The following is a 57,671-nucleotide window of genomic DNA, read 5'->3' as shown; positions in this document are numbered from 1 at the left end:
GGCCTGCTGAACCAGAGCTGCCGCGCCGCCGGCGAGGATGATCTGGCTGTCACAAGACAGAACGGTGTTACGGCGCGCGGAAGTGAGCCCCATCTGGGACGACATCAGAATGTTCCTCACAGCGGACTCACCTCCATTCGTTGATCGTCGGACAGTGACGTCCGACTTGCTTGAGCATGACCCTAAACCCCGGCCCCAGGAGGGGGCAACATATTTTCTACCTGCGACTTTGCGACTATCTCACGCGGATCATCGCCTCCTGCACTACCGACACGGCCAGTTCTCCGGACCGGGTGAACATCTCGCCCTTGGCGAGCCCCCGCGCCGCCCCCGACCAGGGCGACTCCTGGGCGTAGAGCATCCACTCGTCCACGCGGAAGGGACGGTGGAACCACATCGCGTGGTCCAGCGAGGCACCGGAGAGGTTGGACGCGCCCCATGCCAGGCCGTGGGTCAGCAGCACCGTGTCGACCAGGGTGAAGTCGGAGGCGTAGGCGGCGAGCACCACGTGCAGCAGCGGATCGTCGGGCAGTTCCGCGTCGTAGCGGAACCACACGTCGGTGTTTGAACCGCGCAGCTCCGGGTCGCGGTAGGCCTCCCAGGTGAGGGGCGTCACGTAGCGGGCGTCCACCGGCCTCGGCCTGGACAACCACTCGCGCAGCGGCGAGTCCGCCCCCACGGCCTGGAGCATCCGGTCCTGGAAGAGCGGCAGGCCCTCGGGATCGACCACCTGGGGCATCGTGGCCGCCTGGTGCTCGACACCGGTCTCCGTCACGTGGAAGGAGGCCGACATCGTGAATATCGCCTTGCCGTGCTGGACGGCCACCACCCGCCGGGTGGTGAAGGACCGGCCGTCGCGGACCCGCTCGACGTTGTAGACGATCGGGATGGCCGGGTCGCCGGGACGGATGAAGTAGGCGTGCAGCGAGTGGACGTTGCGGTCGTCGGGCACCGTCCGTCCCGCGGCGACCAGTGCCTGGGCGGCCACCTGGCCGCCGAAGACACGCTGGATGCGCTCCTCCGGACTACGCCCTCTGAAGATGTCGAGCTCGATCTGCTCCAGGTCGAGCAGGTCCAGGAGCTCCTTTAACGCCTCGTTCACACGCCCTCCGTCCGGTTCGCGGCGATACGACACAGTTCGAGCACCGCCTCGCCATAACGGTCCAGTTTGACGCGTCCGATTCCGGTGATCGCCAGCAGGTCCTGTTCCGAGAGCGGCGCCCGCTCGGCGATGGCCTGGAGGGTGACGTCGGTGAAGATCGCCCACTGGGGGATCTTCTCGTGCCTCGCCACTCCCGTACGCCAGGACTTGAGCGACTCGAGCAGCGCCTCGTCGTAGTCGGCGGGGCAGCCGGTGCACCTGCCGAGCTTCTGCTCCGCGGCGGCGGCCAGGGTCTTGCCGCAGACCCGGCAGCTGATCGGAGCGGCGACCTGACGGCGATCGGCCGCCGCGGCCGGGGCGGCGGCTCGGCTTTTCTGCGCGGATCGGCCGGTGAGCCCGTCCAGGAAGCGGGAGGGTTTGCGGGAACGCCGCCCGCCGGGCGAACGCGCCAGCGCCCACGACAGCCCCAGGTGGGCGCGGGCGCGGGTGACGCCGACGTACAGGAGACGGCGCTCCTCCTCGATCTGGTCGAGCGACTCGGCGTAGATGATAGGCAGCATGCCCTCGGTGACGCCGACGAGGAAGACCGCGTCCCACTCCAGGCCCTTGGCGGCGTGCAGCGAGGCCAGGGTGACGCCCTCGACCGGCGGCGCGTGCTGCTCCCCGGCCCGGCGCTCCAGCTCGGCGACGAAGGCGGGCAGGTCGGCGCCGGTGGCCGCGAGGTCCTCTGCGAGGTCGGCCAGGGCCTTCAGCGACTCCCACTTCTCGCGGGCCTTGCCGCCGCCCGGCGCCTCGGGGGTGAGCCCGATGCCGGACAGGATGTGGTGCACGGTCGAGACGAGCGTGTCGCCGGGTTCGGCCGAGCGGGCGGCACCGCGCAGCAGCACGACCGCCTGGCGGACCTCGGGGCGCTCGAAGAAGCGGTCGGCGCCGCGCAGCACGTACGGCAGACCGGCCTTGGCGAAGGCCTGCTCGTACGCCTCCGACTGGGCGTTGACCCGGAACAGCACGGCGATCTCGCGGGTCGGCACGCCGCCACCGACGAGCTTCTTCACCGCCCGCGCCACGCCCTCCGCCTCGGCGGTCTCGTCGTCGTACTCGGTGAAGACCGGTTCGGGGCCGTCCGGGCGCTGGGCGATCAGGGCGAGTTTGTGGGGGGTCCGTGCCCTGTCGAGCACCCGGTTGGCCAGGGAGACGACCTGGGGGGTGGAGCGGTAGTCGCGGACCAGCTTGATCACGGTGGCGTTGGGGTGCTCGACCGAGAAGCCGGTCAGGTAGCGGGGGGTGGCGCCGGTGAAGGAGTAGATCGTCTGGTTGGGGTCGCCGACCACGCACAGGTCGTCGCGCCCGCCGAGCCAGGTGTCGAGCAGCAGCTTCTGCAGCGGGTTGACGTCCTGGTACTCGTCGACCACGAAGTAGCGGTACTGCTGGCGGATCTGGGAGGCCACCTCGCGGTGCTCGGTCATCACGGCCGCGGTGAGCTCCAGGATGGTCTCGAAGTCGACCAGGTGCCGCTCGCGGCGGAGGTTCTCGTAGGCCTCGTAGAGCCGGAAGACCTCCTCCGGGGCCACGGGCGAGGTGCGGCCCGCCTTCCTGGCGGCCTCCGCGTAGTCCTCGGGGGCGATCTGGGTGACCTTGGCCCATTCGATCTCGGAGGCGATGTCGCGCAGTTCCGAACGGTCCTGGTTCTTACGCAGGGAACGGCAGGCGTCGATCAGCAGCGGCAGCTTCGACTCGATCACCCTGGGCGGGTCGCCACCGATGACACGCGGCCAGAAGTAGGTGAGCTGGCGCAGCGCGGCGGCGTGGAAGGTGCGCGCCTGCACGCCCGGCGTGCCGAGCTGCCGCAGCCGCTGCCTGAGCTCACCGGCCGCACGTGTGGTGAACGTCACCGCCAGCACGCCCTGGGCGTCGACCACCCCGCTGTGAACCGCGTGCGCGATGCGGTGGGTGATGGCGCGGGTCTTTCCCGTCCCGGCTCCGGCGAGGACGCAGACCGGCCCCCGGACGGCTTCGGCCACCTCACGCTGCTCGGGATCCAGTGCCGCCAGAACGTTGTCGGGCCCCACGGAGCCTCCTTACACGCAGTCGAACACACGCGATCGAACGGACCGGGCGGCAACATCCTCCCAGTCACCGGCCAAGCATCAGTCATTCTGGCAACTTGCCGCCGTCAACCTATGTGGTTCGTCGAGATGCACAAAGCAGGCTTTTTACTCCACAATGGGGGCCGAACGATTCCGGGGAAGGAAGAGGCCCGTGCGAACTGGGGTAACCGTGGGTGCGCTCGCCCTGGCGGCGGCGATGATCGGACCCGCGGTGGTGTACACGACCGCGCATGCCCACGGGATCTCGACTCCAGCCCAGCCCAGCGGTACGCCCGGCCCGGCGAAGGCCGGCACCGGGGAGACCGCCGATACGGCCAGGACCGGCGCCGAGAGGGCCTCGGGTACGGCGAGGTCCGGAGCGGGCAGGGCGGACACCGGCACGTACGGCACGGCGACGGCCAGCGTGGGGGTGGCCGAGGTCGGCAGGGCCGATGTCAGCAGAGCCGGTGCCGGCAGGACCGGTGCCGGCAGGACCGCCACGGACGCGGCCGAGTCCAGGGCCGCCGGAGCCCGCGCGACCGAGACCAGGGCCGCCGGAGTCAACGCGACCGAGACCAGGAAGACCGGCGCGGGGAAGGCCTGTACCCCGAAGGGCGGTAAGGGCGACCCGACACCCCCTCCGGTGACGGAGCCCGACCCGTTGACCCAGGGCACCGTCGTCAACACCGTCGCGTACGGCCCGCACGTTCGCCAGCGCATGGACGTCTGGTACCAGACCGACGAGCTTAAGCGGCCCGGCGTCTTCCTGATCCACGGCGGCTGGTGGTCGTCGGGTGACAAGAAGTACATGACCGAGATAAGCCGGAGCTACGCCGAGCAGGGCTACGTCGTCTTCAACATCAACTACCGCCTCTCCACCGACGCCTCCTGGCCGGCCCAGCGCACCGACACCCTCGACGCGATCGCCACCGCGCGGCGGCACGCGGCGCTGTGGTCCTTCGACCCGAGCAACTACGTGATCGTCGGCTTCTCCGCCGGAGGCCACCTGGCCAGTGCGGCGGGCACCTACAAGAGCCGCCTGCCCGGCCTGCGCGGCGTGGTCGGCATCTCCCCGGTGATCTCCCCGCTCACGGCGTACACCGAGGGCGCCGACACCTTCGACCTGGAGAAGCGCAAGCTGCGCGAGTCGGCCATCAAGCTCGCCGGGGGCTGTGAGCCCACCGGTAAGTGCGCCAGGGTCTGGGCGAGCATGGAGGTCCCGTGGCACGCGAGCCGCGGTGACGCGCCCATGCTGGTCGTGCACTCGGAGGACGAGTTCGTGTCGGCGGAGCACGGCAAGCAGCTCAAGGAGCACCTGCGCCAGGTCGGCGTGCCGGTGACGATCGTCACCGAGCCCGGCATCGAGCACAGCGCGCCTCTTTACCGGCTGCCCGGCGTGGCGGAGCGGGTCCAGCAGTGGGTCGCGGAGAAGCTGCTCTCACCGGGAAGATGACCGGCCCTCGCTTTGTTGCCAATGGCGCCGGACATCACATGAGGGGATTTCTCACGACATGGCGCTGACTGTGTACACCACCACCTGGTGCGGCCCCTGCAAGCGACTGAAGAGCCAGCTGAGCCGCGAGGGGATCTCCTACAACGAGATCGACATCGAGAGCAATCCGGACGCCGCCACGTTCGTCATGAGCGTCAACAACGGTAACCAGGTCGTACCCACCGTCGTGGTCGACTCCCCCACCGGCCGGATCGTCAGGACCAACCCCTCGGTGATCGAACTCAAGCGCATCCTGGCGGGCGCGGGCGTGTAGCCGCTTCCCCGCGACGCCCGAGCCCCGGTTCCGCTTCCACGGACACCGGGGCTCCCGTCCGCCGGGACGGCCTCCACCCGGACGATCTCCCGGACGGCCTCGCCCGGGACGGCCCGCCGGCTGCCGATCGGTGATGAGACCTCCCCGCGGCGGGCGGGATCACCAGCGGGCGGGGTCACCGGCGGGCAGGGTCACCAGTCGCCGGTCAGCGGTTCGCCGTACCAGGTCTCGATGAGCCTGCGGGCGATCGACACCTCGGACGGCAGGCGCACCTCGCCGCTCTCCGTCGCGGCCCGTAGCTCGGCGCGGCTGAACCAGTGGGCCTCGGCGATCTCCTCGGGGTCGAGGACGAACTCCGTCGACGTGGCCCGCGCGAAGAAGCCGAGCATCAGGCTGCGCGGGAACGGCCAGGGCTGGCTGCCCATGTACCGGGGCTCGGCGACGCGCACCCCGACCTCCTCGGCCACCTCGCGCGCCACGGCGTGCTCCAGCGACTCGCCCGGCTCGACGAACCCGGCCAGCACCGACAGCCGCCCCTCGGGCCACTGAGGCCCCCTGGCCAGCAGGCACCTGTCATCGTCGTCGTGGATCAGCATGATCACCGCGGGGTCGACCCGGGGAAAGTGCTGGCTGCCGTCCTTGGGGCAGACGCGCACGTGCCCGCCCGCGCGCACCTCCGTGCCGCTCCCGCACCGGGGACAGAACTCGTGGGTGGAGTGCCAGGCGTCCAGGGCGACCGCGTACACCAGCAGCCCGGCTTCCAGGTCGCCCAGCAACGACCCCACCTGGCGGAGCCCCGCGGTGAGGGTCTGGTCCTCCGCCGGCTCCGAGGGGGGCAGCGGGGAGACGATCCGGGTGAAGGAACCGTTGTGGACGCTGCCGGCCAGCGGCGCCGCCACGGCGAAGTAGGCGATGCCCTCGGCGTCGACACCGAGCAGGTAGCGCTCCCCCTCCGGCGCGTCGGCCGTGGGCAGCAGAACCAGCTTGACCTCTCCGCCACTGCGCCGGACCAGCGCCTGCCCGTCGTCGACGACCACGACCCTGGTCGCGGTGTCCGCCCAGGTCCTTTCGAGCCATTCGGCGTCGCCGCGAAGCCCCGCCGACCGGTCGATGGCACTGCGCGCGAGCAGCAGCGGCCCCAACAGTCCTTCTTGTGCCGTGATCTCCACGCTGTTCCGCCTCCCCAACCGAGTGCACATACTATGTCGCCGGGCGGGGCCCTCTCCGCCCTTCCCTGCTTACGGCCCTGCGTGAGGGCGGAAGTGCACGGTACGCGTCCCAGCACATCACCGGCTTTTCCCTCCTTCCTCTCCCTCGTCCCCGGTTCCTGGTGCCCGTCTCCTCCGGTCCGGGGTTCTCCGGGCTCTCCCGGCTTCTCCCGGGCTTTCCCGGGCTCCTCCGGCACGAGCCGGGGGTGCGACCGGGGATCCGGGGGCGGGAACACGGACGCAGGCGCGGGCCCCGGGATCTCTCCCGATGCCCGCGCCTCTCGTGGCACGCTCCACCCGGCCGTCCCCGTGGCGCCGAGCCGTCAGCTCGCGAACACGATCACGTTGTCACGGTAACTGCGCCGTTCGCGGTCGAAGGTCCCGCCGCAGGTGATGAGCCTCAGCTCGGCTCCCTTGGCGGAGCCGTACACCTGCCTGTCGGGGATCCGGCTCTTCGGGAAGCGGGCCAGGCGCCGGACGGTGAACGTCACCGTGCTTCCGTCGGCCCTGTCGACGTGGACGCGGTGTCCCGGACGGAGTTTTCCGAGCCGGTGGAAGACAGCGGGTCCCGTCCTGGAGTCCACGTGCCCGGCGATGACCGCCGCACCGGCCTCGCCGGGCTCGGGACCGGCCTTGTTCCAGCCCACCCTGTCGAAGCGCACCGGAGCGACCAGCTTGTTCCTCGCGTCCAGCCTCAGCGCGATCACCGCGGTGGAGACCCCGATCGCCGGGACGCGGAGCCACACGGGGTCGGCGACCTCACCCCTGGCCGGAGGTCGTACGACCTGGGCGGCGGTGGAGACCGTGGAAGCCTCGGAGGGCATGGACGCCGTGGAAGCCGTGGAGGCGCTGTGCGCGGCGACCTCGGTGGAGCACGCGGTCATGGCCACGATGGCGGAGAGAGTGGAGAGAGCGGCCACGAGGGCACCGGGAGTCCGCACGGTCAGCTCCCCGAGGTGAATCGGCGGCTGAACCAGAAACCGCCACCCGCCAGCAGCCCGGCACCGGCCAGTCCCGCCGGCACCCAGAGCGGCACGTCCTCCTTCTCGGCCGTCCCGCCGAACCCGGTCTCCACACCACCGGCCGGAGCACGGTCATCGTCATCGTCGTCATCGCGCGACGCACCACCCTGACCGGTGTCCACACCACCGGCCGGAGCACGGTCATCGTCATCGTCGTCATCGCGCGACGTGCTGCCCTGGCCGGTTTCCACGCCGCCCCGGGGGAGGTCGTCGTCCTGGTCGCCGGCGGGTCCGGCTCTCCGGTCGTCCTTGTCGTCGCGGTCGTCGCGGTCGTCATCACCGTCGTCGTCATCACCACCTCTGTCGTCATCGTCGTCATCGTCGTCATCGTCCGCGACGTCGGTAACCGCCGTGGGCGGAGCCGGGAACGCGGATGCCTGGGCCGCCGGGACACCGGCGAGGACGCCGGTGGTCCCGAGGCCGAGGGTGATCGCGATGGCGAGCAGGGTCCGCCGTAGTACCAGGCTCATCTGGCCCTCCTGAAAGTCGTTCCGCACCTTCTGCGCGGATGACTCCAGATTTCCGGTGGCCGGTGGACCCATCATGAGCACGGGATGAGAGGACTCTCACCGGACCCGCAGGCGGTAGCCGGACCCCCTGACGGTCTCGATCCGCTGGTTTCCCAGCTTGCGGCGCAGGTAGCGGACATAGACGTCCACCACGTTCGAGCCGGGGTCGAAGTCGAACCCCCACACGTGGCTGAGCAGTTGCTGGCGGGTGAGAACCTGGTCGGGGTGGCGACAGAAGATCTCCGCGAGGGCGAACTCGCGGGTGGACAGGTCGACGGAGCGCTCGCCCACGTGAGCCCGCCGGGTCCGCAGGTCCAGGGCGAGGTCGCCGACGCGCAGGACGGTCGTCTCCGGGACGCGTTCCGGGCGCAGGCGGAGCCGTACCCGTGCCAGCAGTTCCTCGAAGGAGAAGGGCTTGGCGAGGTAGTCGTCGGCTCCGCCCTCAAGACCCGCGACGGTGTCGGCGACGCTGTCGCGGGCGGTGAGGATGATCACTGGGATGGTCGCCATCTCCTGCCGGAGCCGTCGCAGGACCGTGAAGCCGTCGCTCAGCGGAAGGCCGATGTCCAGGATCATCAGGTCGAAGCGACCGGCGCGGGCGTACTCGTACGCCGCGACACCGTCCGCGACGACGGTGGTCGTGAACCCGTTGCCTCTCAGGCCCTTCTCCAGGAAGGACGCGATCCGGCCCTCGTCCTCGGCTATCAGGATGCGGTTCACCCTCGGCTCCTCCTCGGGGGACTGTCACGGTCGCGCCTTCCACACCGCGCGGCGTGGAAGGACACGTCGGGGGTTCTCCTCGTACGGGAACATCAGTGCTCGTACGAGAGCGTCACGGGGATCTCCTCGTACGGGAAGGAGATCAGGAAGAGCGCCCCGCCTCCGTCGGCCTCGCGGACCTGCGCGGTGCCCCGGTGCGCCTCGGCGATGGAGCGGACGATGGCGAGGCCGAGCCCCGCGCCGTCGTGCGACCCGGTGCGGTTCGCGCCCCGGACGAAGCGGTTGAAGATCCGTTCGCGATCCTGGTCGGGCACGCCGGGGCCGGTGTCGCGCACCCACAGCTCCACCCGGCCCTCCCGTACGGCGGAACCGACCGCGATCAGGTCGCCGGGGCCGGTGTGCCGCACGGCGTTCGCCACGAGCTGGATCAGCGCCTGGGTGAGGCGCTGCCGGTCGGCCGTGACCCGTTCCTCGGCCACCTCGTCCACCCGCCAGCGACGCTCTCCCAGGGCGCGGGCCTTGACCACGACCTCGACGGTGAGATCGGCGAGCTCGACCTCACCGAGGGTGAGGAAGCCCGGCTGCTCCGATCTGGCGAGCATGATCAGGTCGTCGACGATCCTGTTCATCCGCCCCAGCTCGTCGGTGACCAGGGCCAGGGTGACGGCCCGCTCCTCGGGATCGTCGCCCATGAGCTCGAGATGGCCGCGGACGACCGTGATCGGGGTGCGCAGCTCGTGCCCGGCGTCGTCGAGGAAGTCGCGCTGCACGGCGAAGGCGCGCTCCAGCCGGTCGAGCATGTGGTTGAAGGTCGCGGCCAGCGCCGAGACGTCGTCGTCGCCGGAGACGGTGAGGCGCCGGCTGAGATCGCCGGAGCCGCCGATCCGCTCCGCCGTCCGGCGGACCAGCCGCACGGGGGCGAGGACCCTTCCCGCGACGAACCATCCGCCCGCCCCGGCCAGGAGGAGCGCCGCCAGCGCGGTGAGGCCGAGCACGCGCACCGCCTCTACGACCTCGCGGCGTTCGAGGTCGTAGAAGACGATGGCCACGAAGGCGCCCTCGACCTCACCGTCGGCGATCACGGGTGCGACCGCCCAGCGGACGAGCCCCGCCGTGCTGGGGGCCCAGTCCCAGGTGGGTTCGGTCGCGGCGGCCATCCGCGCCACCAGCGCCCGGTCGGTGTCCAGCACGGCCGGGGGTTCCGCGTACGTACGCCAGCGGACCTTCCCGTCGAGGATCACGAAGAAGGTCTCGTGGCGGTCGGGCGCGTTGATCTTCAGGTACTCCTCGAGCAGCGCCGGCGGGGAGGCGGTCGAGTTCTTCGCGTACCAGTGGAGTTTCTCCACCTCGTTGGCCAGCTCGGCGTTCACCCGGTCTTCGAGCCTGACCAGCAGAATGGTCCAGGTGGCGAACACCGAGACGCTCAGGGCGAGGGCGACGACCGCGAGCGTCCAACCCACGATGCGGGTCCGTGCGCTCACCGCCCGGCCGTCGCCTCTGCCGTCGCCGTTCCGGCCGTCCCCGTTCCCGCCGCCGTCTCAGCCACAGTCGTCGTCCCAGTCGTCCCCGTCCCCGTTCCCGCCGCCGTCTCAGTCGTCGCCGTCATCGCCGCTGCCGTCGTCGCCACCGTCATCGTCGTCTCCTCCGCCTCGCGGCGGCGGTGGGGGCTGCACCCGTTCGGCCCGCTCCCTTCCGGCCAGGCTCGACGCACCGGGCTCGCCGGAGGTCGCGGAGCCCGGAGGCGTCCGGTCGTCCCGCGCCTTCTGATCGCCGGGCGCCCCGGAGTCGTCCGAGGCTCGCGGGCCGCCCGGTGCCGTGGAATCTCCGGAGGGCCGCGGCTGCGCGGTGCCCGTCACGGCCGTCTCCCTGCCCCGTTCCCCGTCGACCACGACGGCCTCCCCGAGGCTGCCCGGGCTGCCTTGGACCAGCACCACGACCGCGAACATCGCGACCGCCGTGACGAGTATCCCGATCACCATGCTGACGGTTGATGTCCTGCGGCTCATGGCGTCCACGCTAGGCGCCGCCATAGGAGATGAGGCTGGGATGGAGATGAGAAGACTCTCATCATCGGGCGACACGGACATGTACTGTCAATAGGCCGATCGCCTCCGCGTGCTGATCGGCCTCAGGCTAGGATCGCCGAGTTAGGTTAGCCTTGCCTGATATCGGGGGTCCCTGCATTGCGGCTGTACCTCACCGCGCTCAAGCCGACCGACTCGGTCACCGACGGCTTCCTTCCGGCGGCGCGCGCACTCGGCTGTGAGGTCACGATCCTCACCGACCGCCCCGAGCGGTACCGCGACTCCGGGGTGGAGGTGCTCCGCTGCGACGTGCGCGACGCGCGGGCCGTGATCGACGCCGTCGCGCACCACCACGTCCCGGACGCGATCTTCTCGAACTCCGACCACATCCAGGCGGAGACGGCCCTCGCCGCCGCCTACTTCGGCCTCCCCGGCAAGGACTGGCGGGCCTGCGTCGACACCAAGAACAAGGCGCTCACCCGGCGGCGGCTGGCCGCCGCCGGGGTCGAGACCGTCCGTTCCGCGCGGATGGCACCGGCCGACCCACCGCCCGCCGGCATGCCGTTCCCGGCGGTCGTGAAGCCGCGCGAGGGCGTGGCCAGCGAGGACGTCGTGCTGGTCCGCGACGCGGGCGAGCTCGCGACGGCCGTCGCGGCCATCCGGGACAGGCGGCCGGGAGAGACGCTGGTCGTGGAGGAGTATCTCGACGGGCCGCTGCACACGATGGAGACCCTCGGCGACGGCGAGCGGATCAGGGTGCTCGGCGGTTTCCGCACCGCCCTGGGGCCGCTGCCGCACTTCGTGGAGGAACGGCTCGACTGGGAGCCGCCTCCCGGCCGCGACCACGTGCTGCGGGCGCTGGAGGCGCTGCGGGTGGGGTTCGGGGCCTGCCACACCGAGTACGTGATGACCCCGGCCGGGCCGCGGATCGTCGAGGTCAACTACCGGGTGATCGGCGACCACTGCGACTTCCTGCTGGCGAGCATGCTGGACGCGCCCCTGTTCGAACTCGTTCTCAGGGTGCATCTCGGGGCGGAACCGGAGCTCCCCGACCGGGTGGAGGGGCACGCGACCGCGCTGAGCCTGGTCGCCGGCCGCCCGGGGACCGTGGTGAGGTCCCCCGGGACGATCGTTCCCGCGCCTGGCGATCCGGTCCGGATCTGGCACCGGCCGCTGCGCGCCGTGGGTGACCGGATCGACCTGAGCAACACCAATCGCGACTACATGGGCATCGTCCGCGCGATCGGGCCCGACCGGGCGCGCGTGGACGCGGCCGTCGCGGCCTTCACCGCGGAGAACCCGTGGGTGATCGCATGAGCCGGGAGTCCACGAGCGACCGCGCGACCCGGGATTCCACGGGCGACCGCGTGAGCCGGGGATCCGTGAACGGCCGCGTGAGCGGCGCAGGCCCCGTGAGCGGGCGGGAACGATACCTCGCCACCCGGGTGCTGAACGCGCTCCTGCGCGAGGACTACGGCGGCCTGGCCGGGCGGGTGACCCGCAGCAAGGACGGTGTCGCGCTGGTCCTGCCCGGGGGCAGGCGGGTCCGGCTGACCCCCGGCTCGCTGTTCCAGGACTTCGTGGCGGCCCCGGAGGAGGCACTGCGCCTGGACGAGGTCCTGGGCGCCCTGCGGGAGATCTCCGCTCCCGCCGACGCCGCCGGGGTCGAGTCGTTCGTCACGGAGTGCCGCGAGGCGCTGCGCGCCCTCGACCTTCACGACGTCCACCGCGAGGAGGTGCTCGCCAGGCTGGGCGCCACCGTCGCCGTGCGCCCCGCCGCCCGCCCCGGCCCCACGCGTGCGCCGGACCCGGGCCAGGAAAGCGGGCATACAACGGGAGCCGGGACCGCGCGCGCGGCGGACGGCGGGAGCGGACGCGACGGCATGTGGTACGAGGCGCTGGCCGCGTTCGTCGATCACCCCGTCTACCCGACGGCCCGGTGCCGGATCGGCCTGTCCGACGAGGATCTGACCGCGTACGCGCCGGAGTTCGCGCCCTCCTTCGAGCTGCGCTGGGCCGCCGTGCCGCGGGAGCGGCTCACCGGGGCGGAGATGCCGGGGGCGCCCGGATTCCCCGCCGTCGGCCTGGCCGCGGAGCTCGCGGAGACCCACGTGCTGTTCCCCGTCCACCCGCTGACGGTCCCCGCGGTCGAGGAGATCCCCGGGACGGTCGTGGCCCCGCTGGCGCGCCTGGAGGTCAGGCCCACGCTGTCGATGCGCACGGCCGAGATCGCCCCGGGCACGCACCTGAAGCTGCCGCTGACCACCAGCACCCTCGGGCTGCGCAACCGGAGGTCGCTCAAACCGGACACGCTCGCCGACGGGGCGCGGGCCGAGCTGCTCCTGCGGGCCATGCCCGACCCGGAGGTGCTCCTGGCCGACGAGCAGACGTACGGGCACGCCGGGCACGAGTACCTGGGCTGGCTCCTGCGCCGCCAGCCCGCGGGGGAGGTCGTCCCGGTCGCGGCGCTGACGGCGCCGCTGCCGGGGGGCGGGCTGGTCGTGGAGGAGCTCGCAGAGAGATGGTCCGGCGGGGACGTCGCCCGGCTGCTCGGCCGGTACCTGCGGGTGCTGTTCCGCTTCCACGTGCGGCTCTTCGTCAGGTACGGCACGGCTCTGGAGGCCCACCAGCAGAACCTCTCGCTGGTGTTCGACGCGAAGGAGGTCACGGGCGAGGGGGCCGTACGGCTGCTCGTCAAGGACAACGACGGCCTGCTGACCTCGCCCGACAGGCTGAGGGACGCGGGGCTCGCGGTGCCGGACCTCACCGACGCGCGGATGTTCACCGACGACCCGCACGCGCTCGCCGACGTGTTCGTGACCATCACCCTGCACCTGGCCGCCGCCGCCGTGACGTTCGGCGCGCTGCCGCCGCCGGCGGCCTTCGAGCTGGTCCGGGGCACGCTCGCCGAAGCGCTCGACGCGTACGGGGAGGATCCGATGGCCAGGCTGCTGCGGGCCAGGACCCTCGACGCCGCCCGGCTCGTCGGCAAGTCGATGATCACCGCCGGAACCCTGGTGGACAAGGCGCGCACCGGTGCGCGGGACGTGAACAAGTTCTACGGCACGAGCGGGCCGAACTATCTCCGCCAGCCCTCCCAGATCACGCAAAGGACGACATGACGAGCCTCGCCCTCGACTCACCCGCCGCCGTCGCCGTCGCCGAGGAGGCCTCGGTGTCGGCGCTGCTGCGCTGTTGCGTAAGGGAGATCGCGGGACCTCGCGGGCAGGTCGGGTACGAGGAACCGTACGTGCTGCTGCGCGTCGCGGGCACCCGCCTGCGGGCGCGCGCGCACGGCGGGCTCGCGCTGCGCTTCGAGGGGCGGCCCGAGTGGCTGGAGAACGACTCCTGGCAACCGCTCTCGGCGGACCTGCTCGTCCGGCTGGTGGAGACCGAGCTCGGCGAGAGCGAGGCCGAGGGCAACGACGAGTTCGGCGCCCAGGTGGCCGCGAGCAGGGACGCCCTGGCGACGTTGATCGCGGCCCGGCGGGAGGTCCCGCCGCCCGCCGACCCGTGGCTGGCCTCGGAGCAGGCGCTGGTCTTCGGGCACCCGTTCCATCCCAGCCCGAAGGCACGCGGCGGCGCGGGCTGGCTGCGTTACGCGCCCGAGGCCCACGCGAGTTTCCCGCTGCGGCTGCTCGGGGTCAGGGACGACGTGCTGGCCGAGGCGGGCGACACCGGCGCGCTCGACGAGCTCGGCCAGGCGCCGCCCGGCTACTCGCTGCTGCCCGCGCACCCGTGGCAGCTGGAACTGCTCGCGGCGGACCTGGCCGCGCCGCTGGCCGACGGCCGCCTGGTCGACCTGGGAGACAGCTCCCGGACGGCGGTCCCCACGTCGTCGGTCCGCACGGTCTACGAGCCGCTGATCGACCGGTGCCTGAAGTTCAGCCTGGACGTGCGGATCACCAACTGCGTGCGGAAGAACTCCTGGTACGAGCTGGCGGGCGCGGTCGAGCTGAGCCGTCGCCTCGAACCGGTCTTCCTCGACCTGGCGGCCGCCTTCCCGGGCACCCGCTGGCTGCCCGAACCGGGCTACCGCTCCGCGGAGCTGGGGACCCGGCTGCTGGAAGGGCTCGGCGTGATCGTCCGGATGGGCCCGTGGTCGGTCTGCAGGCCGGGGGTGACCCCGCTGCTGAGCGGCGCGCTGGCCGCCGGACGGCAGGGGGCCGGCGCGGTGCCGGGCGACGTGCCGGGCCCGGCGGATCGGCCACCGGGCGGCGCGCCGACCATGGCCGGGTGGCCGGTGGCCGATCCGGCGCGCTGGTGGCGGGCGTACGTGGAACGCGTGGCGCCGCCGGTGCTCGACGCCTACTTCGGCCACGGCGTGGTCCTGGAACCCCACCTGCAGAACGTCCTGATCGGCGTGGACGCGGAGGGGCTGCCGGTGGAGGCCGTCTTCCGCGATCTGGAGGGCACGAAGCTCGTCGCCGGGCGGCACGACCTGTCCGGGCTGCCCGGCCGGGTCGCCGAGGCGCTCACCTACGACGCGGCCTCCGGCTGGAACCGGGTGGTCTACTGCCTGGTGGTCAACCACCTCGTCGAGATCGCCGCCTCCCTCGCGGGGACCGGGTCCACGCGGGAGCTGTGGGCGGTGGCCGGGGAGGTGCTGGCGGGGTACGCGGCGTCGCGCGGATGGCCCCGGCCGCTGTCGGACCTGCTGTCGGGGGCGCCGCTGCCGGCCAAGGCCAACCTGTCGGTCCGGTGGGCGCGCTCGGCGGACCGCTCCGCGGGGTACGTGACGGTCGCCAACCCGCTGGCCACGGCCTGAGCGGCGGGAGGGCGGTGACGGTCACCGCCCTCCCCCGCCCTCTGTGTCAGCGGGGATAGACCTCCAGCTCGTAGAGGGAGTAGCCGTGCGACGTGCCGCGCGTGACACCCTGCATGCGGACGTAGCGGGCGCTGGTCGGGCTGAACCTCACGTTGTCCACCCCGCCGTTCCCGGTGGTGGTGGAGTGGACGGTGGTCCAGGTGGAGCCGTCGGTCGAGGTCTGGATCGAGTACGCGGCCCCGTAGGCCGCCTCCCAGCGCAGCAGGACCCTGGCCACGGTCGTGGCCGCCCCGAGGTCGACCTGGAGATACTGGTTGTCGCTGGACGAGCTCGACCAGCGGGTGGTGGGGTTGCCGTCGACGGCCCTGCTCGCCGGGTAGAAGAGCTGGGTGCTCGACGCCCTGGCGCTCTTGCCCTCCGCCACGTTGGCGATCGCCTCGCCCCGGCGGGCGGGGAACGACACGACCTGCTGGTAGGTCGGCCGGTTCTGCCAGGAGATCAGCGAGTGCGTGATCCCGCCGAGCGGTGAGTGCTCGATGGCGTCGGAGCACCACTGGTCGCCCGCCGAGCACACGTCGTCCGCCGGGTAGGTCGTGGTCGCGGGCTCGGCGAGCGCCGCCGCCAGGCTCTCCAGCAGTACGGTACGGCAGCCGGCCACCGTGCCGTCCCCGCAGTACCTGGCGGGCAGCGGCCCGGAGACCGGGTCGCCGAGCACGCTCCTGACGTCCTTGCTCACGTAGCCCCACCAGCCGTACTGGAACGCCGACCCCTTGTGCGCCTGGGCCTCGCTCGCGGAGGTGGGCAGGGTGGACAGGTCGCCCTGCTGGTGGCCGGAGGGTGACTCGTTGATCTGGATGGCGTTGACCACCGACTGGTAGAGGCCGTCACCCAGCCCCGGCCTGAACTGCGCGCGGACGAGCTTGGGCCACCACGCGTCGAACGCGCGGATCGCCTCGGCGTGGGCGTACGCCCTGCTGCCCGGCGAGGTCTCCAGCCTCCGCGAGCCCGCCGACGTCCAGGCCGACAGCTTGGCGACCGCCGAGGCGAGGGCCGGGTCGGTCACCGCCGCGCTGTTCATCACCCTGAGCAGGTCGGGCAGGACCTTCTTGCCGCGCAGGTCGGTCACGGCGGCGTCGGCCACGATCTTCGTGGTGCTCGCCCGGTCGAGCTTGCCGCTTCCCGACAGGGCCGCCTTGATCGGGGCGTCCAGCAGGTCGGCCCGGTGAACCGGTCCGAAGCTGAAGTTGCCGTCGGCGGCGCCGTAGTCCTTGGCCTGCTTGTTGTTCCAGCTGACGAAGTAGTCCTGGTTCACCGCCTGCGGGTGGGTGGCGGGGGCCGTGTAGGTCGCGGTGTTGGCGGCCGGGTCGAAGCCCGCCCACTCGTGGGCCGCGTCGGCCGTCATCGGCAGGTTCGGGTCGGACACCGCGGACCTGACCGGGGTGTTGCCCGACATGAAGTACGCCGAGTCCCTGGAGTTGACGTAGAACCAGTTGAACGCGAAGCCGATGGTGGAGGCCGAGTTCGTGAACGCCGCCGGATCGCCCATCTGGGCCGGGTCGTTGAACATCTGGAAGCCGATCGCCGAGTCGACCTCGTGGTGGTACGTCGACCGCAGCGTGGTGAAGGCGGTGGGCTGCCCGCCGACGGTGCCGCGCCAGCTCACCAGGCCGTACTTCGTGCGCTGGACGACGAGGTCGTAGGAGCCGCGCGCGGTGGAGTCGGCGACGGTGGGTTTCCACGAGTTGGTCTTCCGCAGCGTCTCCATCTCCGTGCAGACGCCCCGGTAGAGGTAGTGGTCGGACGCCGTGGTGACCGCGCCGCCGCCGGGCTCGCAGAGCTGGAGGGCGTAGGTGTCGGTGATGTCCTGGCCGCTGGAGGTCGCGCTCCAGGCGTAGTCGGTGCCCCGGCCGAGCAGCACGTAGAGGTTGAGCCCGGCGAAGGCGGCGCCGCGCGCCCGGATGCCGGGTCCGGAGAGCTCCTGCAGCATGAGCAGCTGGGGGGCGAAGTAGCCCGTCTGCGGGCCGAACACCGCGACCGGGTTCCCGGTCGCCGACTTGGCCGCCGACACCACCACCGCGTTGGACATGCCCGGCTTGGAGTTGTCGACGAGCAGTCCGTCGAGCACGCCCTTCTGGGCCGGTGCCGATGCCGAAGCCGAGGAGGTGGCCGAGCCGGTCTCGTTCGCGGTGATGTCCACCGGCGCCGTCGACGGGTCGGGGAGGACGACCCCGGTGGCTCCGGCGGGCGCGTCGCCGAACGGGAAGCTCTGGCCGTTGTGCAGGGTGAGCGTCGTCTCCGGGTCGTTCTGCGCCCGGAACGCCGACCAGACCTGGTCGCCGGCCGCGGTGCCGTACTTGGCGCGGGCCGCGACCCGTACCAGCGCGGACTGCATCTCCGCCCCGCCGCCGCCGCCGAACAGGCCGCCGATCACACCGGAGATCGCGACGAGGTCGGTCATGGTGAAGTCCACCGGGCCGCCCGCGTTGGTGATCGCGTCGAGGTGCCCGGTCAGGACGTACTCGCCGGGACAGTTGCGGTCCGCCATGCAGCGGTCGATGTAGGCGTTGACGCCGGCGATGTAGTGCTGCACGTCGGTGTAGAGCTGCGCGCCCCGGGGGCCGGAGTCCCTGACCCTGTTGATCTGCGCCTGGAGGTCCGCCTCGGTGTAGGGGGAGTTGCGCCACGCGCTCTGCTCCAGCGCCCGGTTGCCCGGCGCGCCTCCGGCGAACGGGGTGAGCTCGCCGCGGCCCACGTGCCGCATCAGGTCCATCACCCACAGGCGGTCCTGCGCGCCCGCGTACCCGGCGCCGAACATCGTGCCCTCGCGGGTCGTCCCGGTGATGTGCGGGACCCCGGTCGCCCTGTCCCGGACGATCGTCACGTCCGACCGCGGGCTCGTGGTGCTCTCCACCTGCCCCGCGGGGACGCCGAACGAGGCGTCGTTGAAGAAGTCTGCGATCTGGTCGTTGGTCAGGCCGGTGTAGCCGGACAGGAGGTTCGCGTACCTGCCGAGCTGGTCGTCGCTGTGCCTCGGCTTGGTGCCCAGGGTCTGGTGGGCGAGGATCCCGGCCAGGGTGGCGTTGCCGTTCTGCCCCGGGGGCAGGATGTCGGAGCACTCGCCGAGGCAGTAGTCGTCGGGAGGGAGAACGGCCGCCGCAGCGGTTCCAGACGTGGTTTCGGACACGGTTCCGGACGTGGTGGCGGATGCGGGCACGACGGGGGATGCCAGTGCGAGGACCAGCGACAACCCGGAGGCCGCCGTGATCACCCGCCGGAGACGTGCATGCATTAGGAGGGTCCCCTAAACATGAGTCTTACTCGGATGGTGAGAGGAACATACGTTCCGCCCAACACCGAATCAATGGCCGCTGTGATAATCGCCCGTACCACTTGTGACTCGTTGTCAGAGGGGCCGGTCGACCCTTTCGCGGAGGTCCGGTCCGACCCACAATCGCCAGGAGACCCGTGGCAAGTCGTGCCATTCGCGCAACCGGGCGACGACCACGGGGTCGTCATGCAAAGTCGCGTCGCCGAACTCCCCCAGCGAGCCGCTCCCGGCGTGCACGACGGTGGCGACTCCGTCGATGGCCTCCCCTGGCGAGGGAGCCGGGGCCGCCAGTTTTCGCAGCACCCCGGGTGAGACGAGGTCGCGTACGCCGAGTGAGCCGGTGGCGCGCGACAACCGCTCGCACTCGGAGTCGCGGCTGTGAAGCCAGGACCTGCCCGCGGGAACGTCCCGCCGGTCAGCCCGGTGTTCGTAGGTGCCGGAGCCCGCGATCGTGATCGTCCTGGTCGTCATGAAGGACAGGTCGGTCGGGACAACGCTTTTCAGCTCATCGGGGACGTTGGTCCGGTAGTAGGTCGTGGTCAGGTCGGAGGCGGTCGCGCCGAGGACGCCAGCGGTACGGCTCTCGTTGTACTCGCCGATGTCGACCGGCACGACGAAGTCGTCCTCCGCCGGAGGGGTGAACACCTTCCCGCCGTAGTCCAGGCGGACGAGCCTGGCGACCTTCACGCCGGCCGGGCCCTTCATCCGCTGGGTCACCGCCTCGGCGGGCGTTCCCGCCGTGACCGCGTCGCCGCCTCCGCAGCCGGCCGTCAGGGCAAGCGTCAGGACGGCCGTCGCGATCCTCGGTAAAGCCACCCGGTGATCATAAGGGTCGCCCGACCCCCTCTGTCCGGGCAACGGGGGTCAAGGCGGCGATCGCCCCATCTCGCCACCAAAACGCGAAAGACTCTCTAAGATCAAACACAGACAAATGCGGGAGAGTCTGGAGAAACCGTGGATGATCAGGCTTCGCCGGCCGGGGTCGACCCGAACGTGCCCAACGTCGCCCGGATGTACGACTACTACCTGGACGGCAAGGACAACTTCGCCGCCGACCGGGCCGCGGCCGAGCAGATCCTGAAGCTCTTCCCCGACACCCGCGACTCCGCGCGGGAGAACCGGGCGTTCCTCGCACGCGCCGTACGCCATCTGGTCGAATCAGGTGTCCGGCAGATCGTGGACCTGGGCTCCGGGCTGCCCACGCGGGGCAACACGCACGAGATCGCGCACGAGGTCGCGCCCGACACCAGCGTGGTCTACGTGGACTACGACCCCGTCGTGTGCACGCACAGCCGGGCGATCCTGGGGAAGGGCGACAACGTCACCGTCGTGCAGGCCGACGTGCGTGACCCGGAGACGCTGCTGGCCGAACTGCGCGAGCACGTCGACTTCGACCGGCCCGTGGCGTTCCTCCTGCTCGCCATCCTGCACTTCGTCCCGGACGAGAACCCCGACGGCGCGGGCGCGTACCAGATCGTCGAGCGGCTGCGCGAGGTGAGCGCGCCGGGCAGCTACCTCGTTCTCAGCCACGCGATCGACCCCAGCGCCGACAGCACGCCGGAGGCGCTGGAGGTCTACAAGCGGGCCACCGAGGCGCTGAACCTGCGCACGCACGACGAGATCGCCCGCTTCTTCGACGGCTACGAGCTGGCCGAGCCCGGCCTGGCGTTCCCCAAGGACTGGCGTCCCGTCGACGCGCCCCTGTTCACCGACCGGAACACCTCGATCGGCTACGTCGGGGTGGGCCGCAAGCTCTGACCTCCGCGGCCGCCATCGGACCCCGGTCGATGTCGTTTCGTCAGTCCCTCATGTCCTTCTTGGAGAACGCCACCCCGGCAACGCGGCAGCTCGCTGATCCTCACAGAGAACCACTGAGAACCAGCGAACGGTGTTCTCATGATCTCCCCAACAGGGTGGGCTCAACGGAGGGCAGTGTTTTTGACAGCGCTGTCACAACTCTGGACGACGGGGATGCCACGGAGCCCTCAGCGGTCCGTCAAGACTTCTCCAGGGCGTTCGCGAGATCGGCGATCAGCGTGGCGGGGTCCTCCAGCCCCACCGAGAGACGGACCAGTCCCACCGGGATCTCCATGGTCGCGCGCACGGAGTCCAGGGTGGTGAGTGCCGGCGCGTTGACCAGGCTCTCGTAGCCGCCCCACGACACCCCGATGCGGAAGTGCCGCAGCGCGTCCACGAACCGGCCCACCTCGGCGACGTCCTCGGTGTCCAGCTCGACGCTGAAGACGCCGGAGAAGCCCGTCATCTGTGCGCTCGCGAGCTCGTGCCCCGGATGACCCGGCAGGCCCGGGTGGTTGACGGCCCGGACCGCGGGGTGCTTGACCAGGAACTCCGCCACCCGCAGCCCGCGTTCCTGGTGTGCCGCCATGCGGATCGGCAGGGTCCGCAGCCCCTTGATCGCCTTGCTCGCCTCGTGGGCGGACAGCGCGGCGCCGTACAGCTGGTACTCGGTCAGCGCCAGCGGCCTGACCAGGCGCGCGGGGCCCGCCACGACGCCGCCGACGAGGTCGCTGTGGCCGCCGATGTACTTCGACAGCGAGTGCACGACCAGGTCGACCCCCATCGTGAGGGGCTTCTGGAAGATCGGCGTCGCCCAGGTGTTGTCCATCACGGTGGTCAGGCCGCGGCCGCGCGCCCACTCGGCGAAGGCACGGATGTCGATGACCCCGTAGCGCATGTACGAGGGCGACTCCAGGTAGAGCATCCGGCTGTTCGGCTTGACAGCGCTATCAAGAGCGGCAGGATTATCGGTGTGCACCGTCGTATGCGACACCCCGAATTTCTCCAGGTAGCGGAGGAACTGGGTGGTCGGGCCGTAGACCGCTCCGAGCACGATCACGTGGTCGCCCGCGGAGACCAGCGAGGAGATCGTCGCGGCGATGGCGCCCATGCCGGAGCCGAAGCACTTGGCCCGCTCCGCCCGCTCCAGCGCGGCGAGCTTGCGCTGGAGCAGGTCCACCGTGGGGTTGGTGCCGCGCGAGTAGACGTAGTTCTCGTCCTCGGCCGCGAGGCTCCCCGACAGCGCCCCCGCCGTGGGAAAGGTGAACAGGGAGCTCTCGAAGACCGGCGGGTTGACCGCGCCGAGCATCCAGGGCTCGTCCTCGCCGTACCGGCTGCAGATCCAGTTGTCGTCGATGTGTTCGTACATGACTGCGCAAGGTACAACATGTTCCGGAAGATCAGTTCGACCGCTCCGGGAAAAGGATGGGAATGAGCCCTCGCAGGACCACGATGGCCGACGTCGCGCGCCACGCGGGGGTCAGCCTCAAGACGGTCTCCCGGGTGGTGAACCAGGAGCCACACGTACGGCCGGACGTGGTGCGACGCGTCCAGGACGCGATCACGACGCTGGGGTTCCGGCGCAACGAGGCCGCCAGCCGGCTGGCCAGGGGCGGCTCGGTCCTCACCCTGGGCCTGGTGATCGAGAACATCTCCAACGAGTTCTACTCGCGGCTCGCCAAGGCCGTGGAGTCGGCCGCCTCGGCGCACGAGGCCCTGGTGGTGTTCGGCAGCTACGAGGAGCGGGCCGACCGCGAGGTCATGATCGTCGAGACGATGTACGGCCGGGGCGTGGACGCCATGGTCGTCGTCCCGACCGCCGGTGACCACGCCTGGCTGGCGGAGTACGTCGCGAGCGGGCTCACCGCGGTCTTCGTCGACCGCGTGCCCGAGGGGATGGCGGAGGTGGACGCCGTGCTCCTCGACGCCGACGCGGGCGGCCGGATCGCCACCGAGCACCTGCTCGCGTACGGCCACCGGCGGATCGCCCTGATCTCGGACAACGACCCGTTGAGCTCGGTGCACGCCCGGGCCGAGGGGCACCGCGCGGCGCTGCGCGCGGCCGGGGTCGCCGCGGACCCGGCGCTGTGCGTGACCGGCGTGTTCGACCCCTGGCGGGTCGAGCAGGAGGTGCGGCGGCTGCTCGCGCTGCCCGATCCGCCGACCGCGTTCTTCGCGACCAACAACCGCGCCGCGCTCGGCCTCGTACAGGCCCTGCGCGACCATCCGGGTCCCCGCCCGGCCTTCGTCGGCTTCGACGACTTCGAGATGGCGGGGGTCCTCAACCCGGGGATCACCGTGGTCCGCTACGACGTCGGCCGCCTCGGCAGCGCGGCGGTGGAGCTCCTGCTCGCCCGGCTGCGGGAGCCCACGCGCCCGAGGCAGCAGGTGACAGTGCCGGTCGAGCTCGTCGTCCGCGGTTCGGGAGAGCTGCCGCCACCGAGGTGACGCCCGGGCGGGCAATGCCGCCCGGGCAGGCCCGGTGGAACGGCCTCGTTCAGGAACCGGAGGTGAGCAGCGGCAGCTTGCGCACCCCGGTCATGCCCGGGCTCGGGATGAACCGCGGCGGCTCGTCCGGATCGGTGCGCAGGCGAGGGAAGCGGTCGAGCAGGATGTCGAGCGCGACCCTGCCCTCCAGGCGTGCCAGCGGCGCGCCGATGCAGAAGTGGATGCCCCTGCCGAAACCGAGGTGGGGGTTGGGGTCACGGGCGGAATCGAAGACGTCGGGGTCGGCGAACTGCCTCGGGTCGCGGTTGGCCGCCGCGATCCACACCATGAGGAACCGGTCGGCGGGGATGTGCTGCCCGCCGAGCTCGACATCGGTGTTGGTGACCCGGCCGACGGCCGCGAACGGGCTGAAGAAGCGCAGGGACTCCTCGATGGCGGCGGGGATCGCCGACCGGTCCTCGCGGGTCCTGGCGAGCTGCTCGGGATGGGCGTCCAGGCACAGCACCGTGTTGCCCAGCAACATGGTGGTGGTGATGTGCCCGGCCACGAGCAGGATGTTCGCGAAGTTCACCACCTCGGTCCGGGTGAGTCGCTCGCCGTCGACCTCGGCCTCGACGAGCTTGGTGAGCAGGTCGGCGCGCGGGTGGCGTCTGCGCTCGTCGGCGTGCTCGCCGATGTAGTCGGCGAGGTGCTTGAACTGCTCCATCGCGACCTCGACGCTGCGCTCCTGCTCCTCGCTCCGGTTGACGAGGGAGAACTGCTGGGTGTTCTCGAACATCTTGTCCACCCACTGCTTGAACAGGTGGCGGTCGCTGCCGGGCACCCCCAGGAGTTCCGCGATGACGATGACCGGCAGCGGGTAGGCGAGGTCGGTCACCAGCTCCAGGCGGTCCGGATCGGCCACCTCGTCGAGCAGGTCGCGGGTCAGCTCGGCGATCCGCGGCTCGAGGTCCGCGACGACCTTCGGCGTGAAGGCGTGGCTGACGAGCTTGCGCAGCTTGCCGTGCATGGGCGGGTCCATCTGCGTCAGGATGCCCTCGCCGGCCGGCTCGACGTCGGGAACCACCCGGCCGGTGTCGGAGGAGAACGTCTTCGGATCGCCGAGGATCCGCAGCGTCTCGGGGTAGCCGTAGACGTTCCACATGCCGGTGGCGGCGTCGAAGCTCACCGGCTGGTCCGGATGCCGTCCGCGCAGCCAGAAGTGCCCCTCGTGCAGGCCCCATGTGTCGGCGATGGTGGTCATGGTCCGCCTTTCTCGTCGGGACGGGTCCGGGGTCAGCCGGGCTCGTGTGTGCGGTCGTGCGCGTAGATCCAGGTGCGGTAGGGCGGAATCAGGGCCTCGAAGACGGCGACGACCTCGGAGGCGGCCTTGGCCAGCTCCTCGGGGTCCGGCGGCTCGGGCGGCTCGAAGGCGTTCCTGACGATGAACGAGATCGACTCGGCCTTGGCCCGCGTGTCCACCTCGACGCCTGTCAGCTTCGCGGTGTTGTGGAGGTGGAAGCCCATCATCGTCGCGCTCAGCGTGTACGACAGGTTCGGCACGTCGTCGCGGAGCAGGCCGTACCGGATCATCAGGTCGTAGAACCGCTCGGAGGCGAGCAGCTCCTGGCTGTGCAGGAACGCGTCGGCGAACCTGTGCCGCCCCTGCTGCAGGTATCCCTCGGACAGCGCCCGCAGCACCGGCCTGTCACCGACCATGAGGAAGGACTCCGACACGAAACGGTGCGGCAGCAGCATCGCCGGATCCCGGCGCAGCCCGTCGAGCAGCTCCTCGACGTAGGCGATGGACTCGCGCAGCAGCACGGCCTCGAACAGCTGCTGCTTGGTGCGCCAGTGCAGGTAGACCGTGCCCTTGCCGATGCCCGCCAGCTGGGCGATGTCCTCGATCGTCACCTTCCGGTAGCCGAGGCGCACGAGCAGCTCGGCGGCCGCGTCGAGGATCCGGTCGGCGCGCCCGTCGGCCTGCCCTGCTCGCTCCGCCACTCAGGCACCTCTCACTCTGATCACTCTGACTCCGTGACCAATTATGATATCTGGTCAACAAGTCAGACGGTAGACCTCGGGGCACGACGAGCATCCGAACGAAAAGTCCCGTTGGCAGAACAGCGTTGAGCGGCTTGCCGTGACTTTCCGTTCGAATGCGTCTCGCCGAAGGGTTTTCGCAGGTCATGACAGATGCAGTCGGGTGGTCCGAACGGCTGTGACATGGGCGGCGTATACGCGGTGCGCCTCGCGCTCGGGCGGGTCGTCAACGGCCAAACCGTCACCGCGCTCGCGACCTTGAAGCGCGGGCGGCGAATCAGCGCCTGAGCGGTTCCTGGAAGTTTCGTACGGCACGCGCTACCTCGGCTGGGGCGTCTTCGTGCTCAGGCGGCCGAAGGGTCGGCCACCTGGCCGACGAACAGCAGGACCGCGTCCGCCTTCTCCACGATCGAAGGCGAACGGGTGGTCGGCGGTGACCGTGAGGCAGGGCGGCCGCGCCTCGAGGTCTGCGACTCCGCAACGTACCGGTTCGGCGAGTGGGCGCCGGTCAGGGCACCGGCCAGGCGGCCATGGCCAGATCCGCGGTGTCGGTCAGTTCCGCCACCGTGGCGCCGTCCCGTGCACGCTGGGACATGCCGTGCATGACGGCGGTGAAGTACGCGGCCAGCTTCCGGGGGTCGGCTGTCGCCGGTATTTCGCCCTCTCGCTGGGCGGTCGTCAAGCGCTTCTCGAAGGTACCGACGCTGGCGTTGCGCAGGTCACGCATGTAAATGGCGACATCGACATCGGCTGCGGCCGCGCTGCAAAGCAGGTTTCCGGCCGGTGTCTCGGGGTCGGTGTACATCGCCGCCGCATCGAGCAGGATGCGGCGGAAAGCATCGAAGGCCGTGGGTTCCCTCGCCATGGCGGCCCAGACGAACTCTCCGGCCGGGGAGCGGCCGTACGCCTCGATGACTTCGTTGAACAGAGACCTCTTGTCCCCGAACGCCGCGTAGAGGCTGCCGGGCCGGATGTTCATCTCCCGGGTCAGGTCGTTGATCGAGGTCGCCTCGTACCCGTTCTCCCAGAACAGGCGTGTGGCGGCAGCCAGCGCCGCCGCCCGGTCGAAGGTCGGCGGCCGGCCTCGCCGCGCTTCTGGCGTGTCCATGTCCCCATTCTAGATCGATCACTCAAGAGTGGCCCGGCGACTTTTTGGTCGATCGCTCAAGAACAGAGTATATTTTCTCTTGAGCGATCACTCAACAAAGGAGCAGTCATGTCAGGAGCCCTGCAGGACAAAGTCGCCCTCGTTACCGGCGGCAGTCATGGCATCGGCCGGGCGACCGTCGAACGGTTCGCCCGCGACGGGGCAATCGTCGGGGTCGGCTACGGCCACGACGAGCAGGCGGCCCGCGACACGGTGGAGCGCATCCGCAAGGACGGCGGGCGCGCCTTCGCCGTGCACACGGAGCTGGGCACTCACGGTGACGCGGCTCGCTTCTGGGACGCTTTCGACGAGGCGGGCAAGGAGTACGTGCCCGACGGGAAGCTCGACATCCTCGTCCACAACGCCGCCAAGGGCAGCTTCGCCCGGCTGGCCGACCTCTCCGAGGAGGAGTTCGACCAGGTGATCGCGGTGAATGTGAAGGCGCCGTTCTTCATCACGAAGCTCGCGTTGCCGCGACTGCGCGACGGCGGCCGGATCATCAACATTTCCAGCCTCGCGGCCACCGTCGCCAGTCCGGAACTGCTTGCCTACGGCGTCAGCAAAGCGGCGCTGAACACGTTCACCCTTGATCTGGCGTTGGACCTCGGCCCGCGCGGGATCACCGTCAACTCGGTATCACCCGGCATCGTCATGACCAGGAACAGCCAATACCTGCGGGACAACGGGGAACTCGCGGCGCAACAGGTGGCCCGCGTCGCCCTCGGCCGGCTCGGCGAGCCGGAGGACGTGGCAAGCATTATCGCCTTCCTCGCCTCCGACGAGGGGCGCTGGGTGACAGGCCAGGTCATCGACGCTTCGGGCGGCACCGCGCTCTGAGCACGGCCGCCCGAGGTCGGTCGGCGCCGGTGTCGCCCTCGGCATCCTCGCGCAACCGCTGATGCGTGAGGATGCCGACCCGGGTGAGCACATCGATCTGCGCGGTGTTGCAGAGCGAGACCACCGCGTCGATGAACGTCTGCGTGGTGACGTGCTTGCCCTTCGACCGACTACCGGCGCACCGACCACACCAGCACTCTCCACACGCTGTGCATGAACCACGGCTCGGTACTCAAGCACAACGGCCACATCAGCGACTACACGCGCAGAGTGGACTCGGGCACCCCGATCCTTGATGCCTTCTACCGCTTGTGGGTCAACCACCGGCGCCCTACGCCGAGCGGGCCATGTCAACATCGCCTACGCCCGCCGCGAGCACGGCTACGACCACCAGCGCGTCCTCGGCCTGTTCGACCTCGGACCGAAGTGATCACACCGACCACATCACAAACTTGCCGGGGCCCTGCCACCAGACCGACAACACGAGCCGCGTCTCGGCCCGAAGCCCGGGTCTTCCGTCGGCTTTGCCTCGCACTCGTGAAATGGACGCCGCGTGCAGCAACCGGAACAATGACCGCGTCGATGTGGGCGTGAGCGCGAGGGGGTGGCGTCGTGCCGGGTGATCGGTCCGCGCCGCAGGTGCAGAGCTGGCGTGTGGGGCCGGTACGGGTGCTTCGCCTGGTCGGGGAGCTGGACGCGGTGACGGTGCCGGACGTGGCGGTGAAGCTGGATGAGGCGCTGCTCACCTTCGAAGATCTGCTGCTGGTCGTCGACCTCACCCAGGTGACTTTCATCGCCTCGGTTGGGGTAGGCGTCCTGGTGCGGATGCGCCAGAACGTCCAGCGCCGCCAGGGGCGCTTGATCGTGGTTCTTCCCGCACAGGGGCGGGCGCGTCGTCTCTTCGAGCTGATGCGCATGGTGGATCACTTCGAGGTTCGCCTGACACTGCCCGAGGCGGTGCGCGCGCTGCGACAGCGCAGGCCGCGTCCCCTTCTTCCGGAGGAGATGAGGATGGCTCCGGAGCCAACACCGCCGCCGACCTCGATTCCGGGAGGTCCTGCCGACCGTTAGGTGAGAGGGGATCGGCAGGCGGCAGCAAGGGAGTTACCGCAAGGTGACGTGGGCGACGATTGCCGTGGCGATGTCGTCGAGGGCTGACACCTTGCTGACCTGGCCGGTGGCGATGGCGGCCGCGGGCATCGCGAATGGCCACGATGATCTGGGTGGTCGGGATGACACCGAGCGACGTTGACCCACACATTCCTTTCCCCGACGCGCGCAGGGGCCCCGGCGCGTGTCGCGCCGGGGCCCCGAAGAGTTCAACACCATCTACCGGCCATCCGGCCGGCTTACCGTCGTCCACATCCGCCGTACCGCCTGGCGGTGATGCGGGGATCGCGGATACGTGACCTCGGACCGCCTTTACCACTCCAAGGGCGGCGACATCCCGATCAGCCAGAAGGACATGCTCGTCACCTGGCACCTCCTGCCCACCGTCGCCATGCGCGAGATGATCGAGTGGAAGGTGCCGGTCCGGCCCGCCGAGCCGGAGGCGTACCTGCACGTCTGGCAGGTGACCGCGCACATGCTCGGCATCAAGGACGAGTACGTCCCCGCCACCTGGGACGCCGCCTACGCCCAGTCCGGCCAGATCCTGCCCCGCGACATGGGCCCGACGCAAGAAAGGCGGTCCGGGGTCACGGGCGCCCGGGCCACTTGAGGGAGCAGACATTGACGGTGCGGGTCGAGAACTTCGGGATCTGGATGAGCCTGGATCTCGGTGCGATCCGTCCGTTCGCGAGGCGCTTCACCCGGTAGGCGCCGGGCCGGCCCCGGAAGTAGTACGTGCCGTTGTCGTCGCGCGCGCTGCCCGCGACGCCCGGACCCACGACCGTGACCGACACGCCCCCCACGTGGGCACACCTGAAGACCAGCTTGAGGAGTCCGTACGGCGGTGTCGCCGCGGCCGAGGGAGGTGCGAAGCCGACGGTGGCCACGGCGAGGCTCATCGCGAGCGCGCCTGCAAGGGCAGAACGTCGGACAATGCTGAACATGATGATCCTTTCCTGGAGAACTCGGCCACTCTAGCCTCGTCTCCCACATGCGCGACGTGGTTCGGAAAATGGTGAAGCATTTGCGGGGGTTTCTAGCAGTTTGCGGCGGACGAAGCGCTATAAATATGGCCGAAATGCCCCGGCACTCGGGCCTGGCTTCCTTCCGTGGCCACCCCGGTTCCCGTGGTGGACGTGGCTCGGCCTCAGGGTTCGCGGGCGCGTGGGTCACGGAGACCGGCAGCAGGGCGGGTTGGTGAGCAGGTAGTTCAGGGACCGGTAGGGGGCGGACCGAGTACGCCGGAAAGGGGGAACGGCAGGTGTCGTGCAACCTGTTGTGTCGCTCGGCGAGGGCGGGTTTCGGCGGTCTGCCGCCGAACGGTCCACGAGACCGAATCGGTGAGGGAACCAGTGCAGAGGCGTTGATCTGGAGTGATGCCGCTGGGTGACCGGACAGAGTCGATGTTTTGTTTTGTGTGCCACCCGCTAGCGGGACTTTTCGTTCGGATGCTCGTCATGCCCCACCTCCTTCCGGGGAGGGACAAGCCCGTTCCGGGGGTCGCCGCCGGGATCTCGCGCCGGGCCGGGCCGCCGGATCAGCCGGGGACGATCAGCTGGGGACGATCAGCGGAGGGCCGGCACCGACTCGACGAGGGTGACGAGGCCGCGCTCGTCGAGGAGGTTGACGGGGCGGACCGTCTCGTTGAGCAGCACGTAGTGGAAGGCCGCGCTCACCCGGTCCAGGGGGACGGCGGCCAGGTGGGACCAGGCCAGCCGGTAGGCGGCGAGCTGGACGGAGGCGGCGGCCTCGGCCTTCTTGCCGTTCGGGCGACGGCCGGTCTTCCAGTCGACGACCTCGTAGCGGTCGTCGGAGATCTGGAAGACCGCGTCCATCCGGCCGCGTACCACCCGGTCGGCGATCATGGTCTCGAAGGGGACCTCGACGTCGAACGGTTCCCTGCCCGCCCACTCGCTCTCCTCGAAGCGGGCGCGCAGCTCGTCGAGGTGGGCGTCAGGCTCGTCGAAGTCGTCGGACGCGCCGGGCAGCTCGAACTCGTCCATCAGCCGCTGCTGGCCCCAGCGCCCCTCCAGCCAGCGGTGGAACGAGGTGCCCCGGCGCGCCAGCGGGGCGGGCTTCTTGGGCACCGGGCGGCGGATCTGCCGGGCCAGCGCCTTGGCGTCGGAGGCCAGGGTGACGAGAGAGGACACGGTCAGGTGGGTGGGCAGCTCCACCCGGCCACTGCCGCGCCGCCGGTTCTGCTCGCGCTCCCTGAGCAGGAGCTCGATGTCGCGCTCCCACGCCTTCGCCCGCTCCCTGTCCCACCCACGCAGGTCGGCCGTCGGCACCGGCCGACGCTCCGGCGGCTCCCCGGCCTCGGCCTCGAACCCGGCCCATGGCTCGGACTCGGGCTCGGCTTCGGACCCGGGGCCGGGCTCGGGTGTCGCGCCCGCCGCCCCCGGCTCGGCCTCGGACACCGCCCCGGCCCCTTCGGACACCGGCTCGGACACCGTTTCCGGCCCCGCCCCGGCCTCGGACAGCACTCCCGGGCCTGCCCCGGCCGGTTCGCTCCCCCGGGTGGGGGCCACGGCCTCGGACGCCCCGGGGAAAGCGTCCTGCGGATCCGCCGCGAACGGCACGTCCTCGTCCTCCGGGTCCGCCGGGAAGGACTCGTCCCACGGGTCGCCGGCAAAGGGCACACTCTCGTCGTCCGGGAAGGGCACGTCCGCGTCCTCGGGAAAAGCCCCCCCGCCCCCCGGTCCCTCGGGGAAGGGGACGTCCTCGTACGCGGACGCGGACCTGCTCCCGGACGTGGAACCGGCCCCGGGAGCCGCGCCCCCCGCCAGGGCGGCGAGGGCCGCCTCGACCATGGTGGCTCCGTCGAGGACCGCCGCGTAGCGGACGTCCTCCGGGGCGATCGGCCACACGGACTCGGCGGGCTCGGCGAGGAGCGGGTTGGTCGCCCCTTCCTCCACCTCCGGGGCCCAGAAGGCCACCCGGCCGCAGGTCTCGCGGATCTCCACCAGGAAGTCGGACGGCTCCAGCGGCTTGGCCGCGGTCCCCCAGCGGTAGCCGGAGGCGATCAGGAGGTAGTGGGCTCGGGTGACGGCGACGTACGCCAGGCGGCGCTCCTCCAGCAGGTCGCGGTCGCGGCAGCGCTCGTCGAAGACGGCCAGCTCCTCCTTGGCGAGCCCGGCCAGCTCCGGCAGGTCCGAGGCGTCGCCGCGCAGCGGGTAGGGCAGCTTGCGGGGGTTCTCCGTCCATTTCGGGCTGGTCGTGGCGCGGGCCGGGAACATGGTGCCGACGGTGAGCGTCCCGGCCTTGGACAGCGCCTGGGACAGGCCGGGCACCACGACGACCGGCCACTCCAGTCCCTTGGAGGCGTGCACGGTCATCAGCTTCACGCTGTTGCTCTCGCCCACCCGCCCGGCGTCCAGCCCGTTCTCCTCCTCGTCGGCCGCCTTCAGGAACGCCAGGAACGCGCCCAGCGTCGGGTCCTCGGAGTCACCGGCGAACCGGGCGGCGGCGTCCAGGAAGGCGTCGAGGTCGGCGCGGGCGGCGAACGGGCCGACGGCCGTCCCCCTGGCCGCCACCTCGATGTCCAGGCCGAGCGTGCGCTCGATCTCCAGGATCAGGTCGGGCAGCGGCTGGCCGGTGTGGGCGCGCAGGACGCGCAGCTCCTGGGCCATCGCCACCAGCCGCACCGCGGCCAGGGGGGAGAACAGGTCCTGCCAGGCGGGGCGGTCGGGCAGCTCGTCGAGGGCGTCGACCAGGCTGCCGCGCTCCTCGGCCATGTCCGCCACGACCTGGTCCAGCGGGTCGGCCACCGGCGAGGAGCCCTCGCGGGTCTCCCGGTTCAGCTCGCGGGCCCGCTCGCCCAGCTCCTTGAGGTCGGCGGGGCCGATCCGCCAGCGGGGGCCGGACAGCAGCCGCACCAGCGCGTCCCCGGCGCTCGGGTCGTAGATGACGCGCAGCGTGGAGACGATGTCGGCCACCTCGGGCACGGTGAGCAGGCCGCCCAGACCGACGATCTCGACCGGGATGCCGCGCGCCTCCAGCGCCCTGCGCAGCGCGGGGAACTGCGAGCGTTTGCGCGCCAGGATCGCCACGTCGTGCGGCTGGAGACACTGCGGGCCGCCCCAGGCGCTCTGCTTGGCCCTCTTGCGCTCGCCCTCGCCCCAGGGCATGCCGTCGGGCGCGCTCTCCGCGCCCAGCACCCTGGCGATCCCCGAGGCGATCCACTCCGCCTCGTCGTCGGCGGTCTCGTGGAAGGCGCACACCACCCGGCCGCGGTCGATCCGGTTGCCGCCGGGCACCAGGACCGGCACCTCCCTGGCCTCCATCCGCAGCGGCAGCTGGAGCCGGGCGGCGACGTCCAGCACGGCGTCGCCGTTGCGGAAGCTGACCGACAGGCGGTTGATCGGGGCGAGCTCTCCGGAGGCGGTCCTGAAGTCGCGGGGGAAGCGGGTCAGGTTGCCCGCGGAGGCCCCGCGCCAGCCGTAGATGGACTGGCAGGGGTCGCCCACGGCCGTCACCGGGTGACCTCCGCCGAACAGGGCGCGCAGCAGGACGAGCTGGGCGTGGCTTGTGTCCTGGTACTCGTCCAGGAGGACCACGGCGAACCGCCCGCGCTCGATCTCGCCGACGTCGGCGTGCTTGGCGGCGATCCTGGCCGCCAGCGCCATCTGGTCGCCGTGGTCGACGACCTCCCTGCTCCGCTTGAGCCGGTCGTACGCCTCGACCAGCGGCAGCAGCTGCTCCCTGGCCCGCTGGACGGCCAGCGGCCTGCGCTGGTCCTTGACCGGCGTGCCGGGCAGCTGGGCGTACCGCTGGGCGAGCCAGGCGCCGACGTCGCGCACGTCCTGCGGGGTGCGCAGGTGCTCGGCCAGCTCCCCGGCCAGCTCCAGCACCGCCCGGGTGACGGTCGCCGGGCTCCACTCGACCTGTTCCATCGGCCCGTCGTACGCGCTGACCACCCGGCCGGCGAGCTGCCAGGAGACGGCCGGGGAGACCAGGCGCATGGTCGGCTCCAGCGCCTCGCGCAGGGCGTGGTCGGTGACCAGGCGGGCCGCGTAGGCGTGGTACGTCGAGATGGTCGGCTCGCCCTCCATCAGGTCGGCGGGCACCTGCTTGGTCTCGACCAGGCCGTTGAGCCGCTCGCGCACGCGCGCGGCCAGCTCTCCGGCGGCCTTCCTGGTGAAGGTCAGGCCGAGCACCTGCTCGGGGCGGACCAGGCCGTTGGCGACCAGCCAGACGACGCGCCCGGCCATGGTCTCGCTCTTGCCCGACCCGGCTCCGGCCATCACCACCATCGGTTCGAGACCGGCCTCGATCACGGCGGCCTGTTCGGGGGTCGGTGGCAGGATGCCCAGCTTGGCGGCCAGCTGGACCGGGCTCAGCACACCTGATCTCCGTTCTTGCTGACCGGGCAGCTCGACCGCACGGCGCAGGTGCGGCAGCCGTCGTTCACCTTGGCCTGGAAGAACGGTCCCGACATGCCGACGGCGACGGTGCCGACCATGTCCTTGGCCCAATCGGGGTCGGGGTCGTCCGCCAGGGGAGGCTGGATCTGCTCCTTGGCGGCCTTCTTGCCCGCCGCGTCGCCCACCTGGACCAGGGCCGCGCCGCCCGGCTCGGTCATGCCGTGCCGCTGGAAGGCGCCCAGCAGCGCGGCGAGCTGGTAGACGCCGAGCTGGGGGTGGCGTTCGAGATCGGCGTCCTTGGGGCCGTTCTTGCCGGTCTTGATGTCGATGATCACGGCCCGGCCGTCGCCGTCGCGCTCGACCCGGTCGACCCGGCCCTTGATCTGCACGCCCTCGGAGACCATGGCCGTGAACGCCTCCTCCAGGCCGACCAGCTCCCGGGGGTTCTCCTCGTGCCAGCGGACGAACTTGGAGATCATCTCCTCGGCGACCCTGCGCTGCTTGCGGTTGTACCAGACGCCGCCGAAGTCGAGCTCGTGCCAGACGTCGTCCAGGCGCTTGCCGAGGGTCTCCTCGGTGGGCATGCCCGTCGCGGCGAGGACGGCGAGCGCGTGCACGACCGTGCCCAGGCCGCGGGCCACGTCGGTGCCGCCCGCGCCCACGGAGGTCTCCAGCAGCCAGCGCAGGCCGCACTTGCTGAAGCTCTCCACCGCCGAGGGCGAGACGCGCACGATGTCGTCGGGCCAGCTGAGCGGGCGGTCGTCGGAGATGGGGGTGAGGGCGTACCACTCGTTGGGGTGGGCGCCGGGCACCCCGGAGACGGCGAGCCTGGCCAGGTGCTCGGCCGCGGACCTGCGCAGCGGCTCGGGCCTGGTGGAGTCGGCGACCGCCGAGCGCAGGTCGGCGACGAGCGCGGACATGCTGAGCCAGCGGGACCGCTCGTCGACGCCCGCGGCGTCCTCGGCCGAGCCGGGGACCAGCTCGGTGAGGAAGCGGGAGGGCCGCTCCTCGGTGTCGTCGCCGCCCACGGCGGTGACGATGAGTCTCTTCCTGGCCCTGGTGGCGGCCACGTAGAACAGGCGGCGCTCCTCGGCCAGCAGCTGGGAGGCCAGGGCCGCGGAGACGGCCGCCGGGTTCTCGTGCTCGGAGCCCTCGGCCCTGGCGACCATGTCGTCGGTGCTCAGGATGGACCCGCGCAGCCGCAGGTCCGGCCAGGCGCCCTCCTGGACCCCCGCGACGACCACCACGTCCCACTCCAGGCCCTTGGAGCGGTGCGCGGTGAGGATGCGGACCGTGTCCCCGTCGGGGGCCCGGTCGGCGAGGGAGTCGCCGGGGATCTCCTGGGCGACCAGGTCCTCGACGAACACGTCCACCCCGGCGTGCGGGAGCCGGTCGACGAACCTGGCCGTGTGGTCGAACAGCGCCACGACCGCGTCGAGGTCGCGGTCGGCCATGGTGCCCCTGACGCCGCCCCTGAGGCTGACGTCGGTCCACTTCCTGGCCAGGCCGGTGGCCTGCCAGACGGCCCACAGCACGTCCTCGGCGGTGCCGCCCTTCCGTACGGCCTCGGTGGCGGCGGAGATGAGACCGGCGAGCCGTTCGGCGGGCTTCGCGACGTGCTCGTCCACCCTCACCAGCTCCCGCGCGTCCTTCAGCGCCGCGACCATCAGCTCGCCCGAGGAACGCGGGCCGGCGCTCTCGCGCTCGGCGACGCGTTCCACCATCTCGTCCACGTCGGCCAGGTCGGCCACATCGTCCGTGTCGTGCTCGCCGGTACCGTCCGGCGCCTCGTGCTCGCCGGGGTCGGCCAGCGCCTCGTGCTCGGCGATCCGCAGGGCGCGGCGCAGCCGGCGCACCCCGATCATGTCGGTGCCGCCGAGCGCCCCGGTCAGCAGCTCCTCCGCCACCCCCTCGTCGAGGGTCTCCGGGTGCAGCGCCACCTGGATGAGCCTGATCAGCGGCCGTACGCCCGGCTCCTGGAACAGCGGCACCTCGCCGCCGCCGACCACGACCGGCACCCCCGCGGTGACCAGGGCGCGGCGCAGCAGCGGCACCTGGCGCGTCGCCGACCGCACCAGCACGGCCATCCGCGACCAGGGGACGCCGTCCAGCAGGTGCGCCCTGCGGAGCGTGTCGGCCACGATCGCCGCCTCCTGGGTGGCGCCGTCGGCCACCAGCACCCGTACGTCGCCGGCCTCGGCGTCCGGCAGGGCGCGCAGGTCCCGGTGGGCGGCGCCGCCCGGGGTGGCGGGCAGGCGGGCGGTGACCCGGCGGGTGGCCCGCAGCAGGTCCCGGCCGCTGCGGCGGCAGACGCGCAGCGCGACGACGGGGGCCTTCGCGCCGCCGGCGTCGCGGAAGCGGTCGGGGAAGTTCATGATCCCGCGGACGTCGGCGCCGCGGAAACCGTAGATCGACTGGTCGGGGTCGCCGACCGCGATCAGGTCGCGGCCCTCCCCGGCCAGCTGCTGGAGCAGGAACTCCTGCGCGGGGTCGGTGTCCTGGTACTCGTCGACGAAGACGGCGTCGTACGCCGACCGCTCGCGGGTCCGCACCTCGGGGTCGGAGAGCAGGGCCCCCGCCGCGCGGATCAGCTCCGCGTAGTCGAGGACCGGTTCGAGGTCGAGGTCGAACCTGGCCTGGTAGCGGTCGGCGAACGCCCCTGCGGCCGTCCAGTCCGGACGGCCGTGGCGGCGGCCCAGCTCTCTCAGCTCGGGCCCGTCGAGGCCGCGCTCGGCGGCGCGGGCCAGGAAGTCGCGGAGCTCGGAGGCGAAACCGCGCGTCTTGAGCGCCTCGTGCATGTCGTCGGGCCAGTGCTTGGCGCCGTCCTCCAGCTCGCCGTGGAGCAGGCGGCGGATCTCCAGGAGCTGCTCGGGACCGGTCAGCAGCCGCGGCGGCAGCCCTCCGGCGAGCACGGCCTCGCGGCGCAGCAGCGCGTAGGCGTAGCTGTGGAAGGTGAGGGCGAGGGGGGTGCGGGTGGTGCGGCGCATCCGGGCGGTGATGCGCTCGCGCAGCTCCTCGGCGGCCTTGCGGCTGAAGGTGAGGACGAGCACCCGCTCGGGGTCGACGCCCCGGCACTCGATCCTGTCGACGACGGTCTCGACGATCGTGGTGGTCTTGCCGGTGCCGGGCCCCGCGAGCACGAGGAGCGGGCCGCTCTCATGGGCCACCACCGCCCGCTGGTGCTCGTCGAGCACAGGGGCAACAGCCCTCCCCGCGCCCTCACGACGTATCAGCCGCCAGTCCTGACCACTCACAACTCGCCATTCCACCAGATCCCGGACGATGATCGTGCCGAGTCGGCGGGTACCGCATGGCGGATTCTCCACCGAATACGTCGGGCGGCGGGCGGTTTCCGGAAGATCCGTCGGCCCGAGCACCGCGCGGACCTGGGCAGGAGCCCCCGAAGGGAGGGGTCAGGGCGGGTTCACGGGCGGGAGGGACGTCGTTCGGACCACGCGCGGAACCACCGGAAACCGGTCAGGGATCACAGGACATCCGGGAACCGGTCAGGGATCGCGAGACCACCGGAAACAGGCCGGGAACAGGCCGGGATCGCGAGACGGCCGGAAACGGGCCGGGAACGCCCTCGGGGAGCGAGCCCGGAGACGGCTTCGGGGGCCGTTTCCGGGAAACGGCCCCCGAAGCCGGTCGGATCATCCGGACCGGTGCGGGACGATCAGGTCGGGAAGACGTGGTCGACGAGCCTCGCCGTCGCCTTGCCGTCGTCCCGGGGCGCGTAGGTGCGCTGGAAGAGGTCGTACTTCTCGGCGTGTGCGGCGACCACCTCGTCGATCGACCGCAGGGCCTTGATGACCTCCGCCCCGGTGGACAGCAGCGGGCCGGGGGCCTCGGCGGCCAGGTCGAGGTAGACGCCCCGCTTTGACGAGTAGCGCTGCAGGTCGTAGGTGAAGAAGAGCATCGGCCTGCCGGTCGCCGCGAAGTCGAACATGACCGACGAGTAGTCCGTGATCAGCACGTCCGCGATCAACAGCAGATCCGTGATATCCGGATATGTCGTGACGTCGCGCCCGAGGCCGGCGCGCACGTTCGGTGCCGCCTGCATCGAGTGACCCCGGATCAGGAACTCGTGGCCGGGACCGAGCACCCGGTGCGCCTCGGCCAGGTCCAGGCGGATCGAGGCGTTCTTGCGGTCGTAGTCGCGGTAGGTCGGCGCGTAGAGGACCACCTTGGCGCCCTCGGCGATGCCGAGCCGCGCGCGCACCGCCGCGGCCAGCTCGTCGCGGTCGGGGGCGACGAGCACGTCGTTGCGCGGGTAGCCGCTCTCCAGGACCTCGCCCTGGTAGCCGAACGCCTTGCGAAGGACGCGGGTCGCCCAGGGGCTCTGGGAGACCAGCAGGTCCCAGCCGCGCACCTCGACGGCCTGCCGGTGCCAGGCGGGCGGCCTGGGGTCGCGGGACATGTGCGGCAGGTCGTTGCCCAGGCGCTTGACCGGGGTGCCGTGCCAGGTCTGCACGACGACCTGGTCCTCGCGGGACCGGAACCACGGCGGCAGGAAGCCGTTGGTCACCACGTAGCGCGAGCGGGCCAGCGCCGCGTAGTGCTCGCGGCTGCCCGCGCGCACCACGGTCGGGCCCGCGCCCGTGCCGAAGCCGAGCTCCTGCGGGCCGGGAGGCACGAACGCGCCGTCCTTGACCACCCAGATGTGCTCGCCGGCCTCACCGCGCCGCACGCGCTCCTCGTAGACCGCGCGGACGCTGCCCTCGTACTGCCGCCCGTCGTAGGCGGCGTAGACGGTCGCGTCGTTCAGCTCACGGGTCCGCTCGGCGGGGTAGAAGTGCCGGCGCAGGGCGTACAGGCCGCCGGCGCCCTTCTCGTCGTCGGGAAGGTGCTCGGCGACGGACAGCACCGGGATGTCGAAACGGGTGGAGATCAGGCGGTATTCGCGGCCGTCGAGGATCTTCGTGTCCTCGTCCAGCCCGTCGAGGATGGCGTGGTCGACGCGGAACGGGACGATCTGCCCGGCCGCGTCGCGGACCGCCATGCTCCAGGTACCGCTGCTCAGCGGGGCCGTGTCCCCGAAGCGGGGCATCGCGGCGGGCGCGACCCGGACCGTGAAGCGGGAGTCCTCGCGCTCCAGGGGGACGGCCTGGATCAGCCCGCTGCGGTGCTTGAGGGTCAGCGCGGCCTCGCCGGAGCCCGGGTAGGAGCCCTCCAGGGTGAGCACGCCCCGCTCGTCCCAGGTCGCCGCGTCGATGACCGGGCGGATCCGGTGGGCGGAGACGCTCACCCGGTCGCGCCGGTCGCGCAGCACGGTGATCTCACGGTCGCCGACGACCGTACGGCTCTCCCGAGCCTTCCCGATCATGACGGAGGCCGCGGGGTCGCCCTTGGGCTCGATCCAGAGCCGGCCGCCGTCGCGCTCCTGCAGCAGGGACGCCGTCGCGAGCGGCACGACGACGGTGGTGCCGCCCTCGACGGGGGTGAAGTCGGCGGCGATCCGGTGGCCGTCCAGGCGGGCCTGTCCCCTGGTCACGCCCTTGCCCGGCAGGAAGACCTCGACCTCCAGGCGCTCGCCCTCCAGCCGCACGCCGGCCAGCTCGGCCCGGGTGGGCTGCAGCACGATCTGGAGGGCGCGGTCGGAGGTCCAGACGGGACGGATCCACCAGCCCTTGCCGAGGTCCAGCCCCGCCGGGCGCTCGGTGCGTCCGGTGGAGGGGCCGCGCAGGAGACCGCCGGCGCGGGCGCCCCGGCTCCAGATCACGATCTCGGTACGCCAGGTGGTGGTGTCCTGCACGGTCGCCCGGCGGCGCAGCAGCCGCTTGCCCCCGCGCACCACGGCCCGTACGGCCGAACGCCAGCGCAGCGGCCACGGGCTCATCTCGGCGGTGAAGCCGGACCAGTCGTAGTTGCAGCCCGCCTCCTCCGCGCCGTGGGTCGCCTCGGGGTGGAAGACCCTGCGGGTGCGGAGCCGCACCGGCGGCAGCCAGCGCGGGCCGCGCAGCACCACGCTCGCCCGGTTGAAGCGGCGGCTTCGCACGGACAGCCCGGCCAGGTAGGCGTGGCCGCTGATGTGCAGCCGCCCGCCCGACCAGGAGATGTCCTCGATCTGGGTCACCGGGATGAGGTCGGCCGCCCGCAGCCGGTACAGGGACTCGGGCAGCTCGTCCTGGAGCGGCAGGTCCGCGTACCAGCGGAGGCTCTTGCGGACCCGCTTGGACGGCTCCGCGGCGGCGGTCACGAGCTTCTGCAGCGCGTCGCCGTCGGCGAGGTCGTCGATCCCCCGATGCTCGATCAGGTGGAAGGCGATCCTGCGGGCGACCGGCAGGTCGCGCTTGACCTTCGCGTCGACACCGGTCACGTACGGCTTCAGGAGCGTGACGAACTCGCGGCGCCTGGCGGCGCCCCGCTTGGCCGCGATCTCCAGCCGGGACCCCAGGGGGCCGGCCAGGGCGTCGGCGTCGAAGCGTCGGCGCTCGTCCGGTTTCAGCCCGTCCGCCAGCACAGCGGCCATGATCGAGTCGAGGGGTTCTCCCCGGTCGCAGAGATCCTGGACAGCCCGCAGACGATCAGCGACGGGGTCGCCGCTGGCTCGTGCGGGAGTGGCACCGGTGGCCATGGGGAAAGCACCGCCTTTCGGACAGAGCGCTGTCCTAGGCCATGGTAGTGCGCCACGGCAGGGCCGGTTACGCCGTGATTTACGGGCCTGCAGGATTTACAGGCATTTGTGATCTAGCGGGTTTCCCCCGCCCTCCCGCCACGCGACCCAGCGGGTTCCCGTCCTGTCCGGCCGCCGTACGATCTACGGCTTCCCGTCCCACCTGGCCGCCCGCATGTCGGCGCGGGCGCCCCTGAGCGGGGTCCGCTCCTCGCGCCAGCTCGCCAGGCACCGCTGCTCGTGGCCGGGCGGCGGGGTGCCGTCGGCGTGCACGACACGCCACCAGGGCACGCCCCCGCCCCAGGTGGACATCACCCTGCCGACCTGGCGCGGACCCCCCTCGCCGAGATACTCGGCGATGTCGCCGTAGGACATCACCATTCCGGCCGGGATGCGTTCGACCAGGTCGAGCACCCGCTCGGCGTACGGGGTGGGATGGCCTACTGGCTCCATACGGTCGGTCCGGCGGAGAGGATCTCGTCGAGCTTGCCGAACTCGTAGGCCGCCGAGCCGTTCAGCTGCTCGACGAGGCCGCCGCGGATCGCGTAGGACTCGCCGTCCTCGCCCACCAGCCGCGCTCCCAGCAGGGCGGACACGCGCGCCAGCTGGGCCACCTGCCAGTCGGACCCGGGAGTGCCGGAAAGACCGCCGTTCCATACCGCGATGGCATGGACCGCGCCGTTGTGGCGGGCCAGAATCTCCCCGGACTCCTGCGAGCCCCTGAACTCGAACCCCGCCTGCCCCAGCACAGTCGCGAGTTCCGCGAAGGCGAGAGGCGCAGGGCGCTCCACGCGCAACTCGTACCCCATAACGCGCGAGACTAGCGAATGTTCCCGGTTTTCCGGGGCGTGAATCCAGACATCCGGGCTACCGCATCCGAACGGTGTCCAAAACGCGTTCGAATCGCAGTCGAATTACGGTTACCTTCGCGATCTACCGCGCCGGACCGGCTCGAAGGCCGCCGCCATCGGCCCTTCCCTGCCGGAGTGCCGGTTGAGCATCGCCACGGCCCCCGCGAACGCCAGCAGGCCGCCCGCGAGGCCCACGCCGTACAGCCAGAGGCGCACGGGCTCGGGGCCCGGCCTGCTGGGCTCGGTGGGCAGGGTGCCGTCACCGAAGCGCTTGCCGTCGGGCACCGGGACCTCCGCCGCGCCGGCCACCAGCCGGCCCGCCTTGGCCAGGGCCGCCGCGGCGTCGACGACACCGAACCCGATGTGGTCGTCGTAGCCGTTGGCGGGACCCGCCGTCGCCGTGGAGGTGAGAGCCTGCGACACCATTTGCGGCGATATATCCGGATACTTTGCTTTTATGAGGGCGGCGACCCCGGCGACCAGCGCGGTCGCCGAGCTGGTCCCCTCCGACGATCCGTACTTTCCGCCGGGAACGACCACCGGCACGTCGACGCCCGGCGCCGAGACCATGACCGACAGGTTGTCGCTGCTGAACGTCGCCGGCTTGCCCAGGTCGTCGACCGCGCCCACCCCGATGACCCCGGAGTATCCGGCGGGGAAGTTCCAGAAGGAGGTGGCGTTGTCCATGGCGTACTGGGATTCGCCGTCGTTGCCCACGGCGGCGACGAGCACCACCCCCCGGGACAGCGCGTAGGAGACCGCCTCCCGCTCGCTCCGGTGCGGCCCGTACGCGCCCAGCGACATGCTGACGACCTTGGCCCCGTGGTCGGCGGCGTAACGGATCGCGCGGGCCAGGGGGCTGTCGTTGCGCGAGCGCAGGTCCTCCTCGGGCAGGGCGGACCCGTCCTCGGGCCGCTCCTCGACGATCAGCGGCAGCGAGAGGATCCTGGCCTCGGGCGCGACGCCGAGAAGGCCCCCCTGCCCCTTGCCCGCCCCGGCGATGAGCGAGGCCATCGCGGTGCCGTGCCGCCCGGCGTCCGGGGTGTCCCTGTCGAACCTGATCGACCCCATGTCGGGCCCGGAGATCACCCGTCCCCGCAGCTCGGCGACCTGGTCGTCCACCCCGCTGTCGACCAGTGCCACGATGACGCCCGACCCCTTGGTGACCTTCCACGCCTCCTCGGCGTTGAGCATCTCCAGCACCCAGCGCTGGTCCTCGCGCACGTCCGCGGCGCCCTCGAGAGGCGCGGGCTCGGGTGGCGCCGACTCCGACGGCACCGGCTCGGGCGGCGTGGTCGACATGGACGGCGAGGGTGGAACGGACGACGACGACCCGGCGAGCGCCGAGGTGGCCGTCGCCGGGGCGGCGACCGGGACCGGACCCGCCACGGAGAGCGCGACCAGCGCTCCCGCCGCCCAGAGCCGCCGCCTCAGCACACGTTCCCCTGGGTGCACTGGGGCACGGCGCTGGGCTCGTCGCCGAGGGCGCGGGCGATGCGCCCCGCGACCGCCTGGGCCGTGGGCCACAGCTCGCTGTGCAGGATCTCCTCGGGGGCGACCGCCTGCCGGGTGCGGCCGTCGGTGTAGCCGGCGGTGGAGAAGACGATGTAGGGACCGACGCCCACCCAGGCGTTGCGCTGGCGTTGCGCGGCCCCGAACAGCTCGGTCGCCGTGCCGGGGAAGGCCACGGGGCGCACCCCCACCCGATCGTCCACGGCCAGCTGCGCGGAGGCGGCGATCCGCCGCTCCTCGTCCTCGAGCACGGCGATGCCCACGGTGAAGGCGAAGGAGGACGTCTGGTCGACGTAGGTGGCCCGCAGCAGGGTGCGGCAGCCGTACTCCGAGAGCACCGAGCCCACCGGCGCGTCCGTTCCCGCCGCGCAGGCCACCTCGGGGGCGAGGCCGACCCTGCGGGCGTACTGCTGGACCCTGCCGAGGCCGAGGTACTGCAGCTCGACGGGGAAGACCAGGTCGGCGGTCCAGGTGTGCCAGCGCCTGGCGATGTCGTCCTGGATGTAGCGGGCCTGCTCGGCGGCGGTCAGCGGGCGCGAGCTCGTCTCGCGCACCAGCCCGACCGTACCGGTCAGCACGTTGGTGGCGGCGATGGCGAGGATCGTGCCCATCAGGATCAGGAAGATCGTACGGAAGCGGATGCCCTGTTCCAGGGTCGCCAGCTCGTTCCGCTTGACCGCCGCGCGGTCGCGCCCCGCCGCCGGCCAGGCCCGCACGCGGGTCCGCCTGGCCGCGGAGCCCGGCGCGGACGCCCGCCGGATCCGGCCACCGCCGGACCCGCCGATGCCGCCCACCCGGGAGCCTGACGGCGGCCAGCCGCCGCGAGCGCGGGGGGCGGGGGTTCCCAGAGGCCGCTCCGGCTCCTGGGACCGCCCTTGCTGCGACATACTCCGATGCTACGTCGAAGGACCTCTCCGCCCTATCGGCGGCGGGTATTTTCGCGACACTCTCCGTGGCCGGACCGGGTCTCGGAGGCTCGCCCGGCACCGCCGGGAGCTCACGGCCAGGGGGCCGCGGCCGGGCCTGGCCCGGGCTCGTCGAAGGCCTCCGACGAGCGGGTACGGCCGACGAACACGGCGAGCGCGATCAGGGAGGCGACCGCGCCGAACCCGGCGGCCACGGCCACGCCGCCGTACAGGGTGATCCGGTCCCGGTCGCGGTGGACGACCCGCACCGGCTCGGCCGCCACGCCCAGCGGGCGGGCGGGGTCGTGCCCCCCCGCCCCCTCGGCGGTGAGGGTGTGCCGGGAGATCCTGGCGGCGGCGGCGAGGGCCCGGGTCGCGTTGACGACGCCGAAACCCGTACCGGTGTCGTAGCCGCCCGTGGGCCGCCGGGTGGCCCCCTCGGTGATCGCCTGCACGACCAGTACGGGCGACATTTTTGGATATTTGGCCTTAATGAGGGCGACAACCCCCGAGACCAGGGCGGTCGCCTGGGAGGTACCCCGGCCGACCCAGTACTCGTCCCCCGGACCGGCGCCGAGGATGTCCACCCCCGGTGCGGCCACCAGGACCGAGGGGTTCCGGTTGGAGAAGGAGGCCCGGCGCAGCCCGCGGTCCGTCGCGGCGACCGAGACCACTCCCGGGAAGGCCGCCGGGTAGGAGTAGGGGGCGTGGCCGCTGGCGTCCGGCTTCCCGGCGCCCTCGTTGCCCGCCGCCGCGACGAGCACGACCCCCTTGGAGATCGCGTAGCGGATCGCCGACCGCTCCTCCCTGGTCGCCAGCTCCTTGGAGATGGACATGTTGATCACGTCGGCGCCGCGGTCCACCGCGTGCCTGATGCCCCTGGCCACCACGTTCTCGTAGCGCTCGGCGGTGTTGAACTCCCGGAAACCCGGCTCCTCGTCCTCCAGGATGACCCGTACCGACAGCACCCTCGCGCGGGGCGCGACGCCGATCACCCCGTCGGCCCCGCCCGGCCCGTGGCCGTGCCCGGCGATCAGCGACGCCATGTACGTGCCGTGCAGCCTCAGGGGGCTCACCCCCGGCGGGTTCGCCCCGGCCGTGAAGTCCTTGCCCTCGGTCACCGAACCGACCAGGTCACGGTGGTCACGGTCCACCCCGGAGTCGAGCACGGCCACGGTCACGCCCCTGCCCTCGGAGATCCGCCAGGCGGCGGGCAGGTCGAGGGTCCGCAGCACCTCCCGCTGGCTGTCCCTGACGTCGTCGGCCCGCGCGGCCGGAACCGGGGCCAGGATCACCGGCACCACCACCGCCGTCAGCACCACCGGCACCGTCCGCGTCACCGCTTTCCCCAGTGCCCTCAACGCCCTCAACGCCACCGGCACCGCCGGGTCCCCCGGTCCCCCCGGTTCCGCCCTCGCGGACGGACCGGCGGGCGGACATCGGGGCGTGGTCAGCATCGCCACTCCGTGGAGACGCAGTCGGGGCGGGCGGGCATGGACAGATCGGCGAGGATGCGGTCGGCGATGTCCCCGGTGAACGCGAACAGGGTCGGCCGCTGCTCGCCGACCGCCCTGGCGGGCCGGCCGTCGGTCTGGCCGACCGTGGCCATCACCACGTACGGGCCCGCCTGCCGGACGAGACCCGCCTGGCGTCCGGCGGAGACGAACCGGTCGGTCACGGTGCCGCGGAAGGCCAGCGCCCTCAGGCCGGGCGAGGGACCGCCGCCCCTGGGCAGCGCCGCTTTGGCCCTGGTGGCGCCGAGCTCGTCCGCGAAGGCCGCGACGCCGACGGTGACCACGATTCCCTGGAGCGCGTCGATGTAGGTGGCCCGCAGGATGCCCAGGCAGCCCGCCCGCCGCAGCACCTTGCGCAACCTGGCGTCGACCGCGCCTTCACAGCGGGTCTCCGGCGAGATGCCCACCCGTCGGGCCTTCTCCTCACCGCCCTGCTCCGCGGCGTAGGGGACGGTCTCGGGGAAGACGCGCCCGGCGGGCCAGGCCTGCCAGCGCCTGGCCACCTCGTCGAGGGCGGCCCGGTCGAGCTCCGCCTGGGTCGGCCCCCGGGTGAGTTCCGTCGCGGCGGCGCTGCTCGCCACCCCGGCCACGATCGCGCAGAGCAGCGTCAGGGCGGAAGCCACGACCAGCGTCGGCCATGAACGCCGCCGCTGACGTGGGACTTCATTCACGTCCCCGACCTTAATGCGGTGTGGCGGGTGTCATCCGCCGTTCCGTCCAGATCCGTCAGTGTGGAGAGGACTTGGTGACCTCGGCGGAATCCCCGCGGGGCCTCTGAGCGGCGAGCGCCCCGCGGAGCGGGTGCTCCACGGGGCGCGGGTCGCGCGGGTTCTCGGGTTTCTCGGTAAGCGGGCAGGCTCGGTTTCTCAGTAAGCGGGCAGGCTCGGGTCGACCGTCTTGATCCAGCTGAGCACGCCGCCGCCCACGTGGACGGCGTCGGAGAAGCCGGCGCTCTTGACGACCGCGAGGACCTCGGCGGAGCGGGCACCGGACTTGCAGTGCAGGACGATCTTCTTGTCCTGCGGCAGCCTCTCCAGCGCGGAGCCGTTGAGGAACTCGCCCTTGGGGATGAGCACGGCGCCGGGGATGGACACGATCTCGTACTCGTTCGGCTCGCGGACGTCGATCACGTAGATGTTCTCGCCCTTGTCCTGCCAGGACTTGAGCTCGGCGGCGGTGATCGTGGAGCCGGAGGCGGCCTCCTGGGCCTCCTCGGAGACCGCGCCGCAGAACGCCTCGTAGTCGTCGAGCAGCTGGGTGACCGTCGGGTTCTTGCCGCAGAGCACGCACTCGGGGTCCCTGCGGACCTTGACCGAGCGGTAGTTCATCTCCAGGGCGTCGTAGATCATCAGGCGGCCGACCAGCGGCTCGCCGATGCCCGCGAGGAGCTTGATGGCCTCGTTGACCTGGATGGAGCCGATCGATGCGCACAGCACGCCGAGCACGCCGCCCTCGGCGCACGAGGGGACCATGCCGGGCGGCGGGGGCTCGGGGTAGAGGCAGCGGTAGCAGGGGCCGTGCTCGGCCCAGAAGACGCTGGCCTGGCCGTCGAAGCGGTAGATCGAGCCCCAGACGTACGGCTTGCCGAGCAGGACGGCCGCGTCGTTGACCATGTAGCGGGTGGCGAAGTTGTCGGTGCCGTCCACGATCAGGTCGTAGGCGGCGAAGATCTCCATCACGTTGTCGGTGGTGAGAGCCTCGTTGTGGACGACCACGTTGACCAGCGGGTTGATCTCCCTGACGCTGTCGGCGGCACTCTCCGCCTTGGGGCGTCCGACGTCGGACTGGCCGTGGATGACCTGCCGCTGGAGATTGGACTCGTCGACCACGTCGAAGTCGATGACGCCGAGCGTGCCCACTCCCGCGGCCGCGAGATAGAGCAACGCGGGGGAACCCAGGCCTCCGGCGCCCACACAGAGCACCTTGGCGTTCTTCAGGCGCTTCTGCCCGGCCATGCCGACGTCAGGGATGATCAGATGGCGCGAGTAACGACGCACCTCGTCGACGGTCAGCTCGGCTGCCGGCTCTACCAGCGGTGGCAACGACACAGTTCTGCTCCCGTTTCAGGGGTCCTTGATGCGGCTGGCGCAGCACGCCTTCCTCACAACCTAACCCGGTACCCCTGTCATTCCCCAACCGGCGCGAGGACCGTCTCGGCGATCAGGAGCCGGGCCGCGCGGGCCACCCGCTCGGGGAACTCCATCTGGGCCACGTGCCCGGCGTCGGGCAGCAGCATCAGCCGCACGTTCGGGAACGTCCGGACGGCGCGGGCGGCCATCCGGGGGTTGACGAGGCGGTCGTGGCGGCCGTGGATGACCAGCGTGGGCGCGGTCACCATGGCCGCCTGCCGCCACAGGTTCGTCTCCCCGCGCCTGAAGTACTCGGCGACGATGCCGCGGGCCGAGTTGATCACCGCCTCCACCGCGTACGGCAGGCCGTCCCTGCGGCGCAGTTCGTCGGCCGCCTCCTTGAGCCGGTCCGGGTGGATCCGCCCCATGTCCGCGTAACACAGGGCGAGCGTGACGCCGAGCCGGCGTTCGGCGGGCACGAGGGTGAGCCGGCCCGCCGCCCACTCGCCGATGCGGGGCACGGTGGACAGCGCCACCCGCGCCGGGCCGTACCGGGGCAGGAGGTCGGGCAGTGCCGGCGAGATCAGGGTCAGCGAGCGGACCAGGTCGGGGCGGGTGGCGGCGACCCGTACCGAGACGGCGCCGCCCAGGGAGTTGCCGAACAGGTGGACGGGGGTGTCGGAGACCCGCTCGATCAGGGCGGTGACGGTCCGGGCGTGGGCGTCGACGGAGTAGTCGCCGCCGGGCGGCTCCGGCGAGTATCCGGCGCCGGGCAGGTCGAGGGCGTGCCCGGTCACCACTCCGGACAGCTCGCCCATCAGGTCGGTCCAGTTGGTCGCGGAACCCGCGAGACCGTGCACGTAGACGGCGGTCTCGGCGGGCCCTCGCGGCGTCGACCGCACGTGGACCCGCTGGTCGCCGAGGTCGATCATCTCGCCCTGCCAGATGGGGATTGGGCTGTTCACCGCGCCTCCTCCTGTCGTTCCACTGCCTTCCACGATAGTTCGGCCCACACCGCGACAGGCAACAGCCTCCGGGTATCACAAAAGACACATAAGCCTATTTTCCCCAGATGTCTTTTATTGCATGATTTATCAGCATTAGCTCGGCGGCGTTTCCGCCCCGTCCCCGCTCGTCGAGCGCGACACCGGCAGCCGAACCCCGCTCACCCCCGATGAACAAAAGCGACATTAGAGACATTTCACTTCAAAGCAACTAATAAGAGTTCAACACGTGCCATAAATAGATAAGAGGATAGCAAAACCCCCCGATTCCCGTTTCTCACCAGACATGGGTGGAAATCATGACAAGCAGGGATGGCTCATCACCGGCCATCTCTGACAATTCCGCCTTATGCGGAAAATGTCGAAAATCGGGGTAACCGATCATTTCAAGGGGGAAACGCATGCCCAAGTTCAAGAGTGTCATCGCAGGGCTCGCGATCAGCACTGCGCTGACCGGTGGAGCCGTCGCCATGGGCGCAGCGACCACCGTCACGAGCGCCAGCGCGATGACCACCGCGATCACCACAGCCGCCTACCCGACCTGGGGCGGCGGCTGCGGCTGGCGTCGCGGCTGCGGCCGTTGCTGCGGTGGCCACCGCCACCACCGTCGTAGCCACCACCGCTTCAAGCTGATCATCAACAACCACAACAACAACGACAACTACCTGCGCAATGACAACCGCAGCGACCGTCTCCGGCCCCTGACCTTCGGTGGCGACGACGACTAGTCGCCAAGCCTGGAGCCGTGCGTCCCCGCGGAGGCGCGGCACCGTCAGAGGACAGGACCACTCACGGCTCGATCCGCGATTTCCGGCGGCTTCGAAACCGTGACGGAGGGACAGGACTCCCGCATTCGCCGCGGCGCCGCCTCTCACCCAGAGAAGCCGGCCAAACAGCGACAGCGGAAACTTGAGGAGAGATCCCCAGGACCCTGACCCTCGACACAGTGCGAGTTCTCGTTTCACGAAGTCACAAGCGAGGCCCCGCGGTTTCCGGACCGCGGGGCCTTCGCGCGTCCTCCGCCTTCCCGAGGACCGCCTTTCCCGCCACCGCCTCACACTCCGCCCCCCACCCCGCCCGGTCCCCGCCGCCTCGGCACCGGCACATGAGGGTCACATCCGCTCACCGGCGGACGGCACCCCACCCCCCTCCTCCCGTTTTCAAAGAACAAATCCGACATTAAATACATTTCATTTCAAAACGACCAATAGGCATCCAACGTCGGCGATAAATAGCTAAGAGGAGTGCAAAAGCCTTCGATGTCCGTTTGTCGGCAGACATGTGAGGAAACTATGACAACCAGGGATGGCTCATCACCGGCCATCTCTGATGTTTTCCGGTTTATATGGAAAATGTCGAAAACAGGGGTAATTAGTCCTTCCAAGGGGGAAACGCAATGCCCAAGTTCAAGAGTGTCCTCGCAGGGCTCGCGATCAGCACGGCACTGGCCGGCGGGATCGTCACCATGGGCGCGGCGACCACTGTCATGAGCGCCAACGCGATGACCACCACGGTCACCGCCGCAGCCTTCCCGACCTGCGGTGGCTACGGCGGGCGTCGCTGCTGCTGCGGCGGCGGCGGCCACTGCCACCGTCACCACAGCCGCAAGCGCTTCAGGCTGATCATCAACAACCACAACAACAACGACAACGAGCTGTTCAACGACAGCCGCAGCGACCGCATCGTTCCGCTTTTCACTGACGGCGGCGGCCGCGACTAGTCGTCGGCCCGAGGCCGCACACCCTGATCGGGGCGCGGTCATGGGACGAGCTCACTCACGGCCGGATCCGCGATCGTCCGCGGCTTCGAGACCGTGACGGAGGGACAGGATCCTCGCATCCGCCACGGCCGGGCTTCCCACCCGGAAACATCGGTCGAACGGTGGCGGCGGGAACCTGAGGAGAGATCCCCGGGAACCTGACCCTCACTTACAGTGCGAGTTCTTCATTTCACGAAGTCACAAGCGAGGCCCCGCGGTTTCCGGACCGCGGGGCTTTCGTACTTTATGTCCCATTTCTGGCGCACCCCTCCCTTCCGTTCCCCGCCACCTCGGCACTCCCGTCTCCACCCCCTCGAAGCCGGAGCACGCCGGCGGATCGCCTGCGGCAAGGACCGGCCCTTTTCCCGGGGGCCCGGCCCCAGAGCCGAGGTCCTGCGGCGGTGCCGAGCGGCACGCAGGAGGACACGCGCGAGCGACACCGGCCCGCCTCCCGGCGACATCCGGCCCCTTCTTCTCCACCCCGAAGAACAAATCCGACATTAAATACATTTCACTTTAAAGCGATCAATAAGTATCCAACGTCGACGATAAACAGCTAAGAATAGGGTAAAAGCCTTCGATCTCTGTTTGTCGGCAGACATGCGAGGAAACTATGACAACCAGGGATGGCTCATCAACGGTCATCTCTAGCCATCTCTGGCAATTTCCGGCTCATACGGGAAATGCCAAAAATTGGTAAATCAATCCTTTCAAGGGGGAAACGCAATGCCCGAGTTCAAGAGTGTGCTCGCAGGGCTCGCGATCAGCACGGCGCTGGCCGGCGGGGTCGTCGCCATGGGCGCGGCGACCACCATCACCAGCGCCAGCGCGATGACCACCGCGGTCACTGCCGGCACCTTCACCACCTGGGGCGGCGGCGGCTGCTGCGGCCGCCGCCACAGCCACTACCGTCGTCACCACCACCGCTTCAGGCTGACTCTCGACCAGGACAACTGCAACCGCAACCGCCTGGAGAACAAGACCCGTTCCGACCGTCTCACGCCTCTGGAGACCGACCGCGATCGCGGTCGCGGCGGCGGCGGTGGCGACCTGCTGCCTCCGGTCGCGCCTCCGCCGCCTCCGGTCGCGTCCTGATCCACGCTTGACGCGGGATCAAAATACGACGCCGGAAACGGCTGGGACCGTGTTCAAGAGCGGCTCCGGAACCGTGACGGTGGAGTAGAGGTCCCGTATCCACCAGGGTCGCGTTCCTCCACGGAGAAACGCCGATCCGAGCGGTGAGCACGGAAGGCCGGGGGGAGATCTCCGGGGATTCCGGCTCTCGATACAGTGCGAGTTCTCATTTCTCACGAATTGCAGGCGGGGGTTCCGCGGTTTTCCGACCGCGGGCCCCCGCCCTGTCATATCCGAGACATCCGATGCCCGGCGCGCAAGCCCCCGCCGGCGTTCCCCCGCCCCCCTCGGGCCACCTGCCCCTCCGGAGCGGTTCGTCTCCCTTCCGCCTCAGGCGGCGCGCACACCTCAAGGCCTCCCGGCACGGTCCTCCCGGCCGGACACCTCCCCGTCGGTATCGCACTCACGTTCGAACCGCTTCCGCATGGATGCGAGACGCCGTCAACGTGGCAGGTGCCGCCATGGGCAATCCGATGCCGCGTCTTTCTCGGCGCGCGGCATCCGAGGTCGTACGCTGGGCGATGTCCGACGTTTGCAGGAACCGGGTGAGGAGAGAGAACGTGCCGAAGCCCGGATGACGACAGGGGATGTCAGACATATGAACGCGCGCGGCGACACATCGCACGGGAAAACGGTCGACGACCTTCCCGAGGAGCTCTCCGTCGAGACGCCCGAGGCCGACGCCGCCGAGCAACACCGGCCGGTGCGCGAGAACGGCTCCGAGGCACCCGTCGATCTCCCGGCCGAGGTGGATCCCGCCGACGCCGCCGAGCAGAGCCGCACGGTGCGCGAGGAGGAGCCGGAGTGGCCCGACTCCATCCCCTTGGAGGCCGATCCCGCGGACGCCTTCGAGCAGCGGCGCACCGTCGAGCTCGACGAGGACGATTATCGCTGACCCGGGTTACCCACGCGTAGGATGGCCACAGACGCCAGGAGCTTGACACGAGGAGACCACGTGACCGCCACCCCGGACGCCAAGCCCCGGGGCACCCGGCTGCCCCGGACGGCCCGCCGCCGCCAGTTGCTCAGCGCGGCGCAGGAGGTGTTCGTGGAGAACGGCTACCACGCGGCCGCGATGGACGAGATCGCCGAGCGGGCGGGGGTCAGCAAGCCGGTCCTCTACCAGCACTTCCCCGGCAAGCAGGAGCTCTACCTGGCCCTGCTCGACCTGCACGTGGACGACATGATCACCCGCTGCCGCGACGCCCTCGCCTCCACCACGGACAACAAGCAGCGCGTCCAGGCCGCGATCGGCGCCTTCTTCGACTTCGTCTCCAGCCAGGGTGAGGCGTTCCGGCTGGTGTTCGAGTCGGATCTCCGTAACGTCGCCCCGGTCCGCCAGCGCATGGAGCGCAACCTCCGCGAGAGCGCCGAGATGATCAGCCAGGTCATCCAGGAGGACACCGGCTGCTCCAGCGACGAGGCGCGCCTGCTCGGCGTCGGGCTCGTCGGCATGGCGGAGGTCAGCGCCCGTTACTGGATCAGCAGCAACGGCTCCATCCCCAAGGACGCGGCCACCCAGCTCATCGCCCGCCTGTCGTGGCGCGGCATCTCCGGCTTCCCCCGAACCGTCGCCGACCACTGAGGGGTCCCGGGCGTCACCCGCGCTCCCGGCGCCGGGCCGGTTGCCCGCGCCCTCGCCAGGCGTCTCGGCGATCCTCCGGCGTCCCCGGCCCCCCGACCGGCCGTTCGCTTGCCGCGATCGTCTGTTCGCTTGGCGCGATCAACCGGCGCGTCGGCTCCCCCGGGGGGCGACCATGGGACGAGCAACCCTCATCGAAAGGGAGCACGATGGAAATCAAGATCGGCGTACGTTCCGTACACCGTGAACTCGTAGTGGAGACCGACCTCACCGCCGAGCAGCTCGAGGGCGAGATCAGCGCCGCCCTCGCGTCCGGCAGCGGCGTCTTCACCATCACCGACGTCAACGGCCGGAAGATCATTGTCCCGGTCGCCTCACTCGGCTTCATCGAGATCGGCGAGGAGGAGGCGCGTCCCGTCGGCTTCGGCGGCACGCTCTGACGGATTCCGGGCTCGCGCCAGGCCGTCCTTCGCGGCATGGCGCGGTCCGCGGATCCGGCGCGAGCGTGGCCCTCAGCCGCCCGGGCACTCGTCCCGCTCGCCGAGCCCGCAGCAGCGCGGGCGCCTGACACGGCGGAGATGCTCCCGCCCCCGGCTGATGGCCGGACAGCCCGCGCCTCCCCTGCGCAGCACGGGACGCGAAGTCCAGCGGTTCGGCCCACATCTCGTCAAGGAACTGCCATAGCGGCGCGAGGCCCTCATGCCCCGCACGCTACCGGATTCGTCCGCAGTGCTCCGGCGTTCACGCCAAAGGTGAAACGGGCTCTCCCACGTGGCGGGGCGGAAAGCGCCGGTTCGTCACCACGGCGGACCGTACCCGGGGCGCCGCCCGCGTCGGGTCACGCCGGACGGGAACGGCGATCACGACGCCGGGCGGGAACGGCGATCACGACGGCCGGAAGGCCGGTGGAGGCCCGGCCGCCGCGTTACGGGCCCGGGGTCAGCCCCAGGGCGGCCATCCGCCGGCCGTGCTTCTCGGTCAGCCGGGCGAACATCCGGCCGATGTCCTCCCCGGCCGCCTCCACCAGCAGGGCCGCGAGCTCGGGCCTGGCGGCGGCCACGTGCTGCCCCTGGCTCAACGCCTCCCCCACCATGCGCCTGGCCCACAGCGCCAGCCTCCCGGCCTGCCTGGGATCCTCCTGGAGCGCCGCGCGGACCCTCTCGACGGCGAACTGCGACCGCCCCTCGTCCGCGAGGACCTCGTCGACGAGGCTCCGCGTCTCGTCGTCCACGCCGACGGCCGCCTCGCGGTAGAAGTCGAGCGCGATCCCCGTACCGACGTACGCCTTGACCAGAGCCTCCAGCCAGTCTCCGGGGAAGGTCAGGGCGTGCCAGTCGTCCAGCGGCCCGGTGAACGGCGCCATCGCCTCCTCGGGATCCACCCCGAGGGAGGCGAGCCGGTCGCGGAGCAACTCGAAGTGCCCGTACTCGGCCGCCGCGAGGCCGCCGAGGGCCGCCCGGTCGGTCAGCGAGGGGGCGTGCCGGGTGGCGTCCTCGGCGAGTCTGAGGAAGGCGGTCAGCTCGGCGTAGGCGAGGACACCGAGCAGGTCGGAGACGCCGGGAGGGGAATCGCTCATGGACGCAGCCTACGAGCTGAGCGACCTCGCGATTCACCAGGAACAAGAAGAAATCGGTTCTCCGTTGTGGTATCGAGTACACTGCTCTGTGAAAGTGCGACCGCACCGTGTTAATCCGGGATATCCACTCCCGGACGCCCCCAAAAGTCGGCGTGACGCCGCAGCGGTCGCTGATGACATGAGAGGGCTGGACCTTCCGCGAGGACCCGGCACGGGGAACACGTTTTCTGCCCGTGGTCCCGGCAGGCCTGCCTTCAACGGAGATTTAGGCAGGCCAAGCTGACGACGTTCCGAGACCTCGGAGTCACCCCAGAGATCGCCGATGCCCTTGAGACCGAGGGCATCATCGCGCCGTTCCCGATCCAGGAAATGGCACTCCCCCTGGCCCTCAACGGCCAGGACATCATCGGCCAGGCGCGCACCGGCACCGGCAAGACCTACGCCTTCGGCGTGGCGATGCTGCAACGTGTCGGCAAGCCGAGGAAGAACCGCAAGAAGCCCCGCGGGCTGGTCGTCGTACCGACCCGCGAGCTCGCCGTCCAGGTCACCGAGGACCTCGTGACGGCGGCCGGCAAGCTCGGCTCGCGGATCCTCACCGTGTACGGCGGGCGCGCCTACGAACCCCAGATCGAGGCGCTCAAGCAGGGCGTCGACGTCATCGTCGGCACTCCGGGCCGCCTGCTCGACCTGGTCAAGCAGAAGCACCTCGACCTCAGCCAGATCGGGACGCTCGTCCTCGACGAGGCCGACCGGATGCTCGACCTGGGCTTCCTGCCCGACATCGAGCGCATCATCAAGCTCATCCCCGCGGAGCGGCAGACGATGCTGTTCTCCGCGACCCTGCCGGGCGAGATCGTCGCCCTGTCCAGGCGTTACCTCACCCGCCCCACCCACGTGCGGGCCGAGAACAACGACATCGAGGCCGAGGCGACCCCGCAGACGACGCAGTTCGTCTGGCGCACGCACCGGATGGACAAGATCGAGATCGTCGGCCGGCTGCTGCAGTGCGAGGGCCGCGGGCTCACGATGATCTTCTGTGAGACCAAGCGCGCCTGCGACATGGTCGTCGAGCAGCTCAAGGAGCGCGGCTTCGCCGCCGCGGCCGTGCACGGAGACCTCGGTCAGGGCCAGCGCGAGCAGGCCCTGCGGGCCTTCCGCAACGGCAAGATCGACGTGCTGGTCGCGACCGACGTCGCGGCGCGCGGCATCGACGTCGACGACGTCACCCACGTCGTCAACTACGACTGCCCGCAGGACGAGAAGGCGTACGTCCACCGGATCGGCCGCACCGGCCGGGCCGGCAAGACGGGCGTCGCGGTGACCTTCGTCGAGTGGGAGGACCTCACTCGCTGGAAGGTCATCAACAACGCGCTCTCGCTCCCCTTCCCCGAGCCGGTCGAGACCTACTCGACCTCCCCGCATGTCTTCAGCGACCTGGGCATCCCCGAGGGCACCAAGGGCGTGCTGCCGCGCGCCAACCGCTCCCGGGCGGGCCTGGCCGCCGAGGAGGTCGAGGATCTCGGTGAGACCGGCCGGATCCGCTCCCGTACCCCCCGCAAGGGGCGCGAGGACGACTCCCGCAGGGGACGCGAGGACGATCGCGAGGAGCGCCGCGAGCGCCCCGCGCGCACGTCCCGCGAGCGCCGTCGCACCCGCGGAGGCCGTACCGGCGAGGAGATCCCCGCGCCGGTCGTGGCCGAGGAGGTTCAGCCCCCTGTCGTCGAGATCGCCGAGGTGGAGACGAACGTGGCACCCCGCAGGGACGTCCGTGACGAGCAGCCCGCCGAGACCGCGCCCCGCAGGGGCCGGGCTCGCAAGGCCGGGCTGAACCCCGAGGTGAGCCTGGTCGGCACGGCAGAGACCCCGGCGGCCCCGGCGGCCCCGGTGACCGCGGTTCACGCCGAGCCCGCGGCGGAGGAGCCGGTCCGCCGGCAGCGCCGTGGCAGGCGCGAGCAGCCGGCGGACATCCCGGCGACCCCGGCGATCGCGGAGGCCCCTTCGGCTCCGTCGTGGGCCGAGGAGCGGGTGGCGGAGTTCACGGATCGCGGAGAGGACGACACCATGGCAGAGCGCTGGGACGACGAACCCGTGGTGGAGGCCTCCAAGCCCCGGCCGCAGCCCGAGAAGATCATTCCCCCGAGCCCGTTCGCGGTGATCTTCAAGTCGCCGGACCTGGCGTCGGACGACGACGAGATCGCCCCCTCGGCGGCCTCGGAACGCGTGCAGAGCCGTCGCCGCCCGCCGGTGCGCGGCGGCCAGCAGCAGCGGGGAACGCGTCGCCCCAACTAGCAAGTGTCACCATGAGAAGGGGCGCGACCATGTCGGTGGCGCCCCTTTTCACGCTCCCGGCCCCTTCCGGACGCACGGAGCGATGTCACCAAGAGAGGTATCGTGGGGCCACGTGAGTACGCCGCGTTTTCTGACCCTGCCTCCCGGCGTCCGCTCTCGCCAGATCGAGACGGCGGTGGGCGCCTTCGCCGTACTGGAGGCCCTGCCCGTCAGCGGCATCCCCGAGCGGTGGCCCGCCCTGCTGGTTCCCGGCCTGACCGGTAGCAAGGAAGACTTCATCGCGGTCCTGCAGACGCTCGCGCAGTCGGGCCGTCAGGTCGTCGCGATCGACATGCGCGGCCAGTTCGAGACGAGCGGCCCTGACGACAGGAGCGCCTACACCTGCGCCGCGCTCGGCAACGACGTCGACGTCCTGGCCCAGGTGATCGGCCACGGCGGCCCGATCCACCTGGTCGGCCACTCGTTCGGCGGCCTGGTCACGCGGGAGGCGGTCATCGACGGCCGCACCCGGTTCGTGTCCTACACGCTCATGAGCTCCGGGCCCGGCGCGATCGTCGGGCCCCGCGAGCGCGCGGGCCGCTTCATGATCTCGGAGTTGCCCGGCGTCGGCCTGGAGCACCTGTGGCACACCCGGATGGAGCCCGAGGCCCTGGCCTCGGGGGTGTCCGACGAGATCATCGCCTTCCTGCGCAAGCGGCTGTTCGCCAACTCGCCCGTCGGCATGCTCACGATGACCGAGGAGGTGCTCTCCGCGCCGGACCGGTGCGACGAGCTCACCCAGGTCGGGGTCGACACCCTGGTCCTGTACGGCGAGCACGACGACGGCTGGCCGCCGCGCATGCAGTCGGAGATGGCCCGCCGCCTGGACGCCGACTGCGTGGTCGTCCCCGGCTCGGCCCACTCCCCCGCGGTGGAGGCCCCGGAGACCACGGCCGCCGCCCTCATCCGCTTCTGGAACGCCGCCGAGAGCCGCCTGAGGAGCTGACCGGCCGGGGCGGCCCCGTTGGACGGGTCGCCGGCCGCCGTGTAACCATGTGCCGACCATGGCGAGCATCGAGGACATCGTCGTCCAGCCCCCGCACACCGTGACGTGGCTGGTGCACATCGACCGCTCCATGTGGATCGGCGGGGTCGGCGGTCTCATGCTCCAGGCCCTGCACCCGCTCGCGATGCGCGGGGTCTGGCAGAACTCCGACTTCCGGCGGGATCCCTTCGGGAGGCTCCGCCGTACGGCCGACTTCGTGGGCAGGGTCACCTTCGGCAGTCCCGCGGAGGCCGACGAGATCGGCCGCCGCGTCCGGGGGATCCACCGGCGGCTGCGCTTCGACGACCCCGGCACCGGCCGGGTGCGCCGGGTGGACGACCCGGAGCTGCTGCTGTGGGTGCACTGCGCGGAGGTCTCCTCCTACCTGTCCGTGGCACGGCGGGCGGGCCTGGGGCTCGACGACCGCCAGGCCGACCGCTACCTGGCCGAGCAGCGCCGCAGCGCCACCTACGTCGGCCTGCACGCCGAGGACGTGCCCGGCTCCGTGGCGGAGCTGGACGACTACTTCGCCGCGACGCGCCCGCTGCTGAGGGTCACCCCCGAGGCCGTGTCCACGG

Annotated in this window: 47 protein-coding genes (2 of these 47 only partly in view); 19 read left to right on the top strand and 28 right to left on the bottom strand. The window is 71.1% G+C overall.

The genetic code is table 11. The annotated features are described in order from the left end of the window. The 3 genes from AB0G15_RS09660 to AB0G15_RS09650 form a co-directional block, all read right to left on the bottom strand. Window positions 1-105: the 5' portion of a hypothetical protein gene (locus AB0G15_RS09660; RefSeq protein ID WP_362837078.1), read on the bottom strand. 180 nt of this gene lie to the left of the window's left edge; the window shows 105 of its 285 coding nt (coding positions 1-105); its start codon is at window positions 103-105; its stop codon lies beyond the left edge, outside the window. 130 nt (window positions 106-235) lie between these two features. Beyond that, window positions 236-1,102: an acyl-CoA thioesterase II gene (gene tesB / locus AB0G15_RS09655; protein WP_362837076.1), complete on the bottom strand. Its 867-nt coding sequence runs from the start codon at window positions 1,100-1,102 to the stop codon at window positions 236-238. After that, window positions 1,099-3,171 carry an ATP-dependent DNA helicase UvrD2 gene (locus tag AB0G15_RS09650; RefSeq protein ID WP_362837074.1) on the bottom strand — a complete coding sequence of 691 codons (2,073 nt, stop codon included), beginning with the start codon at window positions 3,169-3,171 and terminating at the stop codon, window positions 1,099-1,101. Before AB0G15_RS09650 ends, tesB begins: the two co-directional genes overlap by 4 nt. Before the next feature lie 190 nt (window positions 3,172-3,361). Here AB0G15_RS09650 and AB0G15_RS09645 point away from each other — a divergent pair, with 190 nt between their 5' ends. Together AB0G15_RS09645 and AB0G15_RS09640 are read left to right on the top strand one after the other, a co-directional pair. Next, entirely contained in the window at window positions 3,362-4,642 is a 1,281-nt protein-coding gene (locus AB0G15_RS09645) for an alpha/beta hydrolase fold domain-containing protein (RefSeq protein WP_362837072.1), read from the top strand. A 58-nt stretch (window positions 4,643-4,700) separates the two neighbouring features. Next, on the top strand, window positions 4,701-4,955 hold the full coding sequence (locus AB0G15_RS09640) for a glutaredoxin domain-containing protein (protein ID WP_362685518.1): 255 nt from the start codon (window positions 4,701-4,703) through the stop codon (window positions 4,953-4,955). A gap of 191 nt (window positions 4,956-5,146) precedes the next feature. Here the strand turns inward: AB0G15_RS09640 and nudC are convergent, their stop codons facing one another. The 6 genes from nudC to AB0G15_RS09610 form a co-directional block, all read right to left on the bottom strand. Continuing rightward, the gene (gene nudC, locus AB0G15_RS09635; RefSeq protein WP_362837070.1) at window positions 5,147-6,124 is read right to left on the bottom strand and encodes an NAD(+) diphosphatase; all 978 of its coding nucleotides are present in this window, start codon (window positions 6,122-6,124) and stop codon (window positions 5,147-5,149) included. Between the two features lie 362 nt (window positions 6,125-6,486). Further along, window positions 6,487-7,104, bottom strand: a complete 618-nt coding sequence (locus AB0G15_RS09630) for a class F sortase (protein ID WP_362837068.1) — start codon at window positions 7,102-7,104, stop codon at window positions 6,487-6,489. A 2-nt stretch (window positions 7,105-7,106) separates the two neighbouring features. Continuing rightward, entirely contained in the window at window positions 7,107-7,655 is a 549-nt protein-coding gene (locus AB0G15_RS09625) for a hypothetical protein (RefSeq protein ID WP_362837066.1), read from the bottom strand. Between the two features lie 96 nt (window positions 7,656-7,751). Continuing rightward, the gene (locus AB0G15_RS09620) at window positions 7,752-8,414 is read right to left on the bottom strand and encodes a response regulator transcription factor (RefSeq protein ID WP_362837064.1); all 663 of its coding nucleotides are present in this window, start codon (window positions 8,412-8,414) and stop codon (window positions 7,752-7,754) included. 92 nt (window positions 8,415-8,506) lie between these two features. After that, the gene (locus AB0G15_RS09615; RefSeq protein WP_362837062.1) at window positions 8,507-9,895 is read right to left on the bottom strand and encodes a HAMP domain-containing sensor histidine kinase; all 1,389 of its coding nucleotides are present in this window, start codon (window positions 9,893-9,895) and stop codon (window positions 8,507-8,509) included. Between the two features lie 108 nt (window positions 9,896-10,003). Continuing rightward, a complete protein-coding gene (locus tag AB0G15_RS09610; protein ID WP_362837060.1) occupies window positions 10,004-10,420 on the bottom strand; it encodes a hypothetical protein in 417 nt (138 codons plus the stop codon). Window positions 10,421-10,597: 177 nt separating this feature from the next. On the opposite strand from AB0G15_RS09610, the gene AB0G15_RS09605 reads away from it, so the two are divergent. From AB0G15_RS09605 to AB0G15_RS09595, 3 genes are all read left to right on the top strand, one after another. Continuing rightward, entirely contained in the window at window positions 10,598-11,755 is a 1,158-nt protein-coding gene (locus tag AB0G15_RS09605) for an ATP-grasp domain-containing protein (protein WP_362837058.1), read from the top strand. A 77-nt stretch (window positions 11,756-11,832) separates the two neighbouring features. Beyond that, a complete protein-coding gene (locus AB0G15_RS09600; RefSeq protein ID WP_362837056.1) occupies window positions 11,833-13,560 on the top strand; it encodes an IucA/IucC family protein in 1,728 nt (575 codons plus the stop codon). Further along, window positions 13,557-15,206 carry an IucA/IucC family protein gene (locus AB0G15_RS09595; RefSeq protein ID WP_362837054.1) on the top strand — a complete coding sequence of 550 codons (1,650 nt, stop codon included), beginning with the start codon at window positions 13,557-13,559 and terminating at the stop codon, window positions 15,204-15,206. Before AB0G15_RS09600 ends, AB0G15_RS09595 begins: the two co-directional genes overlap by 4 nt. 46 nt (window positions 15,207-15,252) lie before the next feature. Here the strand turns inward: AB0G15_RS09595 and AB0G15_RS09590 are convergent, their stop codons facing one another. Further along, entirely contained in the window at window positions 15,253-18,495 is a 3,243-nt protein-coding gene (locus tag AB0G15_RS09590) for a penicillin acylase family protein (RefSeq protein ID WP_362837052.1), read from the bottom strand. Between the two features lie 114 nt (window positions 18,496-18,609). After that, window positions 18,610-19,350, bottom strand: a complete 741-nt coding sequence (locus AB0G15_RS09585) for a hypothetical protein (protein ID WP_362837050.1) — start codon at window positions 19,348-19,350, stop codon at window positions 18,610-18,612. A gap of 138 nt (window positions 19,351-19,488) precedes the next feature. On the opposite strand from AB0G15_RS09585, the gene AB0G15_RS09580 reads away from it, so the two are divergent. After that, complete coding sequence (locus tag AB0G15_RS09580; RefSeq protein ID WP_362837048.1) at window positions 19,489-20,292, top strand: SAM-dependent methyltransferase; 804 nt, start codon at window positions 19,489-19,491, stop codon at window positions 20,290-20,292. A 238-nt stretch (window positions 20,293-20,530) separates the two neighbouring features. Here AB0G15_RS09580 and AB0G15_RS09575 read toward each other — a convergent pair whose 3' ends face one another. Continuing rightward, window positions 20,531-21,700, bottom strand: a complete 1,170-nt coding sequence (locus AB0G15_RS09575) for an aminotransferase class I/II-fold pyridoxal phosphate-dependent enzyme (RefSeq protein WP_362837046.1) — start codon at window positions 21,698-21,700, stop codon at window positions 20,531-20,533. Window positions 21,701-21,762: 62 nt separating this feature from the next. On the opposite strand from AB0G15_RS09575, the gene AB0G15_RS09570 reads away from it, so the two are divergent. Then, a complete protein-coding gene (locus AB0G15_RS09570; RefSeq protein ID WP_362837044.1) occupies window positions 21,763-22,779 on the top strand; it encodes a LacI family DNA-binding transcriptional regulator in 1,017 nt (338 codons plus the stop codon). A gap of 49 nt (window positions 22,780-22,828) precedes the next feature. Here the strand turns inward: AB0G15_RS09570 and AB0G15_RS09565 are convergent, their stop codons facing one another. The 3 genes from AB0G15_RS09565 to AB0G15_RS09555 form a co-directional block, all read right to left on the bottom strand. Continuing rightward, complete coding sequence (locus AB0G15_RS09565) at window positions 22,829-24,022, bottom strand: cytochrome P450 (RefSeq protein ID WP_362837042.1); 1,194 nt, start codon at window positions 24,020-24,022, stop codon at window positions 22,829-22,831. Window positions 24,023-24,054: 32 nt separating this feature from the next. Further along, window positions 24,055-24,762 carry a helix-turn-helix domain-containing protein gene (locus tag AB0G15_RS09560; RefSeq protein WP_362837040.1) on the bottom strand — a complete coding sequence of 236 codons (708 nt, stop codon included), beginning with the start codon at window positions 24,760-24,762 and terminating at the stop codon, window positions 24,055-24,057. Window positions 24,763-25,309: 547 nt separating this feature from the next. Continuing rightward, entirely contained in the window at window positions 25,310-25,909 is a 600-nt protein-coding gene (locus AB0G15_RS09555) for a TetR/AcrR family transcriptional regulator (protein ID WP_362837038.1), read from the bottom strand. Between the two features lie 108 nt (window positions 25,910-26,017). On the opposite strand from AB0G15_RS09555, the gene AB0G15_RS09550 reads away from it, so the two are divergent. From AB0G15_RS09550 to AB0G15_RS09540, 3 genes are all read left to right on the top strand, one after another. Then, entirely contained in the window at window positions 26,018-26,785 is a 768-nt protein-coding gene (locus tag AB0G15_RS09550) for an SDR family oxidoreductase (RefSeq protein WP_362837036.1), read from the top strand. 612 nt (window positions 26,786-27,397) lie between these two features. After that, window positions 27,398-27,856, top strand: coding sequence for an STAS domain-containing protein (locus AB0G15_RS09545; RefSeq protein ID WP_362837034.1), 459 nt, complete (start codon window positions 27,398-27,400; stop codon window positions 27,854-27,856). A 334-nt stretch (window positions 27,857-28,190) separates the two neighbouring features. Then, window positions 28,191-28,505 carry an oxygenase MpaB family protein gene (locus tag AB0G15_RS09540; protein ID WP_362837032.1) on the top strand — a complete coding sequence of 105 codons (315 nt, stop codon included), beginning with the start codon at window positions 28,191-28,193 and terminating at the stop codon, window positions 28,503-28,505. On the opposite strand, the gene AB0G15_RS09535 is transcribed toward AB0G15_RS09540, so the two are convergent. From AB0G15_RS09535 to AB0G15_RS09480, 12 genes are all read right to left on the bottom strand, one after another. After that, complete coding sequence (locus AB0G15_RS09535) at window positions 28,483-28,839, bottom strand: hypothetical protein (protein ID WP_362837030.1); 357 nt, start codon at window positions 28,837-28,839, stop codon at window positions 28,483-28,485. The two genes, AB0G15_RS09540 and AB0G15_RS09535, sit on opposite strands and share 23 nt — an antisense overlap. A gap of 621 nt (window positions 28,840-29,460) precedes the next feature. Next, window positions 29,461-33,237, bottom strand: coding sequence for a UvrD-helicase domain-containing protein (locus tag AB0G15_RS09530; protein WP_362837028.1), 3,777 nt, complete (start codon window positions 33,235-33,237; stop codon window positions 29,461-29,463). Continuing rightward, window positions 33,231-36,452: an ATP-dependent DNA helicase gene (locus AB0G15_RS09525; protein WP_362837026.1), complete on the bottom strand. Its 3,222-nt coding sequence runs from the start codon at window positions 36,450-36,452 to the stop codon at window positions 33,231-33,233. Before AB0G15_RS09525 ends, AB0G15_RS09530 begins: the two co-directional genes overlap by 7 nt. Window positions 36,453-36,934: 482 nt before the next feature. Further along, window positions 36,935-39,730 (bottom strand): CDP-glycerol glycerophosphotransferase family protein, encoded by a 2,796-nt coding sequence (locus tag AB0G15_RS09520; protein ID WP_362837024.1) that lies wholly within the window; start codon window positions 39,728-39,730, stop codon window positions 36,935-36,937. A gap of 288 nt (window positions 39,731-40,018) precedes the next feature. Further along, on the bottom strand, window positions 40,019-40,327 hold the full coding sequence (locus AB0G15_RS09515; protein ID WP_362837022.1) for an MGMT family protein: 309 nt from the start codon (window positions 40,325-40,327) through the stop codon (window positions 40,019-40,021). Beyond that, the gene (locus tag AB0G15_RS09510) at window positions 40,315-40,683 is read right to left on the bottom strand and encodes a hypothetical protein (RefSeq protein ID WP_362837020.1); all 369 of its coding nucleotides are present in this window, start codon (window positions 40,681-40,683) and stop codon (window positions 40,315-40,317) included. The genes AB0G15_RS09515 and AB0G15_RS09510 overlap by 13 nt, the downstream gene beginning before the upstream one ends. 111 nt (window positions 40,684-40,794) lie before the next feature. Then, on the bottom strand, window positions 40,795-42,162 hold the full coding sequence (locus AB0G15_RS09505; RefSeq protein ID WP_362837018.1) for a S8 family serine peptidase: 1,368 nt from the start codon (window positions 42,160-42,162) through the stop codon (window positions 40,795-40,797). Continuing rightward, window positions 42,156-43,124 (bottom strand): hypothetical protein, encoded by a 969-nt coding sequence (locus AB0G15_RS09500; RefSeq protein ID WP_362837016.1) that lies wholly within the window; start codon window positions 43,122-43,124, stop codon window positions 42,156-42,158. The genes AB0G15_RS09505 and AB0G15_RS09500 overlap by 7 nt, the downstream gene beginning before the upstream one ends. Before the next feature lie 110 nt (window positions 43,125-43,234). Then, a complete protein-coding gene (locus tag AB0G15_RS09495) occupies window positions 43,235-44,482 on the bottom strand; it encodes a S8 family serine peptidase (protein ID WP_362837014.1) in 1,248 nt (415 codons plus the stop codon). Between the two features lie 110 nt (window positions 44,483-44,592). Next, window positions 44,593-45,327: a hypothetical protein gene (locus tag AB0G15_RS09490; protein ID WP_362837012.1), complete on the bottom strand. Its 735-nt coding sequence runs from the start codon at window positions 45,325-45,327 to the stop codon at window positions 44,593-44,595. 195 nt (window positions 45,328-45,522) lie between these two features. Beyond that, a complete protein-coding gene (gene moeZ / locus AB0G15_RS09485; protein WP_362837010.1) occupies window positions 45,523-46,704 on the bottom strand; it encodes an adenylyltransferase/sulfurtransferase MoeZ in 1,182 nt (393 codons plus the stop codon). Window positions 46,705-46,781: 77 nt separating this feature from the next. Further along, window positions 46,782-47,690, bottom strand: coding sequence for an alpha/beta hydrolase (locus AB0G15_RS09480; protein WP_362837008.1), 909 nt, complete (start codon window positions 47,688-47,690; stop codon window positions 46,782-46,784). 440 nt (window positions 47,691-48,130) lie between these two features. Between AB0G15_RS09480 and AB0G15_RS09475 the strand changes: the two genes are divergently transcribed. From AB0G15_RS09475 to AB0G15_RS09450, 6 genes are all read left to right on the top strand, one after another. After that, entirely contained in the window at window positions 48,131-48,457 is a 327-nt protein-coding gene (locus tag AB0G15_RS09475; protein ID WP_362837006.1) for a hypothetical protein, read from the top strand. A gap of 668 nt (window positions 48,458-49,125) precedes the next feature. Then, complete coding sequence (locus AB0G15_RS09470) at window positions 49,126-49,449, top strand: hypothetical protein (RefSeq protein WP_362837004.1); 324 nt, start codon at window positions 49,126-49,128, stop codon at window positions 49,447-49,449. Window positions 49,450-50,214: 765 nt separating this feature from the next. Next, a complete protein-coding gene (locus AB0G15_RS09465) occupies window positions 50,215-50,583 on the top strand; it encodes a hypothetical protein (protein WP_362837002.1) in 369 nt (122 codons plus the stop codon). A gap of 637 nt (window positions 50,584-51,220) precedes the next feature. Next, the gene (locus AB0G15_RS09460) at window positions 51,221-51,517 is read left to right on the top strand and encodes a hypothetical protein (RefSeq protein ID WP_362685412.1); all 297 of its coding nucleotides are present in this window, start codon (window positions 51,221-51,223) and stop codon (window positions 51,515-51,517) included. Window positions 51,518-51,577: 60 nt separating this feature from the next. Further along, window positions 51,578-52,207: a TetR/AcrR family transcriptional regulator gene (locus AB0G15_RS09455; RefSeq protein WP_362685409.1), complete on the top strand. Its 630-nt coding sequence runs from the start codon at window positions 51,578-51,580 to the stop codon at window positions 52,205-52,207. A 206-nt stretch (window positions 52,208-52,413) separates the two neighbouring features. Beyond that, a complete protein-coding gene (locus AB0G15_RS09450; RefSeq protein WP_362837000.1) occupies window positions 52,414-52,644 on the top strand; it encodes a DUF3107 domain-containing protein in 231 nt (76 codons plus the stop codon). A gap of 485 nt (window positions 52,645-53,129) precedes the next feature. On the opposite strand, the gene AB0G15_RS09445 is transcribed toward AB0G15_RS09450, so the two are convergent. Next, window positions 53,130-53,780: a ferritin-like fold-containing protein gene (locus AB0G15_RS09445; protein ID WP_362836998.1), complete on the bottom strand. Its 651-nt coding sequence runs from the start codon at window positions 53,778-53,780 to the stop codon at window positions 53,130-53,132. Between the two features lie 369 nt (window positions 53,781-54,149). On the opposite strand from AB0G15_RS09445, the gene AB0G15_RS09440 reads away from it, so the two are divergent. The 3 genes from AB0G15_RS09440 to AB0G15_RS09430 form a co-directional block, all read left to right on the top strand. Next, entirely contained in the window at window positions 54,150-56,069 is a 1,920-nt protein-coding gene (locus AB0G15_RS09440) for a DEAD/DEAH box helicase (protein WP_362836996.1), read from the top strand. Window positions 56,070-56,181: 112 nt separating this feature from the next. Next, window positions 56,182-57,054, top strand: a complete 873-nt coding sequence (locus tag AB0G15_RS09435; RefSeq protein ID WP_362836994.1) for an alpha/beta hydrolase — start codon at window positions 56,182-56,184, stop codon at window positions 57,052-57,054. A 58-nt stretch (window positions 57,055-57,112) separates the two neighbouring features. Then, a protein-coding gene (locus AB0G15_RS09430; RefSeq protein WP_362836992.1) for an oxygenase MpaB family protein crosses the window boundary here: on the top strand, window positions 57,113-57,671 show its 5' portion. 350 nt of this gene lie beyond the right edge of the window; 559 of the gene's 909 nt are visible here — the first part of the coding sequence; the start codon lies at window positions 57,113-57,115; the stop codon falls past the right edge of the window.

The organism is Streptosporangium sp. NPDC023825 (assembly GCF_040639575.1).
In the GTDB taxonomy this organism is placed as follows: Bacteria; Actinomycetota; Actinomycetes; order Streptosporangiales; family Streptosporangiaceae; genus Streptosporangium.
This window is presented reverse-complemented; position numbering and strand designations above follow the sequence as displayed.

What these genes read in the sequence shown, in the direction of transcription:
- AB0G15_RS09640 (WP_362685518.1), top strand. Translation starts at nt 4,701, where the DNA reads ATGGCGCTGACTGTGTACACCACCACCTGGTGCGGCCCCTGCAAGCGA.
- AB0G15_RS09625 (WP_362837066.1), bottom strand. Translation starts at nt 7,655, where the DNA reads ATGAGCCTGGTACTACGGCGGACCCTGCTCGCCATCGCGATCACCCTC.
- AB0G15_RS09610 (WP_362837060.1), bottom strand. Translation starts at nt 10,420, where the DNA reads ATGAGCCGCAGGACATCAACCGTCAGCATGGTGATCGGGATACTCGTC.
- AB0G15_RS09595 (WP_362837054.1), top strand. Translation starts at nt 13,557, where the DNA reads ATGACGAGCCTCGCCCTCGACTCACCCGCCGCCGTCGCCGTCGCCGAG.
- AB0G15_RS09590 (WP_362837052.1), bottom strand. Translation starts at nt 18,495, where the DNA reads ATGCATGCACGTCTCCGGCGGGTGATCACGGCGGCCTCCGGGTTGTCG.
- AB0G15_RS09575 (WP_362837046.1), bottom strand. Translation starts at nt 21,700, where the DNA reads ATGTACGAACACATCGACGACAACTGGATCTGCAGCCGGTACGGCGAG.
- AB0G15_RS09570 (WP_362837044.1), top strand. Translation starts at nt 21,763, where the DNA reads ATGAGCCCTCGCAGGACCACGATGGCCGACGTCGCGCGCCACGCGGGG.
- AB0G15_RS09565 (WP_362837042.1), bottom strand. Translation starts at nt 24,022, where the DNA reads ATGACCACCATCGCCGACACATGGGGCCTGCACGAGGGGCACTTCTGG.
- AB0G15_RS09555 (WP_362837038.1), bottom strand. Translation starts at nt 25,909, where the DNA reads ATGGACACGCCAGAAGCGCGGCGAGGCCGGCCGCCGACCTTCGACCGG.
- AB0G15_RS09550 (WP_362837036.1), top strand. Translation starts at nt 26,018, where the DNA reads ATGTCAGGAGCCCTGCAGGACAAAGTCGCCCTCGTTACCGGCGGCAGT.
- AB0G15_RS09535 (WP_362837030.1), bottom strand. Translation starts at nt 28,839, where the DNA reads ATGTTCAGCATTGTCCGACGTTCTGCCCTTGCAGGCGCGCTCGCGATG.
- AB0G15_RS09520 (WP_362837024.1), bottom strand. Translation starts at nt 39,730, where the DNA reads ATGGCCGCTGTGCTGGCGGACGGGCTGAAACCGGACGAGCGCCGACGC.
- AB0G15_RS09515 (WP_362837022.1), bottom strand. Translation starts at nt 40,327, where the DNA reads ATGGAGCCAGTAGGCCATCCCACCCCGTACGCCGAGCGGGTGCTCGAC.
- AB0G15_RS09510 (WP_362837020.1), bottom strand. Translation starts at nt 40,683, where the DNA reads ATGGGGTACGAGTTGCGCGTGGAGCGCCCTGCGCCTCTCGCCTTCGCG.
- AB0G15_RS09500 (WP_362837016.1), bottom strand. Translation starts at nt 43,124, where the DNA reads ATGTCGCAGCAAGGGCGGTCCCAGGAGCCGGAGCGGCCTCTGGGAACC.
- AB0G15_RS09475 (WP_362837006.1), top strand. Translation starts at nt 48,131, where the DNA reads ATGCCCAAGTTCAAGAGTGTCATCGCAGGGCTCGCGATCAGCACTGCG.
- AB0G15_RS09470 (WP_362837004.1), top strand. Translation starts at nt 49,126, where the DNA reads ATGCCCAAGTTCAAGAGTGTCCTCGCAGGGCTCGCGATCAGCACGGCA.
- AB0G15_RS09465 (WP_362837002.1), top strand. Translation starts at nt 50,215, where the DNA reads ATGCCCGAGTTCAAGAGTGTGCTCGCAGGGCTCGCGATCAGCACGGCG.
- AB0G15_RS09460 (WP_362685412.1), top strand. Translation starts at nt 51,221, where the DNA reads ATGAACGCGCGCGGCGACACATCGCACGGGAAAACGGTCGACGACCTT.
- AB0G15_RS09450 (WP_362837000.1), top strand. Translation starts at nt 52,414, where the DNA reads ATGGAAATCAAGATCGGCGTACGTTCCGTACACCGTGAACTCGTAGTG.
- AB0G15_RS09445 (WP_362836998.1), bottom strand. Translation starts at nt 53,780, where the DNA reads ATGAGCGATTCCCCTCCCGGCGTCTCCGACCTGCTCGGTGTCCTCGCC.
- AB0G15_RS09440 (WP_362836996.1), top strand. Translation starts at nt 54,150, where the DNA reads ATGGCACTCCCCCTGGCCCTCAACGGCCAGGACATCATCGGCCAGGCG.